General features: G+C 48.3%; 45 protein-coding genes (2 of these 45 only partly in view). 37 read left to right on the plus strand and 8 right to left on the minus strand.

The annotated features are described in order from the left end of the window. Positions 1–144, plus strand: the 3' portion of a protein-coding gene (locus MKX64_RS12330; protein WP_095267121.1) for a S41 family peptidase. It extends 1,341 nt beyond the left edge of the window; the window shows 144 of its 1,485 coding nt (coding positions 1,342–1,485); its start codon lies off the left edge, out of view; it ends in the stop codon at positions 142–144. 122 nt (positions 145–266) lie between these two features. Next, the gene (locus tag MKX64_RS12335) at positions 267–1,598 is read left to right on the plus strand and encodes a PDZ domain-containing protein (protein ID WP_341036299.1); all 1,332 of its coding nucleotides are present in this window, start codon (positions 267–269) and stop codon (positions 1,596–1,598) included. An 86-nt stretch (positions 1,599–1,684) separates the two neighbouring features. Here the strand turns inward: MKX64_RS12335 and MKX64_RS12340 are convergent, their stop codons facing one another. Continuing rightward, positions 1,685–2,338, minus strand: a complete 654-nt coding sequence (locus MKX64_RS12340; protein WP_341035975.1) for a response regulator transcription factor — start codon at positions 2,336–2,338, stop codon at positions 1,685–1,687. Positions 2,339–2,365: 27 nt separating this feature from the next. Further along, positions 2,366–3,526 (minus strand): sensor histidine kinase, encoded by a 1,161-nt coding sequence (locus MKX64_RS12345; protein ID WP_341035976.1) that lies wholly within the window; start codon positions 3,524–3,526, stop codon positions 2,366–2,368. Between the two features lie 172 nt (positions 3,527–3,698). Here MKX64_RS12345 and MKX64_RS12350 point away from each other — a divergent pair, with 172 nt between their 5' ends. The 3 genes from MKX64_RS12350 to MKX64_RS12360 are packed head-to-tail and all read left to right on the plus strand — an operon-like array spanning position 3,699 to position 7,006. Continuing rightward, positions 3,699–4,637 (plus strand): ABC transporter ATP-binding protein, encoded by a 939-nt coding sequence (locus tag MKX64_RS12350; protein ID WP_095267003.1) that lies wholly within the window; start codon positions 3,699–3,701, stop codon positions 4,635–4,637. 40 nt (positions 4,638–4,677) lie between these two features. Next, a complete protein-coding gene (locus MKX64_RS12355) occupies positions 4,678–5,853 on the plus strand; it encodes an ABC transporter permease (protein ID WP_341035978.1) in 1,176 nt (391 codons plus the stop codon). Beyond that, the gene (locus tag MKX64_RS12360; RefSeq protein WP_341035979.1) at positions 5,846–7,006 is read left to right on the plus strand and encodes an ABC transporter permease; all 1,161 of its coding nucleotides are present in this window, start codon (positions 5,846–5,848) and stop codon (positions 7,004–7,006) included. Before MKX64_RS12355 ends, MKX64_RS12360 begins: the two co-directional genes overlap by 8 nt. A gap of 121 nt (positions 7,007–7,127) precedes the next feature. Here the strand turns inward: MKX64_RS12360 and MKX64_RS12365 are convergent, their stop codons facing one another. Then, positions 7,128–7,925 (minus strand): flagellar motor protein MotB, encoded by a 798-nt coding sequence (locus tag MKX64_RS12365; RefSeq protein WP_341035981.1) that lies wholly within the window; start codon positions 7,923–7,925, stop codon positions 7,128–7,130. Further along, on the minus strand, positions 7,909–8,703 hold the full coding sequence (locus tag MKX64_RS12370; RefSeq protein ID WP_095266995.1) for a flagellar motor protein: 795 nt from the start codon (positions 8,701–8,703) through the stop codon (positions 7,909–7,911). Before MKX64_RS12370 ends, MKX64_RS12365 begins: the two co-directional genes overlap by 17 nt. Positions 8,704–8,917: 214 nt before the next feature. On the opposite strand from MKX64_RS12370, the gene uvrB reads away from it, so the two are divergent. The 7 genes from uvrB (at position 8,918) to MKX64_RS12405 (ending at position 22,082) form a co-directional block, all read left to right on the plus strand. After that, complete coding sequence (uvrB, locus tag MKX64_RS12375; protein ID WP_095266993.1) at positions 8,918–10,909, plus strand: excinuclease ABC subunit UvrB; 1,992 nt, start codon at positions 8,918–8,920, stop codon at positions 10,907–10,909. Positions 10,910–11,117: 208 nt separating this feature from the next. Then, on the plus strand, positions 11,118–13,985 hold the full coding sequence (uvrA, locus tag MKX64_RS12380) for an excinuclease ABC subunit UvrA (protein ID WP_095266991.1): 2,868 nt from the start codon (positions 11,118–11,120) through the stop codon (positions 13,983–13,985). Between the two features lie 192 nt (positions 13,986–14,177). Next, on the plus strand, positions 14,178–14,384 hold the full coding sequence (locus MKX64_RS12385; RefSeq protein ID WP_095266989.1) for a hypothetical protein: 207 nt from the start codon (positions 14,178–14,180) through the stop codon (positions 14,382–14,384). Positions 14,385–15,164: 780 nt separating this feature from the next. Beyond that, entirely contained in the window at positions 15,165–16,067 is a 903-nt protein-coding gene (locus MKX64_RS12390) for a transposase (protein WP_095266988.1), read from the plus strand. 704 nt (positions 16,068–16,771) lie between these two features. Next, positions 16,772–17,917: a S1C family serine protease gene (locus MKX64_RS12395; RefSeq protein ID WP_341035985.1), complete on the plus strand. Its 1,146-nt coding sequence runs from the start codon at positions 16,772–16,774 to the stop codon at positions 17,915–17,917. After that, positions 17,917–19,932 carry a copper amine oxidase N-terminal domain-containing protein gene (locus MKX64_RS12400; RefSeq protein ID WP_341035986.1) on the plus strand — a complete coding sequence of 672 codons (2,016 nt, stop codon included), beginning with the start codon at positions 17,917–17,919 and terminating at the stop codon, positions 19,930–19,932. Before MKX64_RS12395 ends, MKX64_RS12400 begins: the two co-directional genes overlap by 1 nt. 197 nt (positions 19,933–20,129) lie before the next feature. Continuing rightward, positions 20,130–22,082 (plus strand): translation factor GTPase family protein, encoded by a 1,953-nt coding sequence (locus tag MKX64_RS12405; RefSeq protein ID WP_341035988.1) that lies wholly within the window; start codon positions 20,130–20,132, stop codon positions 22,080–22,082. A 28-nt stretch (positions 22,083–22,110) separates the two neighbouring features. On the opposite strand, the gene MKX64_RS12410 is transcribed toward MKX64_RS12405, so the two are convergent. Further along, positions 22,111–23,322, minus strand: a complete 1,212-nt coding sequence (locus tag MKX64_RS12410) for an MFS transporter (RefSeq protein WP_341035990.1) — start codon at positions 23,320–23,322, stop codon at positions 22,111–22,113. A 419-nt stretch (positions 23,323–23,741) separates the two neighbouring features. Between MKX64_RS12410 and MKX64_RS12415 the strand changes: the two genes are divergently transcribed. From MKX64_RS12415 to galU, 3 genes are all read left to right on the plus strand, one after another. Next, complete coding sequence (locus MKX64_RS12415; RefSeq protein ID WP_155619170.1) at positions 23,742–24,848, plus strand: DNA alkylation repair protein; 1,107 nt, start codon at positions 23,742–23,744, stop codon at positions 24,846–24,848. 151 nt (positions 24,849–24,999) lie between these two features. Continuing rightward, positions 25,000–27,513 carry a U32 family peptidase gene (locus tag MKX64_RS12420; RefSeq protein WP_341035991.1) on the plus strand — a complete coding sequence of 838 codons (2,514 nt, stop codon included), beginning with the start codon at positions 25,000–25,002 and terminating at the stop codon, positions 27,511–27,513. A 298-nt stretch (positions 27,514–27,811) separates the two neighbouring features. After that, entirely contained in the window at positions 27,812–28,684 is an 873-nt protein-coding gene (gene galU, locus MKX64_RS12425) for a UTP--glucose-1-phosphate uridylyltransferase GalU (RefSeq protein WP_095398415.1), read from the plus strand. Positions 28,685–28,834: 150 nt separating this feature from the next. Here galU and MKX64_RS12430 read toward each other — a convergent pair whose 3' ends face one another. Continuing rightward, the gene (locus tag MKX64_RS12430; protein WP_341035993.1) at positions 28,835–29,311 is read right to left on the minus strand and encodes an acyltransferase family protein; all 477 of its coding nucleotides are present in this window, start codon (positions 29,309–29,311) and stop codon (positions 28,835–28,837) included. Between the two features lie 314 nt (positions 29,312–29,625). After that, on the minus strand, positions 29,626–32,088 hold the full coding sequence (locus tag MKX64_RS12435) for an O-antigen ligase family protein (RefSeq protein WP_341035994.1): 2,463 nt from the start codon (positions 32,086–32,088) through the stop codon (positions 29,626–29,628). Between the two features lie 96 nt (positions 32,089–32,184). Between MKX64_RS12435 and MKX64_RS12440 the strand changes: the two genes are divergently transcribed. The 18 genes from MKX64_RS12440 to pcrA all read left to right on the plus strand — a co-directional run bounded on the left by MKX64_RS12440 (position 32,185) and on the right by pcrA (position 52,579). Then, positions 32,185–32,970: an ABC transporter permease gene (locus MKX64_RS12440; RefSeq protein WP_341035996.1), complete on the plus strand. Its 786-nt coding sequence runs from the start codon at positions 32,185–32,187 to the stop codon at positions 32,968–32,970. Further along, positions 32,960–34,183: an ABC transporter ATP-binding protein gene (locus tag MKX64_RS12445; protein ID WP_341035998.1), complete on the plus strand. Its 1,224-nt coding sequence runs from the start codon at positions 32,960–32,962 to the stop codon at positions 34,181–34,183. The genes MKX64_RS12440 and MKX64_RS12445 overlap by 11 nt, the downstream gene beginning before the upstream one ends. Beyond that, complete coding sequence (locus MKX64_RS12450; protein WP_341035999.1) at positions 34,167–35,654, plus strand: class I SAM-dependent methyltransferase; 1,488 nt, start codon at positions 34,167–34,169, stop codon at positions 35,652–35,654. Before MKX64_RS12445 ends, MKX64_RS12450 begins: the two co-directional genes overlap by 17 nt. Before the next feature lie 6 nt (positions 35,655–35,660). After that, positions 35,661–37,988, plus strand: a complete 2,328-nt coding sequence (locus MKX64_RS12455) for a glycosyltransferase (protein ID WP_341036000.1) — start codon at positions 35,661–35,663, stop codon at positions 37,986–37,988. Positions 37,989–38,012: 24 nt separating this feature from the next. Beyond that, on the plus strand, positions 38,013–39,164 hold the full coding sequence (locus tag MKX64_RS12460; RefSeq protein WP_341036001.1) for an acyltransferase family protein: 1,152 nt from the start codon (positions 38,013–38,015) through the stop codon (positions 39,162–39,164). A 505-nt stretch (positions 39,165–39,669) separates the two neighbouring features. Beyond that, positions 39,670–41,055: a hypothetical protein gene (locus MKX64_RS12465; RefSeq protein ID WP_341036003.1), complete on the plus strand. Its 1,386-nt coding sequence runs from the start codon at positions 39,670–39,672 to the stop codon at positions 41,053–41,055. Further along, positions 41,024–41,737 (plus strand): glycosyltransferase family 2 protein, encoded by a 714-nt coding sequence (locus MKX64_RS12470; RefSeq protein WP_341036004.1) that lies wholly within the window; start codon positions 41,024–41,026, stop codon positions 41,735–41,737. The genes MKX64_RS12465 and MKX64_RS12470 overlap by 32 nt, the downstream gene beginning before the upstream one ends. A gap of 8 nt (positions 41,738–41,745) precedes the next feature. Continuing rightward, complete coding sequence (locus MKX64_RS24300; RefSeq protein WP_445670820.1) at positions 41,746–42,114, plus strand: DUF2304 domain-containing protein; 369 nt, start codon at positions 41,746–41,748, stop codon at positions 42,112–42,114. Beyond that, positions 42,095–42,514 (plus strand): GtrA family protein, encoded by a 420-nt coding sequence (locus tag MKX64_RS24305; protein WP_445670821.1) that lies wholly within the window; start codon positions 42,095–42,097, stop codon positions 42,512–42,514. Before MKX64_RS24300 ends, MKX64_RS24305 begins: the two co-directional genes overlap by 20 nt. Then, on the plus strand, positions 42,511–43,254 hold the full coding sequence (locus MKX64_RS12475; RefSeq protein WP_341036005.1) for a sugar phosphate nucleotidyltransferase: 744 nt from the start codon (positions 42,511–42,513) through the stop codon (positions 43,252–43,254). Before MKX64_RS24305 ends, MKX64_RS12475 begins: the two co-directional genes overlap by 4 nt. Positions 43,255–43,272: 18 nt before the next feature. Beyond that, positions 43,273–43,821, plus strand: a complete 549-nt coding sequence (gene rfbC, locus MKX64_RS12480) for a dTDP-4-dehydrorhamnose 3,5-epimerase (RefSeq protein WP_341036007.1) — start codon at positions 43,273–43,275, stop codon at positions 43,819–43,821. 15 nt (positions 43,822–43,836) lie between these two features. Continuing rightward, complete coding sequence (gene rfbB / locus MKX64_RS12485) at positions 43,837–44,859, plus strand: dTDP-glucose 4,6-dehydratase (RefSeq protein WP_341036008.1); 1,023 nt, start codon at positions 43,837–43,839, stop codon at positions 44,857–44,859. After that, positions 44,856–45,737, plus strand: a complete 882-nt coding sequence (gene rfbD, locus MKX64_RS12490) for a dTDP-4-dehydrorhamnose reductase (protein WP_341036010.1) — start codon at positions 44,856–44,858, stop codon at positions 45,735–45,737. The genes rfbB and rfbD overlap by 4 nt, the downstream gene beginning before the upstream one ends. A 62-nt stretch (positions 45,738–45,799) precedes the next feature. Further along, positions 45,800–46,723 carry a glycosyltransferase family 2 protein gene (locus MKX64_RS12495; RefSeq protein ID WP_341036011.1) on the plus strand — a complete coding sequence of 308 codons (924 nt, stop codon included), beginning with the start codon at positions 45,800–45,802 and terminating at the stop codon, positions 46,721–46,723. A gap of 114 nt (positions 46,724–46,837) precedes the next feature. Continuing rightward, entirely contained in the window at positions 46,838–47,752 is a 915-nt protein-coding gene (locus MKX64_RS12500; RefSeq protein WP_341036013.1) for a glycosyltransferase family 2 protein, read from the plus strand. After that, a complete protein-coding gene (locus MKX64_RS12505) occupies positions 47,749–49,149 on the plus strand; it encodes an undecaprenyl-phosphate glucose phosphotransferase (RefSeq protein WP_341036015.1) in 1,401 nt (466 codons plus the stop codon). Before MKX64_RS12500 ends, MKX64_RS12505 begins: the two co-directional genes overlap by 4 nt. Before the next feature lie 339 nt (positions 49,150–49,488). Continuing rightward, positions 49,489–50,178 (plus strand): heptaprenylglyceryl phosphate synthase, encoded by a 690-nt coding sequence (locus tag MKX64_RS12510; protein WP_341036017.1) that lies wholly within the window; start codon positions 49,489–49,491, stop codon positions 50,176–50,178. Between the two features lie 52 nt (positions 50,179–50,230). Beyond that, positions 50,231–52,579: a DNA helicase PcrA gene (gene pcrA / locus MKX64_RS12515; protein ID WP_341036018.1), complete on the plus strand. Its 2,349-nt coding sequence runs from the start codon at positions 50,231–50,233 to the stop codon at positions 52,577–52,579. A gap of 349 nt (positions 52,580–52,928) precedes the next feature. Here the strand turns inward: pcrA and MKX64_RS12520 are convergent, their stop codons facing one another. Continuing rightward, positions 52,929–53,921, minus strand: a complete 993-nt coding sequence (locus MKX64_RS12520; RefSeq protein ID WP_095267877.1) for a LacI family DNA-binding transcriptional regulator — start codon at positions 53,919–53,921, stop codon at positions 52,929–52,931. A gap of 250 nt (positions 53,922–54,171) precedes the next feature. Here MKX64_RS12520 and MKX64_RS12525 point away from each other — a divergent pair, with 250 nt between their 5' ends. The 4 genes from MKX64_RS12525 to MKX64_RS12540 all read left to right on the plus strand — a co-directional run. Beyond that, on the plus strand, positions 54,172–55,491 hold the full coding sequence (locus tag MKX64_RS12525) for an ABC transporter substrate-binding protein (RefSeq protein ID WP_341036020.1): 1,320 nt from the start codon (positions 54,172–54,174) through the stop codon (positions 55,489–55,491). Between the two features lie 83 nt (positions 55,492–55,574). After that, positions 55,575–56,456 (plus strand): carbohydrate ABC transporter permease, encoded by an 882-nt coding sequence (locus MKX64_RS12530; protein WP_095267878.1) that lies wholly within the window; start codon positions 55,575–55,577, stop codon positions 56,454–56,456. Next, positions 56,453–57,280 carry a carbohydrate ABC transporter permease gene (locus tag MKX64_RS12535; RefSeq protein ID WP_445670822.1) on the plus strand — a complete coding sequence of 276 codons (828 nt, stop codon included), beginning with the start codon at positions 56,453–56,455 and terminating at the stop codon, positions 57,278–57,280. Before MKX64_RS12530 ends, MKX64_RS12535 begins: the two co-directional genes overlap by 4 nt. Next, a protein-coding gene (locus MKX64_RS12540) for a glycoside hydrolase family 32 protein (RefSeq protein ID WP_341036022.1) crosses the window boundary here: on the plus strand, positions 57,280–57,671 show its 5' portion. The gene runs 1,108 nt beyond the window's last position; the window shows 392 of its 1,500 coding nt (coding positions 1–392); the start codon lies at positions 57,280–57,282; its stop codon lies off the right edge, out of view. Before MKX64_RS12535 ends, MKX64_RS12540 begins: the two co-directional genes overlap by 1 nt.

A 57,671-nucleotide genomic window follows, 5' to 3' on the forward strand; every position in this document is an offset into this window, starting at 1 on the left:
GACGGGGTCATCAACAGTGCAACAGCGGAAGCGCTGGAAACTGTGCTGATCGAGAAAATCCGCGATCCGAAAGAGGATAATCAATTGAATCGCGGGATTGCCGAGATCAGGAAGGAGATCGCGGCCAAGGCGTCGAAACATTAAGAAGGCTAGCACTTAGCCTTCTTTTTTTCTTGCCGGAATATCCGAGGCGAGGGCGGGATATTCGCGGACATGGTATGTATAGCTTGCTTGTTCAGACATTGGGAAAGGAGCGTGGCATGCTGTTGGAAACGGCAATACAATTGTTGTGGCTTTGGACGGATGCAGGGTTGCAGCTGCTGACGCAGCCCTTTTATTATATCTCCATCTTGTTTGTCATGATGTTCTACCGAAGGCAGGTGCTGCTGGAGCGGAAGCTGTTCCATGTGCGGCTCCATGCATGGGGCCGGCAAACCTGGCGAACGGTGCTTGGCGGCTTGGCCGCTGGCCTGGCCGTATCCATCGTGGTTGCCTTCCTGGGCGTGTCGCTGAGTCTGGAAGCGATTCTGTGCATCTGGATAACTGCACTCATTCTGATGTTGTTTCGCATACGTTTTCTTTGTTTTGCGTACGCGATCGGCTTGCTGGGGCTGATCCAGGGGGCACTAAGTCTATTCCCCAGCTGGCAGCCTCAGCCGTTATGGCTTGAAGCGGCCGTCTCGGCCATTCGCGGGCTGGACATTCCGTCGCTGCTGGCCTTGTCGGCGGTGCTGCATTTTGCCGAAGCGATGCTGATCATGATCCAGGGGGCGGGCTTTGCAACGCCGCTGTTTCTTGAAGGTAAGCGTGGAAAGCTGGTTGGCGGCTATCATATGCAGAGCTTCTGGCCGCTGCCGCTATTCCTGCTTGTCCCTGCTGCGGAGGGAGGCGGCATGCTGCCGTGGACGCCGTTCTTTGGCGGGGATGCATGGAGCGGGGGCTTTACGATGCTGGCGCTTCCGGCCATGATCGGCTTCGGCGAAATGACACAGAGCATGCTGCCGAAGGAGAAAGCGAGAGTGACCTCCCGGCGCATGGTCGTCTATGCGGCGATCGTGCTCATTTTAAGCCTGCTGGCCGAGTGGTGGTCCCCGGTCATGTTCGTGGCTGCGCTGGCGGCCCTGGTGCTGCATGAGGGCCTTACGTGGCACAGCCGGTATGAGGAACAGCAGCGCAGCCCGGTCTTCGTGCATCCGGCTCAAGGGCTGCGTATATTGGCTGTGTTGCCGAACAGTCCGGCAAGCGAGCTTGGACTGCTGGCGGGAGAGACGATTCTGAAGGTGAACGGGACGCTGGTGCACAGCAAGGAGCAGCTGCATGCCGCGCTCCGCCAGAACCCGGCATTCTGCAAGCTGGAGGTACAGAACCATGAAGGCGAGAGCAAATTTGTGCAGCGGGCCATTTATGCCGGCGAGCACCATCAGCTCGGGGCGATTGTAGCGCCAGATCCGAATGACGGGATCGCAGTGCAGCTGAAGCCGATCAGTCTGGTGGCGCTGATAGCCAACAAGCTTCATGTTGGCGGCAGGCAGGGCGCGAGTTCCCGCAAACGGAAAGGGAAGATCCACAGCGAAGCGGACAAATCGATAGATCTGTAAATTTGATCGTTACCGGATAATGAATAAGCCTGCATTCTCTCTTGAACGCTTGAAGAGAGAATGCAGGCTTATTTTGCGTGCATTGGTCAGGACGTGCCGACCTGTTTTAAATAAAATATGGCGATCTGGGTTCGGTCCCGCAGCTGCAGCTTGCTCAAGATGTCGGTGACATAGTTTTTGACAGTCCCTTCACTCAAGAACAGCCGCTCCGCAATTTCTTTGTTGGATAGCCCGTCCGCGATGAGGGAAGCGATGTTTCGTTCTGCGGGTGTGAGTCCATAGCGTTCGAGCACCGAAGGGGCTGTCTGCACTCGATCAGCCGGACGAAGCATGCCTGTCAGCTTGCGTGCGATATCCGGATGAATCAGCATATTGCCATCATGCACGGTTTTGATCCCCTGGATGATCCGGTCAGGCGGAATGTTCTTCAGCAAATAGCCGCTGGCTCCGTTCTGCAGCGCCTGGACGATATAATCATCATCATCGAAGGTGGTCAGCATCAGCACCCGACTATCGGGGTATTTCGTCCGGATTAAACGCGTTCCCTCCACGCCGTCACAGATCGGCATCCGGATGTCCATCAGGATTACATCAGCGGCCACTCCGCTGTCCAGCAATGCGACCGCCTCTTCTCCATGACCGGCCACAGCCGTTACCTCAATGTCCGAATCCATGCCGATTAATAGTTTCAGGCTTTCCCGAATGAACGGATCATCGTCTACGATAAGAACGGAAATCAAGCACCGTCACGCCCTTTCTATATCGATTTACACCATATCGGTTGTGCGATAGACAGGAAGCTGAGTAATGACCGTGAAAACCGGGGTGCGGCGAATCTCAAGCAGGCCTCCGATCAGCTCGGTCCGCTCCCTCATGCCCCGAATGCCCATCCCTTGCTCCATCGGGCTTGACGAACTAGCCGCGTGGTCGCCAGTTTCACCATTGTTGGAAACTTCCATTCGCACATGCTCTTCGCCATAATGGATTACAATGTTCACCTGACTGGCGCCTCCATGACGAATCGCATTGGTGATCGCTTCCTTGGCGTTTCTGTACAGCACAACATGCTGGCTGGGGTATAGCGGGTAAGGCAGTCCTTGAAGCCGCAGATTCGTATCTATCCCGGTCTCCTTCTCCGTCTCCTCAAGCAGCCGGTCCAAAGCGTAATCGTCGGACAGGCTGCGCCGCGGGTTCACCCGTTTCACGGCAGCGCGCATTTCCTCTATGCTCTGGCTGAGCTGATCCCGAATCTGATGCAGCATTTCCATCCCTTTGGCCGGATCGCCCGGCGTGACTTGAATGGCGGCTTCGGTCATCATTTTAACGCGGATCAGCCGGTGGCCGATATCATCATGAAGCTGGCGGGAAATACGGGTTCGCTCAGCGGTCTGGGCGGCGCTTTCCACCTGATGGGCGAAATGAAGGAGGCGCTTGCCCGCTTCATCCTGCCGATAGTGATCCTGCTTCAGCTCATCATAGAGTCGGAGCGTATGCTCCTGCTTGCGCATCCCTTCCAGAATCAGGCTTACAGAGACGAGAACAAGCACTAATAAGAAGTTGGCGCTTGTCTTAATGAGCGGCTCCGAGTCCATCAGCGCATGGTTGATCAGCACCAGATGAAGTGCTGCCAGACTCCAGCCATATGTGCGCGTGAATAACGGAAGATAAGCGCACAGGCTGGATACGGACAAGAAGGCCATCATAAAGCCATAGTTGCGGCACAGCCACCAGGACAATCCGATTTCCAGCAATAGTGCCGCTTTCAGACTGGCCTCTCCGGGCAAATAGCGGCTGAGCACGGCTATGGCAAGAAACAACAGAACATAGACCATATACTCGCCGTAATGCTCAAGCGGATTCAGATAGATGGCGGCGATCGCCGGCAGCAGAATCATCCCGTAACGGAGGATAGAGAGCGACTGAGACATATGCAACCCGCCTTTTTGTTCTTTAGCTTGTTGTCTTTACTATAACATAAGGGGGGATCCCCAGAGGGGGTGACTTTGGTCACCAATGAAGGTGACCTTATCTACCTTTATCCTGACGAGGTCTGGGGTACAATCGAGATATCAGAGACAGGAAGAATGGAGTGGGATAACGATGGCACCCTTTCTTGAAATGAAGGATGTTGTGAAACGATATGGCGGCAAGCTGTCCGTGGACCATTTGAATCTCAGAGTGGATCAAGGTGAAATCCTGGGGCTGCTCGGGCCGAACGGGGCCGGCAAGAGCACATCGATCAACATGATCTGCGGTCTGCTGGACATGGATCAGGGAAGCATCCATGTGGACGGTATCTCCGTGAAGGAGCGTCCGCTGGAAGTGAAGAAGAGGATCGGGCTGGTTCCCCAGGATTTGGCCCTGTATGAGGATATGACGGCACAGGATAATGTCGCTTTTTTTGCCAAGCTTTACGGGCTTCGCGGGGCGCTGCTGAAGGAGCGGGTAGCGGAAGCGCTGGCTTTTGTCGGTCTTCAGGATCGCGCGAAGGAGCGGCCGTCTACCTTTTCCGGCGGGATGAAAAGAAGGCTCAATATCGCCTGCTCGATCACGCATCATCCGAAGCTGATCATTATGGATGAGCCAACCGTCGGCATCGATCCGCAATCGCGCAATCATATTTTGGATTCCGTCAAGAAGCTGAATGAGATGGGGTCCACCGTCATCTATACGAGCCATTACATGGAAGAGGTATCGGCGATCTGCGATCGGGTAGCCATTATGGATCAGGGGCATGTGATTGCCTTCGGAACGCTGGCAGAGCTGAAGGAGCGCGTGAGCCATGAGGAGAAAATCATCATGACGATGGAGGGCATTACGCCTGCGCTGATTCATGAGCTGTCGGAGCATAACCGGGTCATTCGCGTCATCCAGAGCGAGCAGCAGGTCGAGGTATATCTTCCGTCCGCCCAGCAGGAACTGCAGGATATTTTGTATATATGCGGCAAGCATCAAGCCGTCCTCCAGACGCTACAGTGCGAAGAGGCTGGACTGGAAACGTTGTTCCTCAGTCTGACGGGACGAACACTTCGAGACTGATGGCCGCGCTGAAAAGGGAATGGAGAAGGGAGAGCCTGACATGAAAATCGCAGCGATCGCCTGGTTTGAACTGAGAAGAATGGCGACAAGCCGGTCTGTTTTGATGAATCAATTTTTGCTGCCGCTCCTTTTAATTTTTATATTAGGAAATGCGTTGTCCGGTTTTTTTGGCGGCGGGCAGGAGTATGTGCAGCAGATGGTCCGGGTTGGAATAATAGCTGAGGGTCCGGGCCGGGAGGTGCCGGCAAGCCTGCAATCCGTGATCGACTCGCCGGAAGTGGAGAAGCTGCTTGTTCCGACCTATATGATGGACCGGGAAACCGCTGAGAAGCAGCTGCGGAGCGGAGATCTGGATTATGCCGTTATCATTCCGCAGGATTGGGAGCAGCGGATCAGCAGCGGGGAGGAGACAAGGCTGGAGCTTCTGCCGGGCAAGGACCGGGAGCTCAATTTGATTGCCGACACGGTGTTCAAAAGTTATACAGCGGAGCTCAACCACCGCATGGCAGATGCGGCCATCCTGGGGATGGACAGCATGTTAGCGTGGTTGGCAGCGGGCGGAGAAACGGCACCAGGCCCCTTCGTGGAGGTTGGACAAATGAGCGAGCAGGGGGCGACTTACTCGGCTGCCCAGTATTATTCGGTGTCTATGCTGGTCATGTTCCTGTTATACTCCGGCTTGATGGCCAGTGTCAGCCTGTTTGAAGAGAAGGACAGCCGGACGCTGTACCGTCTCCAAAGCGCCCCGGTGCCCGGCAGCAGCATATTTATCGGGAAACTGACTGGCGCTAGCCTGATTGCAGTCATACAGGCGGTGGTCATCGTGCTTGGCTCCATGTGGCTGTTTGGGGTGGAATGGGGCGACAGACCGTTGTTCCTCGTTCTCGTCTGTATGCTGGTTACCCTGGGATCGATGGCTCTGGCGGTCGTGGTCACATTGTTCTCAAGGACAGCTGCCGGAGCGCGGGGCGTGATGCAGACGGTCATCATTGCGATGACGTTTGTCAGCGGGGGATTTACCCCGATTGCGGCCGAGTGGGTGCAGCAGATCAACACCGTCACCGTGAATTTCTGGGCGATGCAGAGCTTGCTCCGGATCATGCTGCACAGCAGCGGCTCCGAGATTCTATTCAGCATGGGCATGCTTGCTGCTGTCTGCATCGGATTAACCGCGGTTGCCTGGATAACGTATCGGAAGGTGGGGTATCATGCATAGCTTAACGATAGCCTGGAATATGGTCAGACGTACGCTGGGCCGTAAAAAAGGCTGGGTTGTATATTTGGTCATGCCCTGTATCGTAGTCGCGCTTGCCGTACTGCTGTTGGGTCAAACGAAGGCGGTCGGCATTGTCGTCTCTTATGTGAACGATGATGAGGGCCCAGCCGGACAGTATGTGATTCGGGAGCTTGCCAGGCATGATCAATACGTGCTGAAAGAGGCTGCATCTGAAGCTGAACTACGGGACGGCTTACTCCATAATACAAGCACTGTCGGGATCCGGATTCCTTCCGGGCTTAGCCAAGGGCTGATCGAAGGGGAGGTTCCAGGCGTGAAGCTGTATGAACTGACCGCCTCCGAAGGGGCAGCCTCGGTACGGCTGACGGTCGAATCGGCCATTAAGCGTCTTCATGGCACCGGTTCGATCATTCGGACAGCAGGGGAGGAAGCCGGCGGCATGCAGATGCTGGAGCAGGTGCTGGGGCAGGTGGAGCGGTATACCATCGATACGGCAACCACGGATCTCCATCTATATTCGCGGCCAGGTCTGGCCAATGTCACAGGCTTCACGTTGATGTTCATGATGGGACTTATCTCCAGTGCCGTCACCTTAATCGTTGATGACCGCAGGCAGCGGACGATGTCGCGTATTTATACAGCGCCGGTGCGGGCGTACGAGATTGCGCTCGGCAACTTCCTCGGCAGCCTCGTGGTCGGATCGCTGCAAGTCATGGTTGTGCTGCTGCTGAGCAGAACAGTGCTGAGGTATGATTACGGCATTCCGTTTGGGCTTCATTTTCTGATCCTGACCGCCTTTATGATGGTGTCGCTGGGCCTGGCAACCACGATTGCAGGGATGATCCGCAACGATAAAAATACCGCAGTCATCAATTCCCTGATCATAACTCCAACCAGCATGTTGGGGGGATGCTTCTGGCCGATCTCCATCATGCCGGATTTCATGCAGAAAATCGCCAATTTCATCCCGCAGAAATGGGCAATCGAAGCGGTGGAGATCGGGGCGACTGGCGGCTCGCTGGCCGATATCGGCCTGCCCTTGGCGGTGCTTGGGCTGATGGCTGTCATTTTGCTGGCGGTCGGATCAGCGGTGCTGCGTCCAAGTGAGGTCGGCACCGGCGGCCGGGCTTAACGGCTGGCTTGAGTGGCTTGTCAGTGCCCCAAGGACCCAATCGAAAAAAAAGAGCGCCAGGTGGACAGATACGGCAATCTGTCTTCCTGGCGCTTTCGGCTTGAATGTAGCGGTTGCTTGCCTATTGCTGCAGCTGTCTGAGCACGGTGATTTCAACGCGCCGATTCTTTCTCCGGCCATCATCAGTAGCGTTGTCAGCCGCGGGCCGCGTATCGGCATAGCCTGCATACTGGAAGCCTGCAGGGTCCAGCCCGCTCTCGTCAATGAAGAAACGAAGCACCGACATCGCTCGCGCACCGGATAGCTCCCAGTTATCCTTGTAGCTCGACCAGCGGCTGAGCGGCACATTGTCGGTATGCCCTTCGATGCTGATCGCTGCATCCAGGCCCTGAAACAGGCTTGCGAGCTTGGTCAGGACCGGCGCCGCTCCGGGCTTGAGCTCGGCGTGACCGGTGTCAAACAGGAAGCGATCGCTTAATGTGATGGCGATGCCGCGAGGCTCGTCCGCAATAAAGATGTCTTCCTCCAGCTGATGCTCCTTGACGTATTGTTCGATCACGGCCATGAAGTCGGACAATGCCTTTTCCTGATCGCGGAAGGCCAGCTCGCGCTCCGTCATGGCTTCGGCGGGCGCTTCCGGTTCGGCTTGAGGAGCATCGGGATTTTTATGCTTCTCGGTATCAGCTTTGCCCGTGATGCCCGAGCCTATCTCCAGAATGCTGTCCCCGCTCTGGAAGGTGGCCTGCAGCGACTGTGTGACAAGCTGATATTTGTCAGAATCGAGCTGGCTCATCGCATACATGACTACAAAAAAGATCAGCAGCAGCGTGATCAAATCCGCATAGGTAATGAGCCAGCGGTCGCGTCCGCCTTCACCTTCCTTCCTCAGAGGCCGCCGTCGTCTATTCGGCTGTCTCATGCGAAATCCCCCTTGAATGTGAAGACACAGCAGCGTCCTTATTCGTGAAGGCTGCGAGCTTTTTGCGGACGATCAGCGGGTGCTCCCCGTTCTGTATGGCGAGAATTCCTTCGAGCGCCAGCTCCATCCGCTGAATTTCTTCCTCGCCGCGTGCTTTAATTTTGGACGCAATGGGCAAAAAGATAATATTGGCACTGGCAACCCCGTACAAAGTCGCGGTAAATGCAACGGCAATCGAGGGACCAAGACCGGTTGGGTCCTGGAGGCTGCCAAGGACGTGGATAAGCCCCATCACCGTCCCGATGATGCCCATCGTTGGCGCATAGCCCCCTGCCGATTCGAATATTTTGGCATAGCCTTCATGCTTTTGCTCGGCTGCATGGATCTCCAGCTCCATGATTTGGCGTGCCATTTCGGGATCTGTGCCGTCGATAACCATTTGGATGCCTTCCTGGAGAAATGGGTCCTCGTCATCGGCTGCACGCTGTTCAAGCGCGAGCAGCCCGTCCCGGCGGGCAATGACAGACATGCTGACAATCGCTTCGATCAGATCCTCCGAGGAGCGTCCGCCTCGTCCGAAGGCCAGCTTCAGGGCGGTTGGAATCGTGCGTAGACGGGAGGACGGGAAGCTGATGACAACCGCAGCCAGCGTCCCTCCAAAAACGATGAGCGCAGCCGTTCCCTGCAGCAGTCCGCCGATATGTCCGCCTTCCCATAAAAATCCTCCGATCAGCGCGGCTAAACCGGCAAGCAGGCCAATGATGATTGTAATGTCCATTCGCTGTCTCATCTCCTTTTGTAATATGAACCATTAAATTAAAACTTCATTAAAGTGTTTGCAACCAAAAATCGTTAGCGGTATAATGGGACGGGAACAGATATTCTTATTTACTGGACCATAGGCGATCTATTTCCCGGTAGTTATTTCATCGGGAAATTTCGATATATCTTTTAGACTTACTTAATTTTAGACGATGAGGGTGATAGGGACAATGAGCGATATTGTTGTCAGTACCAAATCCTTTGAAATCGTGTCGGAGTTCCAGCCCCAAGGGGATCAGCCGGCTGCGATTGACGCATTGGTCGAAGGGCTGCGCCAAGGGAAAAAGCATCAGACGCTGCTGGGAGCAACAGGGACGGGGAAGACGTTTACGATCGCGCAAACCATTGCCAAGGTGAATCGCCCCACGCTTGTGATTGCGCATAACAAGACGCTGGCTGCACAGCTGGCCAGCGAGTTCAAGGAGTTCTTCCCCAACAATTCAGTGGACTATTTCGTGAGCTACTATGATTACTATCAGCCGGAGGCGTATATTCCTTCTTCGGATACGTATATCGAGAAGGACTCCAGCATTAACGAGGAGATCGATAAGCTGCGCCACTCGGCGACCAGCTCTTTGTTTGAGCGCCGGGACGTTATCATTGTGGCGAGCGTATCGTGCATATACGGCTTGGGATCCCCGCGGGAATACGGCGAGCTGCTGCTGTCGCTGCGGGTAGGGATGGAGAAGCCTCGAAACCAGATTTTGTCACGGCTTGTGGATATCCAGTATCAGCGGAACGACATTAATTTTGTCCGCGGCACGTTCCGGGTACGGGGAGACGTTGTTGAGATTTTCCCGGCCTCCCACGGCGAGCATGCGATTCGGGTGGAGCTGTTCGGCGATGAGATCGAACGCATTACCGAGATCGATGTGCTGACGGGCGAACTGATTGGCGAGCGGGAGCATGTCGCCATCTTCCCGGCCTCTCACTTTGTTACGCGAGAGGAGACGATGCGTGCTGCGCTCGTCAATATTGAACGTGAGCTGGAGGAGCGCCTGGAAGAGCTGCGCTCCCAAGGCAAGCTGCTCGAGGCCCAGCGTCTGGAGCAGCGGACACGCTATGACATCGAAATGATGAAAGAGGTCGGTTTCTGCTCCGGTATCGAGAACTATTCAGGGCCGCTCACCTTCCGGGAAAGCGGAGCCACCCCGTATACGCTGCTGGACTATTTCCCTGACGACATGCTGATCGTGGTCGACGAATCCCATGTGACGCTGCCGCAAATCCGGGCGATGTACAACGGGGACCGGGCGAGAAAGACGGTGCTGGTGGAGCACGGATTCCGTCTGCCGTCAGCGCTCGACAACCGTCCGCTCAAGTTTGAGGAGTTCGAGGAGAAGGTAAGGCAGATTATCTACGTATCGGCAACGCCGGGGCCTTACGAGCTTGAGCACTGCGATACGATGGTAGAGCAGATCATTCGTCCGACCGGTTTGCTTGATCCGATTATTGATGTGCGTCCGACCGAGGGCCAGATCGATGATCTGATCGGTGAGATCCATGACCGCATCGATCGCGATGAGCGGGTGCTGGTCACCACGTTGACGAAGAAGATGGCTGAGGACCTGACCGATTATTTGAAGGAAGTCGGCATCAAGGTCCGGTATATGCACTCTGACATCAAGACACTGGAGCGGATGCAGATTCTACGGGATCTCCGGCTTGGCACATTCCATGTCCTGGTCGGCATTAACCTGCTGCGGGAAGGGCTTGACCTGCCGGAGGTATCGCTGGTGGCGATTCTGGATGCCGACAAGGAAGGCTTCCTGCGTTCGGAACGATCGCTCATCCAGACGATCGGCCGGGCTGCCCGGAACTCCGAGGGCAAGGTGATCATGTACGGTGACACGATCACCGAATCGATGGATCGGGCAATCAAGGAGACCGAACGCCGCCGCAGCATCCAGATGGCGTACAATGAGAAGCACGGCATCACGCCGCAGACGATCCGCAAGAAGATTCGCGACGTGATCGAGGCCACGAAGGTGGCCGAGAGCAGCGCCGACTACTTGACGGACGCCGCAGGCAAGATGTCCAAGAAGGAGCGCAAGAACCTGATTCATCGCCTGGAGGCGGAGATGAAGGAAGCGGCGAAGAACCTCCAGTTCGAGCGGGCCGCCGAGCTGCGCGATGCGCTGCTTGAGCTGCAGGCGGAATAGTCTGTCGATAGGGAGTCTGCGGAGAGGGAAGGGCATTCGCGACCAAGCGAGGGCCTCCTGAACTCCTGAAGCAAGCAGCACAATCGGGGAAACCAGTGATACAACGTCATAGGACGTTTATGTATAGATAGATACTATTTTGATACAAACGGTGCTTGATGCGGGATTTATTTATTCGTGGTTAAGCCGCCATAGGAGATGATATCATTTGGCAAGTGAAAAGATTGTGATCAAAGGCGCCCGCGCCCATAATTTGAAAAACATTGATGTCACCATTCCCCGCGACAAGTTCGTAGTTCTGACGGGACTCAGCGGATCAGGCAAGTCGTCTCTCGCTTTTGATACGATCTATGCCGAAGGACAGCGCCGGTATGTAGAATCGTTGTCTGCCTATGCGCGTCAATTTCTGGGGCAGATGGAGAAGCCGGACGTCGATTCAATCGAGGGCTTGTCTCCGGCGATATCCATTGACCAGAAGACGACCAGCCGCAACCCGCGTTCAACGGTCGGCACGGTGACGGAGATCTATGACTATTTGCGCCTGTTGTTTGCCCGCATCGGTCATCCGCACTGTCCGGAGCATGGGGTTGAGATTACCTCCCAGACCGTTGAGCAAATGGTAGACCGGATTATGCAGTACCCGGAGAAAACCAGGCTGCAGATTTTGGCGCCGCTTGTGTCCGGCCGCAAAGGGGAGCATAAAAACTTGTTCGCCGATATTGCGAAACAAGGATTTGTCCGGGTACGGGTCGACGGCGAGCTTCGCGACCTGTCCGAGTCCATTGAACTGGAGAAGAACAAAAAGCATACGATTGAGGTTGTTGTTGACCGGATCGTGGTGAAGGAGGATATCGAAGCACGGTTGGCCGACTCTATTGAGACGGCGCTGAATTTATCCGGCGGACAGCTTCTCGTTGATATTATCGGTCAGGAGGAGCTGCGCTTCAGCTCGAACTTTGCCTGCCCGATCTGCGGGTTCAGCATGGAAGAGTTGACACCGCGCATGTTCTCCTTCAACACGCCGTTTGGCGCTTGTCCGGATTGTGACGGACTCGGGGTGGAGATGATCATCGATCCCGAGCTGCTGGTTCCGGATCCGAGCAAGAGTGTGGAGCAAGGAGCTTTCCAGGCTTGGAGCGGAGGCACCTCTAACTATTACCCGCAGTTTTTGAGATCAGTATGCGAGCACTACGATATTCCCCAAGATGTGCCGGTCAGCAGCCTGAGTGAGGATCAGATGAACAAGCTTCTGTACGGAACAGGCGGCGAGAAGGTACATTTCCGATATGAGAACGATTTTGGCCAGCGGAAGGAAGCGTATGTGCCGTTTGAAGGAATTATTCCGAATCTTGAGCGGCGCTATAGGGAGACGAACTCGGAAGGCATCCGGGAGTTCATTGAAGGCTTCATGAGCAGCAAGCCGTGTGACACTTGCAAAGGGCACCGTCTTAGAAAGGAAAGTCTTGCGGTCACGGTCAACGACCGGAACATGGCGTATGTGACCAACCTGTCGGTTGGCGAGTCGCTTCACTTCTTCGAGGGTCTGGAGCTGAGCGAGAAAGAGCAGCAGATTGCGAATCTGATTCTGAAGGAAATCCGCAGCCGGCTCGGCTTCCTTGTGAATGTCGGCCTCGATTATTTGACGCTCAGCCGTTCGGCAGGCACGCTGTCCGGCGGTGAGGCACAGCGGATACGCCTGGCTACGCAGATCGGCTCAAGCCTCATGGGCGTCTTGTATATTTTGGACGAGCCGAGCATCGGCCTGCACCAGCGGGATAATGATCGTTTGATCTCGACGCTGGAGCATATGCGCAATATCGGCAATACGCTGATCGTGGTCGAGCATGATGAGGATACGATGATGGCAGCGGATTACATTATCGATATCGGACCTGGAGCAGGGATACACGGCGGTCAGGTCATCGCACAGGGAACGCCGCAGGAGATCATGCAGGATCCGAATTCCTTAACCGGCCAATATTTGAGCGGGCGCAAGTTCATTCCGGTGAACACCGACCGGCGCAAGCCGGACGGGCGCTGGCTGGAAGTGCGCGGAGCCAAGGAGAACAACCTGAAGAACATCAATGTGAAAATTCCGATTGGCGTATTCACCGCAGTGACTGGCGTATCCGGCTCAGGCAAATCGACGCTTGTTAACGAAATTGTATATAAGACGTTGGCGCGGGATCTGAACAGGGCGAAGGTTCGTCCGGGTAAATACCGGGAGATGAAGGGCCTTGAGCATATCGAGAAGGTTATAGATATTGACCAGTCCCCGATTGGAAGAACACCGCGTTCGAATCCGGCCACGTATACCGGTGTGTTTGACGATATTCGGGACATCTTCTCCCAAACGAATGAAGCGAAGATCCGCGGCTACAAGAAAGGCCGCTTCAGCTTCAACGTGAAGGGTGGACGCTGTGAGGCGTGCCGTGGAGATGGCATTATCAAGATTGAAATGCACTTCCTGCCGGACATCTATGTGCCTTGCGAGGTGTGCAAGGGCAAACGGTATAACCGCGAGACGCTGGAAGTTAAGTACAAGGGCAAAAATATTTCTGATGTGCTGGACATGACGGTGGAGGACGCGGTGGAGTTCTTCCAGAACATCCCGAAAATTCACCGGAAGATCCAGACACTGATGGATGTCGGATTAGGCTATATCAAGCTTGGGCAGCCTGCTACGACGTTGTCAGGAGGCGAAGCCCAGCGGGTCAAGCTGGCGTCCGAGCTGTACCGGCGCAGCACCGGCAAAACGATGTATATCCTCGATGAACCGACAACAGGGCTTCATGTGGACGATATTGACCGATTGCTTGTCGTTCTGCACCGCCTGGTGGATTCCGGTGAATCGGTGCTTGTCATCGAACATAACCTAGATGTAATCAAGACCGCTGATTATATAATCGACCTTGGTCCCGAAGGAGGAAGCGGCGGCGGTACGATCATCGCAACCGGCACGCCGGAAGAGATCGTGAAGGTGGAGGAGTCTTACACCGGCAAATATCTGAAGCCGATTCTCGAACGAGACACGAAGCGGACGAAGGAGCTTCACAAGCTGGAGGCGGCTCGCTGATATTCAGATTCAGCGGGCCTTGAGCCTTCCTTACGTATCCCCCCCTCTCCGGGGTGTGCTATGACGTAACGCACGTTGGAGCGAGTTTTTTTTGAATTTTTTGGAGTAAGGGCTTGCATCCGGACGGGCGCACGGATAACATAGAAGGAGATATGCTAAAATGCTCGAGAAACCCACGAGGAGGTACGTTTCATGTTCCTTGCAGCAGTATCGGATGCCAACGCGACGTTCAAAACATTCGATATTTTCATGATCCTGTTTACGATTCTGATCTTTATCGGCGTGGTGCGCCTGTTGACGGCTCGCCAGAAAAATAAATTCGCAATCGCTTTCGGACTTGTCAGTCTGGCTGTGTTCCTGTATTCGGACTATGCCATGATTACCGGCTGGTTCAAATAGTCAGCTTTATCGCGAATCGAAAAGACAGCTTCATTACAGCTACATACAAATGAGACGTCTGGTCCACATGGGTGGAATGAAGGCGTCTTTTTTGTTTGCAACGAGTCGTAATGTCGCGTCCAACAACGATGGATCTCATCGATAAACCGTTTTCTTGATGATGCCCTAGCATAGCTGTTGCCTAAATCTGTTACCTAGAGGGGCCCCAGGCTGCTATTCTTGTGCGCGTGTCGCCAGGTTACGATCCTTGTGCCGGTGTCTCTAGGTTGCGACCCTTGTACGGCTGTCTTTAGGTGCTATCCTTGTGCTGCGTTCCCTATGCTGCTACTCCTGTGCGGTCTGCCCCTGGGTTGCTATTTAATGCGATTGCTCCTGGAATGTTATCCTTGTGCCGCTGCTTTTGCATGATTATCCCTTTTGTTCAGGGGGAGGATGAAGATGGATGTCTGCGGGCGAGGGCGAGGGGGCCAGACAGGTGAATGGACAGATGAATAAACAGATGAATAAACAGATGAATGAACAGATTGAATGAACAGATGAATGAACGAGGAAAGAGACAAGGAATAGAAAAGGAAATAGAAAAGGCAATGGATCGAAAATTAGCCTTCGCAACGCTTGACGATTCAATCGAAGAAGAGGAGAAATCATGAGTTGATAAAAGAAATTAAGGAAAAAGATAGGAATTAAACGAGGATTTTAGTTGAAACAGATAACATTAGTCTGGTATAATAAGGATATAAAAGAACGTATGTTCGATCCTATTGTTCGAGGTGAATAATTATGGAGGTTCATGGGCTAACAGATCTTCAACCATTCCATCGTCGTTTTCAGAACGAGCAGGCCTGTTTGGAGGCCGTGATCGCGATGAAGTGGCCAAACGGCTTCGTTTGCCCGCGCTGTGAACACACCGGGTGCAGCCGTCTGAACTCCCGACGTGTTCCCTTGTTCGAATGCGGACGGTGCAAGCATCAGACATCGGCTTTGGTGGGCACGATTTTTGAAGGAACTCGTTTGCCTCTGCTCAAGTGGTTTATGGCTCTGGACTTGTTCCTGCTCCCGGATGGCATCTCGGCGTTGCGTCTTAGTCAAGCGATCGAAGTCACCTACAAGACCGCTTGGTTAGTGCTGCACAAAATTCGTCATGCTGTCGGCGAATTCGATGCGCGGGAGCTGCTCTACGGCGAGGTGAAGGTGAACAGCGATCAGTATGGCTGCAATCCCTCCCGATTTGAAGTTGTGCATCCGCATGCCTCTGTGGTTGTCGCTGGTTGTACGGTCGATGAGTTAGGTGAACCTCAGCAGGTCAAGCTTGAACTCGTCCCACAGAAGAGAGGAAGCGATAAAAGGGCAGCTCGTCGCGAACTAACTGCATTTATCGATGAGCACGTGGATCGCCTTTTATCCGAGGTACAGCTGTTCTCCCAAGCTTTTCGACTATATACACCGCTGCGGAACATAGTAAGAGAGGCTTGGAAGTTGCTGAAGAGTACATATGGCCCGTTAGGACAGAAGCATCTGCAGGCGTATCTGAACGAGTACACAGGACGCCGCTGGCTCCGCATGTCTGAAACGGAGGAATCGATGGGGCAGAAGTTGCTGCAGATGTGCATGGCGATCCCCGGGATTTCCTACCGCCAGCTGATCACTCGCCAACCGAAACAGTCCCTTGCTGCGGTTGCTTGAAAGAGAGGGGTGAACAGTTGGGGGTGTGGGTGAGAGGAGCTGGTGAGACAGATCGATTTGAGTTGCGAGCTCGCGTGAACAAGTACTGATGAGATGGTATTGCTTCGCTGAAGGCGACAAGGAGTCAAGCATAGTATAATCCGCTTTTTCATTTGGTCCGTGCGCTTATCCTGTAGCCTCATTCCAAAGTTACATTCCAAAACTAAATTCCAAAACTAAATTCCAAAACTACAATCTAATTTACATCCCAAATACATCCCAAATACATCCCAAAACTATATTCTTAGTCTACATTTCGAATCTACATTCTCAGGAGTGCTACTAAGCTGTCCTTCACAAGCTATTCTTCTATGCTATTCTTCTATGTTGTTCATCTAAAATGTACTTTCTAGCTTATCTATCAAGCTAATCTGTAAAGTTATTCTTTTAGGTTATTTTTTAAAATTATTCTTTTAAGTTATCCTTCTAACCTCTAAGCTGTTCCTTAAAGCTTCCTCCTAAGCTACCTATTCTAGAGACCGACAATTCCCAGTCTTTTTAATCATTTCTATGCTGCCTGATTAAAAGGGATAACGATGCAAGGGATCCGGGACAGACTATACTTTACACGTGCTGGATAATAGAATGGAGGAATATGGAAAACTATGCTACATTAATAAGGAGAACGTTTGGTAGGGAAAACGGGAGAGGGACAGGGTGAATCCATGAACAAAAACTTAGTCAGAAAGTCCACGCTGCTGCTCGGTGCAGCTCTGGTGCTCGGTAGCGCTGCCGATTGGGGAATTGGCAAAGTCGAAGCGACAGCGGCAGTTCCAGGATCAGTTTCAGGATCAATTCCAGTGACCGCCTCAGCGGCAGTGTCGGTGGCAGCAGCAGGGTCAGTTTCAGGTGTGAAGAGTACATATGAGGATCAAGTACCGAGGATCATTCAGAATGCATCTCCCTCGGTAGTCGGCATTATCGGAAAAACTGCGCAAGGAGTTTCGTACCAGGAGGATCGCTATAATCTGGCACATGGCACAGGCGTCATCTGGACAGCGGACGGATGGATCGTCACGAATGCACATGTGGTGGATGGATTAACCGAGCTTACTGTGGTCACATCGGACGGGAAGTCTTACCGGGTCCGTGAGGTTTATAGCGATGCCAAGAGCGACATTGCTCTGATTAAAATTAATGCAAAGGCTTTGAAGCCAGCTAAATTCGCCAAGACTGCCCAGACTTCTCAAGTAGGGGAGCGGGTGGTGGCCATTGGAACGCCGATTTCCTTCTCACTCCGTAACTCTGCAACCGTTGGGGTTGTAAGCGGATTGAACCGGAGTGTAGACGGCTCCTATCGTCTGATCCAGACGGATACGGCGATCAACCCTGGCAATAGCGGGGGGCCGCTGGTGAATATGAAAGGAGAAGTCATCGGGATTAACTCGATGAAATTTGCGGCCATCGGGGTCGAAAATATGGGCTTCTCGATTCCTGTGGAAACGGTACGTTATGTTGCCGAATATTTGCTCGAATACGGCGAAGTGCCAAGACCAACGCTTGGTCTGGAGCTGGAGGAGAGCTGGTCGGCGATCGTTGGCCTGCCAAGCGATGATCCGTTGATGGTTACGCAGGTCTTAAGTGATGCCGCATGGAAAGCCGGAATTCGAGAGGGGGATGTGCTGTATGCCATTGATGGCAAGCGCGTCTACTCGGTTGTGGATATCAATGAAATTTTAAAGTCTTTTTTGCCGGGACAGAAGATTAACCTGCTTATGCAGAGTGATGGAGACATCGTGAATCGCCGGCTGACTTTGGGCTGGGACGCCTATGACGGAATCCTTGCCGATGAAGAGGAGGCCGACCAATAATGTTGATGTGGGAGAGAGAGAATAGCCATCGGCGGCAGTGGATGAAAAAGGCAGGGGTGGCATTGCTGGCGCTGTGCCTGATGACACCGTTGATGATGACAGCGGCTTGGGGAGACAGTGTAACTGATGAGCAATATGAACAGCAGGAGCAGACGAAGCAGGAGCAGACGAAGCAGGAGCAGACGAAGCAGGAGCAGCAAACGAAGCGGGAACAGCGGTTGTTGGCCATCCAGACAGGCAGCTCCAAAGCGACGGTGAATGGTGAGAGCCTTGGGATTGCTAAGCCAGTGATACATCAAGGCGCTGTGATGGTGCCGCTCGGTGTGTTCAAGCAGGCTTTCGGCAGTGAGATTCGGCTGGAAGGAAACAATCGGATTCGGATACTGCAAGGGCCGCACAATATTGTGCTGGTCATGGACAGCAAGACGGCCTGGATTGACGGACAGAAAGTTGAACTTCCCGTTGCTCCAACCATGATTTCCGATACGCTGATGGTGCCTCTGCGTCAAGTGGCCTCGGGAATGGGAGCGAAATTAAGCGCCAGCGGTTCCGGCGCCTATACGGTTAGCCTCAATGTGGTGGTTAAAGAACAACCGGATCCATCCGGCATGGAAGGCCCGGGTTCATCGCGCATAGGGAACAGTTATTATACTTGGAGCATCAATTATCCATCCTGGATGATGATCATTCAGGGGGCTTCAGACGAAAGCGCGTCCTATTTTACAGATCCGACGGGACGCTATTATTTGGAGCTCCATGCCCTTGATCAGACAGTGCCTTTAAACGTTGAGGATCTGCTGGAGATAGTCATTAGCGATGTGAAGGAATCGAGGGAAACGATTCTGCACCGGGAGGCCGTCTCCAGTGCATCTGTGGCGTATGCCAGAGCCGTCACCAGGGATATGGACGGATTGCTGTGGGAGACTCGGGCATATTACGCGAATGATCGGGTGTACATGCTCTATTTTTCCGATGCGAATGCAGAGCACTACACTGACATGAACAGCCATGCTGCTTTTCTGAACTCCTTCAGGCCTTCCTTTCCGGCAGTGGATCCTCATGTGAAGGATTTGTCCTCGGTTGTGGACGGGCTTATGGATGTAGGCAATGATGAGTATGGTGTCTACCTGAGTGTGCCGGCTGATTGGAACATGAACGATGAGGAAATGATGTATTTCAAACAGAAGGAAGGAATACTGGCCGTCACCGTTACCTCTGTTCCGAAGGGGGCGAGATCCGGTATAACTTCATGGGTCGATGAGATCAAGAAATGGTATGCGGAGTCGTTTGTAGAGGATGCTTACAAAATGACCGGGCAATCGCCAATCGAAATTTCAGGCGTGGAAGGCCAGCTCCTGGAACTGCAATATAACTCAGGCAACGGCTGGATTTACACATATCAAATCCTGATTGAACACAACGGTTATCGGTATCATATTGAATATGCCTATCCGGAGCGGATAGAAGATGGTGCTGGGTTGTGGGAGAAGATGCTGGATTCCATCGACATCGATTATGACCGGGTACCGGATCAGTTCGGGGATCTCGGAGAAGACAATACGCTTGTCGACAAAACAAAAATGAGTACGAAAAGCTCATCTGCATACCGTTATCATATAGATATTCCATTGTACTGGACGCCGATCAGTGACCGGTTTGAGCAATCGGATATTCAATATTCCTTCATGGGAGGAAACTTTGAAATTATGGCGCGGTGGAATAGTCCGGCCGACCGGATCATCCAAGAGATGAAGCGTTATTACACCGAAGCTAACGCGTCTAACAGCAAGCTCAAGCTGCTGAGTGTGGAGAATATCACTTTTGCTGGTGCATCAGCGGTATCCTTTACGACACATCAGGAGAAGGATGGGGTCGGATTCACGACGCGCGAGATCGTATTCGAGAACAACGGCATCACGTATATGATTGTTGCGGAGCTGAACGATGCGAATGCAACCAAGGAGCAGACCGATGTGATCGAGCGGACGTTAGCGTCGTTTGGATTGACGAAGTAAATGGGTGTAGTAAGTCGTTGTGGCTTTCGAAGTATCAGGATGTCATGTTTGTATATCCGCATATGATTGTGAATAAAGCTGTTGGCAGCTGCTTATGGTCCACGAAATCGTGTGCCATGGGCGGCTGTTTTTGTTGTAGGGGATACGCGTCCGCCTATGCTACAATAAACTCCAGTAGATGGATAACGGGGGAGCTTATGAATAAGACGATAGGCATGTTCGCCCATGTGGATGCGGGCAAAACAACACTGGCTGAACAGCTGTTATATATGACCGGCACAATTGCTCAGCCTGGGCGGGTGGATCATCAGAGTGCCTTTATGGACAATCATGGGATCGAGAAAGAGCGAGGCATTACCGTGTTTGCGGACCAGGCGGTGATGACGTATAACGGCAGCACCTATTATTTAATGGATACGCCGGGTCACGTCGATTTTTCACCCGAAATGGAGCGGGTGATCCAGGTGATGGATGCCGCTGTTGTCGTGATTAGTGCAGTGGAGGGTGTTGAGGGACATACGGGAACGGTGTGGCAGCTGCTTCGAAGATATGGTATCCCTGTGTTCGTATTTATTAATAAAGTTGATCGGGTCGGTGCCGACGTTCGACGGGTGCTTGAAGAGATTCGAAGAGAGCTGTCGGCAGACGCTTGTCTGATAGAAGAAGGGGATGATTTCACTTCGGGGGTGCTTCGTCCAGCGTTAATCGAGGCCATTGCCGAGAGGGATGAAACCCTGTTGGACTTTTATATGGAGCAGGGCTATGAGGCCGAAACCTGGACAGAGGCGATGCGGACGCTGGTCCGCGAAGGCCGGATCTACCCTTGCTTTAGCGGCTCGGCACTGCAAAATATCGGGGTGTCCCATTTTATGAAGCAGCTGGACGTGCTAACGGAGACGAACTACCGCAGTGAAGGGGAGTTTGCCGCCAGGGTATATAAGATCCGTCATGATGCAGGCACAAGGCTTACGTACATGAAGGCGGTCAGCGGTTCGCTGCAGATTCGGGATGAGCTGCAGTATCATACCGGTTCAGAGGTGGTGACTGAGAAAGTGACCGGTATCCGATGGGTCAACGGCAGCCGCTTGTCGAGCGTGGACAAGGTTAAGGCGGGTGAACTGTTTGCAGTCACCGGAATTACGGCTGCGGGCGCAGGTGATGGTGTCGGGGCGCTGTCCGGCAAAACCGTGTACGAGCTGGTACCGGCCTTGAAGAGTAAGGTGGAGTTTGACAGCGATATTCATCCCAAGGATATGCTTCGCTGCTTCCGGCTGCTGGATGCAGAAGACCCTTCACTATCTGTGCAATGGGAAGAGCAGGTGCAGGAGATTCATATTCATGTGATGGGTGTCATTCAGCTGGAGGTGCTTCAGCGAATTGTGCTGGAGAGGTTCGGATATCAGGTTGCATTTGGTCCGCCGGAGATTTTGTACACGGAGACAATAGCGGAGGAAACGGTCGGATGCGGGCATTTTGAGCCGCTGAAGCATTATGCCGAGGTGCATCTGAAGCTGGAGCCCGGGCCAAGAGGCAGCGGCATCGTGTTCCGTAATGCGTGCCATCCGGACGTGCTGCCGGTCAATTATCAGCATCTGGTAGAGCAGCATATCGGGGAGCGGGATCATCGTGGCCTGTTGACCGGATCGCCATTGACGGATATCCAGGTCACATTGCTGAAAGGTCGTGCTCACAACAAGCATACCCATGGCGGAGATTTCCGGGAGGCTACGTATCGTGCGCTGCGGCAAGGGCTTGAGAAAACGAACAATATTCTGCTGGAGCCTTATTATCAGTTTAAAATCAAAGTGGATACCGCGTTTGTCGGGAGATTAATGTCGGATCTGACGCGGGCCAAAGCCAGCTTTGAGCCGCCGCAGACGCTTGGAGATCAGGTGGTGGTTATCGGATCTGCGCCAGTCGCGACCATGATGAATTACAGTGTGGAGCTAGCGGCCTTCACGCACGGGAAAGGCATGATCTCCCTTCAGTTTGGCGGATATGATCGCTGCCATAATGAAGAGGAGGTCATTGCCCGAAAGGGATACAACAAGGATGCTGATCCGGAGTACAGCTCCTCGTCGATCTTTTGTGCGAAAGGCCACGGCTATAGTGTACCGTGGGATGAAGCGGATGCGCATATGCATATCTGAAGCATGGAAATGCCGATAAAGCTGGAGCTTATCCTGCTGCCGACCTTCCTGAGTTCTCGGCATGCGTGTCAGTGCCACGCAGTGACCAATAGGTGAGGCCCGTGGTGATCAGCATGAGGATACCGGTTATCAGAAATACGGAGTGAATATTCAGGAATCCACTGATCGCACCGCCTGCGAGCGGGCCTGCCATGCCGCCGATCTGTGTGGCGGTCTGGTTCAGACTGAATGCCCGGCCGCGGAAATCGCTCGGGGTATGCCGAACAACCAATCCGTTCAGTGCAGGGAATACCGCACAGAAGAAGATGCCATAAACGAAGCGAATGGCCGAGAACGCCCAAATATTGCTGAATAGCATCTGTGCCAGGGAGCCAATGCCGCCGGCGAGCAGGCCGATCAGAAGCACCCGATGAAATCCGATTTTGTCGGCAAGCTTGCCCCAGCGTGCGGCAAACAGAATGCTGGCGATCCCGACGATGGAGAAAACAAAGCCGGCGATCATTGAGGTATGCTTGCTGGATCCGCTGATATCGGCGACATACAGAGGCAGGACCGGCTCGATGGTCATGACGGAAAACTGGGTCAGCAGGGTCAGCATCAGCACGAGCATCAAGGTTTTGTTATGCCCGGCTATACGGAACGTGTTGATGACGGATACCCTTTCCTTGCTCGGGACAAACTTCTCTTCCTTCACCCATAATATGACCAGCACGGTTGCAATGAAGCACAGGCCGCCAGCGAGCCCGAAAGCCATCCGGTTACTGAACAGGGAAGCGAGCGTGCCTCCGATCAGCGGCCCAAGAATGCTGCCCGTTGCAGTTGCGGTGGACATCATGGACAAGGCATACCCGACCTTGTGCTCGGGAGTGTTCGTCCCGACAATGGCGATGGCGCCAGGAATGAAGCCGGAGAGCAGACCTTGCAGCAGCCGCAGCACGAGCACCTGATACTCGTTCGTCACAAATGCCATAAGCACATAGATGACAAACAATACGAGCCCCGCGCGGATGATCATCGGCTTGCGTCCGTATTTGTCACCGACGGCTCCCCAGAACGGCGAGGACAGTGCCCCGGCAAAAAAAGCGGCGCTAAACAGCAAGCCGGACCACATTTCGGTATTCTTGGTCACCCCAAGCTCAATGAGAAAGAGCGGGAGAAAGGGGATGACCATCGAGAAGCTTGACGCTACGATAAAGGAGCCAAACCAGAGGACCCACAGATTTTTCTTCCAACTTTCCATAATTTCTTCATCTCCTGATGTTTATGCTGATATCGCTCCGGCCCCCTTTACATTGCAAAGTTATATGATGAAAAATAACAACCCTAGCGGAATTCCACCTATTTATTACCCTGATTCCATAGGAGCATGCCATGCGGAATAGCATTTATACCTTTGAATCGCAAACAGTACGGCATATATAAGGTGAAATTTAATACAATGAATGCTTCACGTGCTTAAAGACGAGATTTTATAATTTCAGAATGGAATGAGTAACATGTGCGTTTCTTAAGTAAACGCTGTACAAAAGCAAACACCTCTCCAATTTGGTAAACTGAAAGCAGCGAAAGCTGCCGTTTCCAAAATGAAAGGCGTAAGTTCATGGTACACCACATTTCATGTTCTGGGAAGGCATGGGAAAGAAGTTAGGAGCGTTGAAGATGAGAGAGACGTTAAAAGGGTTGTATTCGTCGGCTTTGCTGAGCGATGTGGCAGAACAATTGAAGCAGGCTTACCCGGCCTTTGATTCGAATCAATTTATGCAGTTAATCCAGGACGAGGCCTGGGAGCAGGAGGAGTTCAAGCAGCGAATCAGGCATATTGCGCAGGCCCTGACGGACACGCTACCTTCTGCTTACCGAGAGGCGCTGGACATATTGAAGCAGGTGGCCCCTCATTTTCGCGGGGTGGAATATTTGTTTTTCGCGGATTATGTGGAACTGAACGGACTTGAGGACTTTGAAGCCTCGATGCAGGCACTTGAGGTGTTCACGGTCTATTGTACGGCGGAATTTGCGGTGCGGCCGTTTATTATGCGGGATCAAGAGCGGATGCTCATACAGATGAAGGCGTGGGCGCTGTCGGACAATGAGCATTTGCGCAGGCTGGCCAGTGAAGGCAGCAGGCCGCGGCTTCCCTGGGCGCCTCAGCTGCCTGCTTTGATAGCGGATCCGAAGCCGGTGCTGCCGATTCTGGCACAGTTAAAGGAGGACCCGTCCCTTTATGTGAGAAAAAGTGTGGCCAACCACCTGAACGATATTTCCAAGGATCATCCGGAACTCGTGCTGGATATTGCGGCAGAGTGGTACGGCCATCATCCGTTAACGGACTGGATCGTGCGGCATGCGCTGCGGACATTGCTTCGGCGCGGGGATGTGCGGGCGCTGTCTATCTTTGGCTATGAGGAGCTGGACGAGCTCCCGGGGCTGGAGATTACCGATCTTCGGCTGAAGCGGACCGTTATTGCCGTGGGGGAGGAGCTGGAGTTTTCATTTCGCGTTGTGAATGAGACCGGGGAGCCGCGCCAGCTTCGGATTGACTATGAGATCGATTATATGAAGCAAAGCGGCAAGCATGCGCCCAAGCGCTACAAATGCTCGGATAAAGTGTATGAGGCGGGAAGCTGGGCGGTGGAGAAGAGGCAGTCTTTCAAAATCATCTCCACGCGCCGTTTTTATGCAGGGGCGCATCGGCTTCATATTGTCGTGAATGGCAAACGATTGGCTTCGGCTGATTTTGTGCTGGAGGGTGCGGAATCTATAAAATAATTGGGAATGGAAAAGTCCCCGCAGACAGCTGACGTCAGGCAGCAGTTCTGGTACACTAGATAAGTTGAAAAGACGTTTATAGAATAGGAATTGTTACAAGACTAGATAGAAACTAGAGTGTACCGGTGATGTTACCGGCGGGAGGATATAGATGGATACAAAAGCGTTACGAAGAGAAGATGTGGAGCTGCTGGCGCCAGCGGGCGATTGGGACTGCATGCGCGCGGCGGTGGCCAATGGTGCGGATGCGATCTTTTTCGGTGTGGAGAAGTTTAATGCACGTGCGCGGGCGAACAATTTCCGGATGGACGAGCTGCCGGAGATTATGGCTTTCCTGCACAGCTACGGGGTGAAGGGCTTCCTGACCTTCAATATCCTCGTATTCGAAAATGAGTTGATAGAGGCCAAAGAGCTGATCGATGCCTGTGTTGATGCAGGCGTGGACGCCGTGATCGTGCAGGATCTCGGCCTGGTGAAGCTGATCCGCGAAATTTCGCCGGATTTTCCGATTCACGGTTCTACCCAGATGACGATCACTTCCCCGGAGGCGGTGGAGTTTACGAAGCCGTTCAACATGGAGCGGGTGGTGCTGGGTCGCGAGAACAATCTGAAGCAGATTCAGAAGATCGGGGAGCAGGCCAAGCTGCCGATGGAGGTATTCGTCCATGGTGCGCTGTGCGTCTCTTATTCGGGCCAGTGTCTGACCTCGGAGATGTGGGGCGGCCGCTCCGCAAATCGCGGAGAATGCGCGCAGGCTTGCCGTCTGCCGTATGACCTGATTGTGGACGGCGAGCCGAAGCCGATGGGCGATGTCGCTTATCTGCTCTCGCCGAAGGACCTGGCGGCCATTGACCTGATGCCAGAGCTAATCGAAGCGGGTGTGACCTCTTTCAAGATCGAAGGGCGTCTGAAAAGCCCTGAGTACGTAGCGAACGTTGTGAGCAAATACCGGAAGGCGATTGACCGGTATTTTGACGGGGAGGATGCAAGACCGAGCAAGGAGGAAGTGCGCGAGCTGCAGCAGAGCTTCTCGCGCGGCTTTACACACGGGTTCCTGGAAGGGACCAACAACAAGCAGCTGGTTGAAGGGACGTTCCCGAAGAGCCGCGGCGTGTATCTGGGCCGGGTGGAGCAGATCCTGCGCGATGGCGTTGTATGCCGCCTGGAAGCGCCGCTGAAGCGTGGTGACGGGATTGTGTTCGACGCAGGAGACCCGACGAAGCAGGAAGAGGGCGGACGGGTCTATGACGTGCGCCGCAAGGGTGTGAAGATCGAGGGCGAGGCCCAGGAGGGCTGGATCATCGATATCGTCCCTGGCCGCAGCGACGTCGATCTGCGCAAGGTGCATGTAGGCGACCGGATCTGGAAGACCAGTGATCCGGCGCTCGACAAGCGTCTGCGTCAAACCTTCGAGACCGACAAGCCGTACCGGGTGTTCCCGGTACATGTGCGGGTCAGCGGCCGCCCAGGGCAGCCGCTGTCGACGTGGTGGACCGATGTGCAGAAGGGCACGACGGTCCAGGTGGATTCGGAGCTGGAACTGGACATCGCCCAGAAGCGGCCGCTGAACCAGGAGCTCCTGGAGGAGCAGCTTGGCCGCCTGGGCGGAACGGTGTTCCAGCTGGAGCAGCTTGACGTCGAGCTGTATGGCGACGTCATTGTGCCGATTCGCGAGCTGAACAGCATCCGCCGCCGTGCGGTGGAGCTGCTCGCTGGCGAGCGGCCGAAGCCGCCCGTGTATGTGAAACGGGTGGTGGAGGTGTACGGCGATGCGGCTGTGCCGGCATCGCCGGTGGCGCGCGGTGAGGCGAAGCTGACCGCGCTGTGCCGCAGCCTGCCGCAGGTGCAGGCTGCGCTCGAAGCCGGCGTGGAGATGATATACGCCGACTTCGAGTTTATCAAGCAGTTCCCGGCAGCGGTGGAAGCCGTGCGTGCAGCCGGCAAGCAGATTGCGCTGGCGACGCCGCGCATCCATATGCCGGGCGAGAACGGCTACCACAACAACATCCTGCGCCTCCAGCCGGATGCCGTGCTGGTGCGCAACACCGGTGCGCTGTATTATTACCTGCGCCACCGGATGGAGAACCCGGGGGCTGCGAATCCCCGGCTGATCGGCGACTTCTCCCTGAACATTGCCAACCACAAAGCGGTTGACCTGTTCACCGAAGTCGGCTGCGACATCGTCACGCCTTCGTATGATCTGAACATCCAACAGATGGTGGATCTTCTGTGCAAGGCGGACACGGCTAAGCTGGAGATTGTTATCCACCAGCATCTGCCGATGTTCCATACCGAGCACTGCGTGTACTGCACCTTCTTAAGTGAAGGTACGGATTACACGAACTGCGGCCGTCCGTGCGAGGAGCATCGCGCTTCCCTCCAGGACCGCATCGGCATGTCCCATCCGGTCCGCGTGGACGAGGGCTGCCGCAACACGGTATACAACGCGATCGAGCAGTCCGGTGCCGAGTATTTGGCCAACTTCATGGAGCTGGGCGTGTCCCGCTACCGTGTAGAGTTCCTGGAAGAGACGCCGGAGAAGGTTCACGAGGTGATTGACCTCTACAACCGTGCCCTGCGCGGGGAAATCAGCGGCACCCAGGTATGGAAGAAGCTGAAGGCCACGAACCAGCTTGGCGTAACGCGCGGTCAGCTGGTGAAGTAACGCGCTGGTTGATCGCGGGGCCTGCCCCTGCGATCAACACGAGTGGGTTTGTCCGCGAGCAGACTTGTGGTCTGGCGGTAGATGATAGGGATATAAGAGGAAAGCAGAGGCAAGGCAGACCTGGCGCATAGCTGGTGTGCCTTGCCTTTTTTATATGGGAGGGACTGGGTTGCGGCTGTTGAAGGGCTGCTGTTTATTTGCTAATTTTCATGATTTTATGACAAACACGGCCTATTTTCGATATAATGGCACTAATCTTGTTTATTACTATGTTTGGTGTTGAAAAGGAGAAGCTTTCATGAAAATACGCAAGGCCATTATTCCAGCAGCAGGACTAGGAACACGGTTTCTGCCTGCAACCAAAGCGATGCCCAAGGAAATGCTACCCATTGTGGATAAGCCGACGATTCAGTATATTATTGAAGAAGCCGTAGCTTCTGGTATTGAGGATATTATCATTGTCACGGGAAAGGGAAAAAGAGCGATTGAGGATCACTTCGACTCCTCGTTTGAGCTGGAGCATAACTTGGCGGAAAAGGGAAAATGGGGGCTGCTTGAGGAGGTGCGGAAACCTTCGGAGATGGCCGACATTCACTATATCCGTCAGAAAGAGCCGAAGGGTCTTGGTCATGCGATCTGGTGTGCCCGTAAGTTTATTGGCGACGAGCCGTTTGCGGTTCTGCTGGGCGACGATATCGTCGAATCGGAGACGCCATGCCTGAAGCAGATGATGGATGTATATGACAAGTATCAAGCTGCAATTGTAGGCGTGCAGCCTGTAGCTAAGGATCAGGTGGACAGGTATGGAATCGTCGATGGAAGAGAAATTGCAGAGCGAATATACGAAACTTCCAGGCTTGTAGAAAAACCATCTCGTGAGGAAGCACCTTCGAATCTGGCTATTATGGGGCGATATATTTTGCCATCTATGGTCTTTAATATACTGGAAGCTCAACAACCCGGGAAAAACGGAGAAATTCAACTGACAGATGCACTATCTGAACTATCACGCAACAGTGCAATCCTCGCGTATCAATTTGAAGGGATTCGCCATGATGTTGGTGAAAAGCTTGGATTTATCGAAACGAGTATACACTACGCTTTGCAGCATGAGGATTTACGCGAAGATTTAATTACATATTTAAAAACTACCTTGTCAAAATTAAATTAATAAGGTTCATCGCTAACTCTGTTTTCTGTTTGTTGAGAAGATGAGGTTTAGAGAGCGAAATTAAAGAAAGAGGAGCTAAAACTCCTCTTTTTTTTGAACTTCCTTTGCCTTGCGCCGAATCCTTTTCTTGAATAAAATTGGACATTGGGCTCAACGATCCAGCCGAAGCTGCGTCTGACCCACACGGAGGAAAGCATGCAAGTGACAGCTATGCCCACCACGACTAACATAACTCTGCCAAAGGCAGAATCGAAGGGCTCCAGCCAGCCATAATGCAGCATGCCCTTCACCAGGAAGCCATGCAGCAAAAATACATACATCGTATGCTCTCCCAGATGGGTAAAGGGAAGCTTCGAACCCGGAATGATGGTGAGCACAGCCAGCCCCATGACAATGGTAAATCGATACCAGATTAACGTAATACTTCGGATAGCGAATGCTCTTGGAGAAGTAACCGGCAGCAAAAATAAACAGTGGCATATGAAAAGAGTAAATAAATTGATAGACCGCTTGGGTGGTTCGTTCGCCGTTAAAGGGCTCCATAAAATGCCCGACAACGACCAGCAGGATCAGTATGAATTTAAGGTTATCGAAATAGACGTCTCTCTCTTGAAGTCTTTCTTGCATAGGTGACGCTCCTTTGGTTGCCTACCACAGATGTTATGTATAAGGATAAAAGACTTATAGGCGAAGCAGCTATGGTGAATTCAGGAAGAAGGCTTTGAGTGTGGGGAGGGCCAGGGTCGCTTCAATGAGTGCGGGGCGGGGCTCTACATTACGGGTGTGAACTTTACAAAGTCCATTTTTGCTCAATAAAAAAGGATATAAGTCATTAACCAATGAACAGGGTGATATAACATGGATTGTCCGTGTATCTGCATAAAATAACAAAACGGGAATGCTCATCAGGACAATCGCCCTGACAAGCACTCCCGTATTCATTAGAATTGAAGTTCTGCTAGCTGTTTAACACTTTGCTCGGCATTTGGATCAACCTGGAGCAGGCGCTCCATGAGTGCCTCATCGTCAGTGCCAAGCTTTTGCAATGAAGCGAGGTACCAGCGAGCAATTTCCTGCGGGATCGTCTGTGATAAGTCCTCCTGGATTCCCAGCTTGAGGGCATCCGCAGCCTCCTGCGGCTGATTCATCATATAATACATTTTACCTGCGTTTAAGATCATATCAGGTGTGTTTTCGAATCGACGGCCTTGAAGCTGACCTTCAGGCAATGTTTCCAGGTAACGAATACCGGCTTGAACCTCGGCGAATGCATCGGTAGCCTGTTTGAAATACTGGTCTTTCGTTGCAATGTCCCCAGTGCCCAAGGCTTTGCTTCCCAGATCATATCCTTGATGGATGATTTTCTCGTACCATTCGATATCCCACTTGAACTTATACGCGTTGTTAATGAGTACCTCGTAAGCCAGTTCCGGCTGCTGTTTCAGTTCATACCCTTCAATCAGACGTAAAAGCATGAATTTATTGTAGGGCTCGTCTTCTAGCGCACGATTCAGAAGGTCAACGGCCAGATTGTAGAAGCCCTCCTCTTGCGTCTGTCGATACCCCGTATAATACAGCGAGCTTAGCAGAAGAACCGAATCCGGATGGCTGGAGCGAATGCTCAGATCTTTGTCCAGCGGAGCTTTGATCTCCTCAAACGACGAATTACTTGTCTGAGCTAAACGGCGTGCATCCATAGCGGCATCTGCTGCTTGTACGTAGCGGATGGACGTGATCAGAACAATGATCGCACCGATGCCGACAACTGCGCTAAATGCGCCTCTAGCGGCTGATTCAGGTAACGTCCATTTCTTCACCGGTCTGCTGTCCATGGCTGCAGCCATACCAGCGAGCCCCAGGAAGACAAGGATCCCCATAAATACGTAACTCAGGTTAAAGTCCAGAATACTATGCAGCAAAATCGACAAGACGATAATCAGATACAGAAAATGACTGTTCTTTCCGTCAGTATCCTTCTGTACGTATCCACGAATGTATTTATAGAAAATAAAAATGATAAACGCCATAAATACCAGGAAGCCCAGGACACCAACCTCGATCAAGTATTGCAGGAAGAAGTTATGGGCCTGACGGCTTGTATACGGGTTGTTCTGATACTGCTCGTACAGTGAGGCCCAGGCTCCCCCGCCGGCTCCAATAATCGGATAATCGGCTAGCACCTTCATGGCATCCTTGTAAAATGTGAAACGTTCCAGCACACTGTGCTGATTGAAATTGATGTTCTCAAGTCGAACGCTAATATTCTGAGGCAGAATGTTCTTCAGACTCGTCCCGATAAATAGGAAGATCAGTACTCCGCCAATGACAACAGAGCCAATCGGCAACCACAGACTCGCGCCTTTCTTCTCTGACCAGGTGCTTAATACCGATTCCAGCTTTGGAGCGACGAAGCGCTGGATGACCCAACCTAGCAATCCCATGATGATCGAGGCACCGATCAGGATTCCCCAGCCTTTCAGTGCTCCGCTGCCGCTGAAGGTTTCATTAAGCTGCAACCCAAGGTCCGTAACGGATTTGGATATGAGCAGTGATATAACACCGGCCATTCCACAGTAAAGTATCCATAATAGCTGCTGTGCTGGTTTCAAGAACAGGAGCAGGAGTACAAATACGACCGGCAGCATCACGAGCCCACCCCGTGATAGGGTCAGGAGAAGCGATACGATGATCGGAACAAGCATGAAGCTGTGAAAAGCCTGGCTGTACCATTTGCGAGATGTCGTAACGAAAAAAACGGCTGCAAACAGGAAGGCCATCAGAAAGGCAGCATACGTGTTAGCGTATTGGAATACGGAGGTCAGGCGCAGACCGTTAGAGTCTGTCATGACCGCATGGGTATAAATGCCGTTTAATACCGTGTTAGAGAACCATTTGGCAATTGCACCTGCGCTTTCTCCCTGGCCGAACCAGTGGAGCAGACCAAATCCGACAATCAGATAGGCAATAGCCATGATAGCTCCTTGGATCATCCGGTTCCCAAGCGCGTCCCGAAGAACATACAATCCAATAATGAATATGATCGCATAAATACAATTAATGATGACCATGTTAGCGGCTTGGGTCTGTGAAGCAGCGCTAATCATCGAAATTATGTAAGTTAACGGCAATAGCAGTACACCTACCGCAAGCCAGTCTCTCTGTTCCGTTAGCTGGATCCTTTTATAGTACTGTGCAATCCAAAGGAAGAGTAACAAACATGATAATATCGCAGTCCAAAAAATAGGCTTCTCAAAATCTAGCTGAAATCCGTTAAACAAAGCCGTTTGGAAGGGAGTCCAGGCTAGAAATAGGATAATTCCTGTAATTAACATCCAAAACAACGTCGATCGGGATTGGGTATTCCTCGACGAAGAGGCAATTTTGCCGTATACTGGTTTCGACAACGTAATTAGCTCCTTTTCTTGTAGATACGACAATATTTTAGCATATAGATTTGGAAGGAGCTATATTGCATTATTTTGACTTGAAAGGAATGTTTAATGGCCGAGATGTTTAATAGTCGATATTTATTAAAGCAGTTAGTTAAACGGGATATATTATCACGTTATAAAGGCTCGATCTTAGGGCTCTTTTGGACATTTGTGGTACCAATTCTGATGTTAGTTGTGTATACATTTGTATTTAGTGTAGTTTTCGAAGCAAGGTGGAACGTTCAAGAGGATAATCATTTACAATTTGCTCTAATTATATTTAGTGGAATGACAATTTTTAATTTTTTTTCAGAAGCGATAAACAGATCACCAAGTTTAATTGTGAGCAACAGTAATTATGTAAAAAAAGTGATATTTCCGCTTCATTTATTACCAGTGTCTACAGTTTTATCAGCATTAGTGCATATGGTAATTAGTTTTGTAATCTTAATAGTAGGTGTCACAGTACTAGGAGATGGAGTGAAACTCACGATACTTTATGCTCCAATTGTTCTAATGCCGATCGTTTTATTCACATTAGGGTTAGCCTGGATTTTAGCTTCATTGGGTACATATATAAGGGACATAGGTTATATTGTTAATGTGTTGACCAGTGCATTAATGTTCCTTAGTCCAATCTTTTATCCAATTGATTCTGTGCCTGAAGAAATTAAATTTTTATACTATATAAATCCTGTAAGTTATACTGTTGAAGATATACGAAATATCGTAATTTGGGGATTATCACCAAACTTCCATTGGTTACTGATTGGAACTTTATCAGGTTTATTAATCTCTGTGGTTGGCTTCTATTGGTTTAAAAAAACAAGGAGTGGGTTTGCCGATGTGCTATGATAATGTTATTTCTTTGAGAAATATTTCTAAATTATATAAAATTTATGATAAGCCACAAGATAGACTTAAACAGATGTTATATCGGAATAAACGCTCATTTTTTAAAGAGTTCAAAGCGCTGAATAACATTACATTTGATATATCAAAAGGTAGTACGTTGGGGATAATAGGGAAAAACGGCTCTGGTAAAAGCACATTACTACAGATTATAGCAGGAACAGTGAAACCAACTCAGGGTGAATTGAATGTTAATGGAAGAATTGCTGCGTTACTAGAACTCGGTAGTGGTTTTAATCCTGAGTTTACTGGTAGAGAAAATGTCTTTTTGAATGGTAGCATTATGGGGCTAACCGAAGATGAAATTAAAAAGAGAATGCCCTTAATAGAGAAATTTGCAGAAATTGGTGCCTTTATTGATCAACCCGTAAAAACGTATTCATCGGGGATGTTCGTTAGATTAGCTTTTGCCTGTGCTGTGAATGTAGATCCAGATATTTTAATTGTTGATGAGGCACTTGCTGTAGGTGACATGCAATTTCAGTTGAAATGTATAGACAAAATGAAGGAGTTTAAAAAACAAGGGAAGACAATTGTTTTTGTTAGTCATGATACTTACTCAATTAAAAACTTTTGCGACGAAGTAATCTGGATGAAGGACGGCGAAATATTCAGACGTGGTAATGTGTTGGATGTTACCAATGAGTATGAAAATTTTATGAATAAAAAAGAAGATGAGATAGGAACCGAAAATAGTAAAGAAATGACCATAAACAGAGAAGTTCTTGAAATAAATTCAGTTGTTTTTAAAAACAATGAAGGCATAGCAAAGAAATCTTTCGAAATAAATGAAAATTTGCAGGTTGAAATCCAATACACTTTGAAAAAAGAGATTGATGGAATTGTAGGAGGAGTGGCTATAACAGACCAGCGTGATACTTATATCTGTGGTATAAACACAAAACTTGACAATTTTAATTTACCCAATTCTCCAGGGGAATATAAACTTGTATGTAACTATAATAGTATAAAATTGCTACCAGGTACTTATTATATAGATGTAGGTTTTTTTGAAAGTTCTGGTTTAGTTAGGCTTGATTATAGAGCGAAATTCGATTTTTTTAATATATATTCTATTGATTACTTGGCAGAAGGGATATACCTATTAGAGCACGATTGGAGTATGGGGGCTGAATCCGTTGAAATACAATCTTGAAGTGGATTTATCAATCAAATCATCACATTCGCTAATTCTAAGTAGGATCAAGCCAAGGTCTAAAGTTTTAGAATTCGGTCCAGCTACAGGTTATATGACGAGATATATCAAAGAGAAACTTCAATGCGAAATAGTGTGTGTTGAGATAGATACTGAAGCAGCAGCTAAAGCAGAAGTTTATGCAGACAAAATGATTGTCTCAGATATCAATGCATTGAGTTGGAAAGAGGATATTGATGGCCTCAAGTTCGACTATATTTTGTTTGCTGATGTGTTGGAGCACCTCTATAATCCGGGACTTGTATTGGCGACTGCTTCAGAATTTCTAGAGGAGGGAGGTTATGTAATGACCTCCATACCCAATATATCACACAATTCAATTATTTTGGAATTGATGGAGGGGAGATTTAATTATCAGCAAATTGGACTTCTGGATAATACCCATATACGCTTTTTCACTCGAGAAAGTGTGCTTAAACTCTTGAGCGATTGTGATTTGGAGCCTGTTGAATGGTTAACAACGATGAGAAGACCAAATAGTACAGAGTTTAACCAAGACTATAATAAACTACCTGTCCCGGTTCGGAACTTTTTGAAAACTAGAATTGATGGGGAAGTATATCAATTTGTAACTGTCTCACAAAAAAGTACTGAACCAGAAGCAAATATAACAAGATTTCAAGTTGAACAATATCAAAATTATCTAGACAAGGATTATTGTCAATTTTACTGGGCGAAAGACAAGAGATTTTCGGAGAACAACTCTCAGAACATTACAATTAGTGATAAATCCTTTTCGTTGTATAGATTTAAGATCCCTGAAGGGGCTTGGAACTCATTGAGATTTGACCCAGCAAATACAATAGTTCTCGGGGAAATTAAGAATATCAGATTAATCTGTTCAAATAGCATTGTTAAGGAAATATCGAATGAAGCAATAACTGAAAGTGTAAATACAGTGATTCTGGAAAATAACGCAGTGATCAGATTCGTATCACTTGGTGATGATCCTCAGCTTTTGTTTCAAGATCTAAGTCGCTATACTAAATCTGGTTGCGTTATTGAGTTTGAAATGAAGGTCGAAGATAACATAGCCACAATTATTGAAGAGTGCGTCAATTATATACATCATTACGTAGATTTATATAATACACAACAAGAACAGACTAACCAATATAGAGTCGAGTTGAAGGAACATAAAGCCAAGAATAACATGCAATTAAAATTATTAAACGAAGAGATTGAAAGACTAGGAGCGCAGAATGTTCAATTAGATAATGAATTAAAAAGTAAGATATATGATTTTGAAATGGAAATAGGGTTACTGAACAATCAATTAGAAGATATTTGTAAAAGAGAGGAAAAATTGAAAAAGGAGATAAATGCCATAACTTCCTCGCTATCATGGAAAATTACAGCACCTCTACGGAGATTATTCGATTATATAGGAAATAGAAAAACGAAGGAGTAATTTAAATTGAGTAATATAAGTTGTGACATTATCATACCTATTTATAATGCATTAGATGAACTTAAAGAATGTGTACAATCACTGGTTAAATATACAAACCTCCGTCATCATAGAATAATCCTAATTAATGATTGTAGTCCCGATGAAAATGTTGGAAAATACTTAAACAATTTAAATAACCAAAATATATTAGTGCTTCACAATGATAGTAATATAGGTTTCGTAGGAACTGTAAACAAGGGGATGTCCTATTCCGATAGAGATGTAATATTATTAAACAGCGACACAATCGTGACCGAAAATTGGTTGGACAAAATGGTAGAAGTCGCATACTCGAATTTTTCAATTGCCACAGTTACTCCCCTCACAAATAATGGGAGTATATGTTCGGTGCCTAACTTTTTGGAGGATAATACAATACCTGAAGGTTATACCATAGATTCTTTTGCTGCCTATATTGAAAAAATTTCGTTGAAGGAATACCCAGAAATCCCGACTGCAGTGGGCTTCTGCATGTTTATTAAAAGAACTGTCATAAATGAAATCGGTTTGTTTGATGACAAGACTTTTGGTAAAGGATATGCTGAAGAAAACGATTTTTGCTGTAGAGTAATAGAACATGGATATAAAAATGTTCTCGATGACCATACTTTTATCTATCATAAAGGTTCAATGTCCTTTAAGGGTGAGAAGCTCAACCTTCTGAAGAAAAACCTAGATATATTAAATCAGAGGTATCCTTATTATGAACAAAGTGTCCATGATTTTATTGTTAAAAACCCTTTAAAACCTATCCATGACAATATTTACTTGCGATTGGAATCTAGTAAATTTGCACATGAAGTTAAAGGAAATATACTTTTTGTTCTTCATAACTTTTTCGATGAGCCCTATAATCACCCTATTGGGGGAACTGAATATCATGTAAAGGACATTGTCTTAAGTTTAGAAAATTATAATTCGTATGTCATTGTTACTAATGGAAATGAAGTTGTCATGAAACAATACAGGGATGGGCGGTTTATTGCAAAATATAATTTCCCTTTCTCGGATCCTCTTACTTTAAAGCATTTTCATCATAAAGAATACAGTGAGATAATACAGAAAATCATAGGTTCTTTCGATATTTCATTAGTGCATATACATCATTTAATAAAGCACTCATTTGACATTCCTTATATAGCCAAAAAATATAATATTAAGGTTTTGTTCACTCTTCATGATTATTATCTGTTTTGTCCAAAAGTGAATTTACTCGACGAAAATAATAACTATTGTATTGATATGAGATCTGAGGAAAAATGCTCTAGTTGTTTACGAGCTTCTTACGGCTTCCATACGACCTTCATTAATAAATGGAGAGAAGAAGTCAAGAAAATGCTACCTCTTATAGATAAATTTATTACACCTTCGGAGTTCACTAAACAACTATTCCAATCGGAGTATCCAATTATTTCCGACCGTATAGATGCAATTCCTCATGGTGTTATAGGACTAAATAATTCTGAGAAAAATGCCTCTTTTAGTAATAAGAAAGTTTGGAATATTGGCTTTTTAGGTGGATTATCTCCCAACAAAGGTAGCGATTTGATTTATCGGCTAATAACAAAATACTCCAATAAAAATCTGAATTGGCACCTTATTGGTGGACTCGGAGATCAGAGACTTAATTTAATCAATAAGGAAAATGTAATCAAGCACGGTGAATACAAAAGAGAGGAACTAAGCGATATCCTCGAAGAAATAGATCTGGATCTTATTTGTTTGCTGTCACCTTGGCCAGAGACTTTCTCATATACTTTGTCAGAGGCTTGGCTGCATAATATTCCGGTATTAGTGACTCCCATGGGGGCACTTAAAGAAAGAGTAGAAGAAGTAGGTGGTGGCTGGATATCAGATTCAATTGATTTAGACGATATAATCATTAAATTAAACCAGATTCTGGACATGAAAGAAGATGAAGTATTAACAGTTAAAAGAAAGATTGCTAGCTACAAATTTGTTAATAAACATGAAATGGTTCAGAAATATAATGGTCTGTATGAATTATTTGATGCAAATGTACCAAGCATTAACTTAACTAGCTTCAGTAGTCAGGATATTGTAAGAGCTATAAAATACTATCTTCCAGAAGATTCATTAATTTCAGAAAATGAATATCATAATCAAGTGCAAAAGCTAGAGGAAGAATTGCAAAAAATGAGATCCACAATCGGTTGGAAAGTGCTCGCAAAGTTAAGAGCTAAAAATAGTTTGATTCTTAGATTAGGTAAGCGTGCAATTTATCTATTCTTAAAGATTCGAAAAACTTCTATGAGTAGGTCAAATTCCTAATCAGAACGGATAAAGGGGAGTATAATGCCAATAGATACAAATCTTACTACTATTAAGGAAGCATATAATCCAAAAGATAACTTGTTTGACTTATTGCGGTTTGTTTTTGCCGTCATGGTGATATATTCACATTCATTTGTTTTATTAAAAGGGCAAGGAGGTAGTGAAGATTTACTTGCTAAAATCACAAATAATCAAATATCTGCCGGTTCACTTGCCGTTAATTGTTTCTTTGTATTAAGTGGGTTTCTAATTATGCAGAGTTTGTCTTCTACTCCTTCAATTTCTCAGTATATTAAGAATAGATTTTTGAGGATATTCCCTGCGTTTTTTGTATCATTATTCTTAATTTCATTTATAATAGGCCCATTTTTAACGGTCCTTCCATCAAGTGAATATTTTAAGATGAATCAAGGGGGGCCTGTTGATTTTATTTTTAAAAATATTACGTTCAACATTTTCGGGTATTCTTGGACGGTTAGGGATTTGTTTCAGGAAAATCCGTATCCAGGATCGGCCAATGGTTCAATGTGGACACTCAAACATGAAGTTGCCATGTATATGTTTCTACCGTTGACAGCCTTTTTTTTATTAATAAAAATAAGAAGATTGTTCTTATTATTAACGGTAATATTGAGTTTTTTAAGTGTGTTTAATTTACTTTACAATTACAAACTGTTTAATTTAGTAGGCGATACTTTTTGGATATTAAGTTCAAATGAATATGATAATTTCATTAGATTAACACCATATTTTTTAATAGGTTCTTTATTATATTTATACAGAGACAGGGTAGTTCTACATTATCGTTTAGTAATTTTCTGTTTAATGTTATTATTGGTAGGGGTCAAAGTTGGATTGTTTAATATAGTATTAATTGTTGCTTTGCCCTATACCATAATAACGCTTGCTATTAAAATTAGATTCTCTGTTTTCAGAAAATATGGTGATTTTTCATATGGGATGTACATTTATGCATTTCCTATCCAGCAATTATTAGCATATAAGTGGGGAGAGAGTCTGACAGTATTTTCGTTTTTTCTTTTAAGTACCTTTGGAACCCTTATTGCTGCCATTCTATCTTGGCATATTATTGAGAAAAGAGCTTTGAAACTAAAAGATTTTAAGTTTAGGAGGGATCATAATAAAAAAAATGAGAAGATTCCAAGTTTATAGACATTTTCCTATTACTTTAATCTTACTGTTAGTTTTTTTATTTCAGGTGATACCATCGATAGATAGTGATTTGTCTCTGATCCGTGATAGGTATAATATTTTAGTTTCTACAGAAAAAAATGGCCAAGGCAGCATAATTAGAGACGATAATCATTTGGGAAGTATCATAAATAAAATGAAGAATATTAGTGGAGATTATACTTATATGTACTTAGACACATCGGATGAGAATGGGACAATGAATTACTATAGATTGAGATATGCTTTAGTTCCAGCTAAGAGTCTGAAGTATCAATATTATGGATACCAACCATTTGATGAAGAGTTATATACGAGATTAATTCAACAATTTGAAGTGGACTATCTTATTGTTCACAGAGATAACGGATTTCTTGAATATCTAGGAGAACCTTATAGAAACCAAGAGAATGCTGTGTTTAGAATAACAAATAAATCGACCGGTGAATTGCGATCACGAGTAGAACTAGTCAATTAAGGAGATAGAATGATAAATTTATTTTTATATGTTCTAGTTATATCATTTATTGGTTTGCCTTTAGTGGTCTTATTATTCAATAAGAAAAATTATGTTTCACTTATCTCTCTATCGTTTCCAATTGGGTCAGTTATAATTACTCTCTATTGTTGGTTCCTATCAGTATTAAAAATAGAGTATAGCTTCAACAGAATATTTATTCCTTTAATAATCATTAGTTCTTTTTTAACAATTTACTTAATTATAAACAAGCTAATACGAAAATCATCAGAGCCAATAGGTCATAAAATCGAAGATCCAAAGAATTGGAAGTATTGGTGTGCGGTTATCGGTGTGTGTGGAGTCGTACTAGTAAAATATTTGACAATATTATTACATAGTATTTCTACAAAAGTATATCAACCAGATGAATATTCACAATGGGCTTTTCAAGCAAAGTTAATCTTTTTAGGGAATGGATTGGAGAGTTTTTACGGAGGGCAAGGTTTTGAAACGGGATTCGAAACATATCCTAGTTTCATCCCGCTACTTGCTGCGAGTTTTTACTCATTTTGTGGTGAAATACTTGATTCGTTCGTAAGGGTAATAGGGCCAGTGTTTTTGTTCTGTTTAGTAGTTTTTATTTATTCGGAGATGAAACAATATCTTAAAAATATCATAATTAACTGGGTAGTAATTGGGATATTTTTAACCTCGGGATTTGTTGTTTTTGAGATGTCGAGTGGTTTATATGCAGATATAGAGTATACGTTTTTCTATACTGTATCGGCTGTCTTTTTAATTAAGTACCTTATGAATAATGATAAAAAAAAGGAAATGATGTTATCCGCATTATTCATAACACTTGCAGCATGGGTGAAAGTTGATGGTCAATACTTAGCGTTGATTCACATAGGTATCATTTGCAGTAGCTTTCTCTATAATGGAGTATTATTAAAAAGATTAAAAGAATTGATGTTTTTTTCAATTATTTCACTTACGATACCATTTTTGTGGGGGTTATATACAGCCGTTCGTGATTTTCCCGATTCAAGATGGTCCATTAATCCCGTAATAGAGTATAGTTTTCCTATGCTTTCAGCGTCTATCCAGCAGATTATGAATACAACAAATTGGGGGCTTTTTTGGATAGTAGTTTTTTCAATGATAATTTTGAATTTATATATAGGAATTAATAAGCAGCAATTTTATTTACTAGCATTAATGATAGCAAATGTATTATTTTTATATTTCTCTTATATAGTAATGTTTGGAGAAGAAGCTAAAACTGCTGCTTCATTTGCTAGGTACATCTTAAGAATAGCTCCGATATCTATGTTATATGTGTCTACTATAATAAATACTGCCACAAAGGAGATATCCAATGAAAATATTGGTGGTAATTCCTGCGTTTAACGAAGAGAAGAATTTAGTTGATCTTATCAATAGAATTGGTTTTCTAAATGAATGCCAAGTTAACGTAATTGTAATTAATGATAAATCAACAGATAATACTATAAGTTTATTAAACAATATGAAGGTTGAGTATATTGACTTACCTTGCAATTTAGGTATTGGAGGAGCTGTTCAGACAGGTTATAAATATGCTGAATTACATGATTTTGATATTGCAATTCAGGTTGATGGTGACGGCCAACATGATCCACACTTTATAAAAGATTTAATAGATCCCCTGATAGAAGGGCGAGCCGATATGGTAATAGGCTCCAGGTATATAAAAAAAGAGGGGTTTCAATCAAGTATAATGCGGAGAGTTGGAATTCGTTACTTTAGCCTGGTAATAAATTTATTAACAGGTGTAGTTGTAACAGATCCGACATCTGGTTTTAGGGCATGCAATTCAAAAGTTATAAGACAATTTGTGAGGTATTATCCTGTTGATTACCCTGAACCCGAATCAATTGTTTCTTTATTGAGAAACGGGTTTAAAATTGAGGAAATTCCTGTAGTTATGGCGAAACGCCAAAATGGCAAGTCTTCAATTAACAAATTCAAGTCCATTTATTATATGTTCAAGGTTTCCCTGGCTATATTTATTGATATGTTAAGGCAAAAACAAAAAAAATTACAGTCGTAGGTGAAAAATTGATACCATTTAAACTTCAACTATTTTTAGTAGCTATATCGGTTTTAATATTAGTGTTTTTTATAATAAAGATTAGGGCGTATAAGCTAGAATTAAAGTATACCGTCCTCTGGTTATTAATTATTTCGCTAAGTATTATTATGGCGATATTCCCAAATATATTATTGTTGATTTCAAGATTATTGAGTATAGAAATTCCTGTTAATGCACTTTTTCTTTTTGGCCTTGTAGCTTGCTTCTTTATACTCTACAGCTTGACTTCAACTATATCTGACTACTCAATGAAAATAAAAGAATTGTCACAGGAACTGGGTTTGTTGAAAAATGAAATAAGAAGGCTGAAGGATAGTGACAAAGATTTTGACTAATATATTAAACAACCAATTTGTTAAGTATGCGTTAGTTGGTGTAATTGGTACAATAATACATACATTAATATTGATAGTCCTTACAGAATTCTTTTTCTTAAAACCCATCTTGTCAACAAGTTTTGGATTTATAGCTTCTTTACTGTTATCCTATTATCTAAATTCAAAATGGACTTTTTCAAGTAATAAAATGACAACTGTTTCTTTTGTAAAGTACTTCACTGTTTCTCTATCAGGTTTATTTCTTAACATTGCTATACTATATATTTTTGTTGATTTATTTAATCTATGGTATATATGGGCTCAAGTGGTTATTGTGGTAATAGTACCAATATATAATTACTTATTGAATAAATTATGGTCTTTTAATAATTCTAGAGAGTATGGTGATATCAAATGAAAGGTATAATTTTAGCTGGTGGAACGGGGACGCGTCTGCACCCCTTAACTAAAGTTACCAATAAACATTTGCTTCCAGTAGGGAAATATCCCATGATTTTCCATTCCGTATGTAAACTAAAACAAGCGGATATCCAAGATATTCTCATTGTGACTGGTAAGGAACATATGGGAGACGTTGTGAATCTTCTTGGCAGCGGTAGGGAGATGGGCGTCACTTTTACATACAAGGTGCAAGATGAAGCAGGGGGGATTGCTCAAGCCCTTGATTTGGCAGAACATTTTGTAGGTGATGACCAGATGGTAGTAATTCTAGGAGATAACGTTTTCGAAGATGACATATCGCCATTTGTAAACAATTTTCGAAAACAGAATAATGGAGCGAAAATTCTGATTCAAAAGGTTCATGATCCTAAGCGTTTTGGTGTTCCTGAAATAGACGGACAGAAGATAGTTTCTATTGAAGAAAAACCAGCAGAGCCCAAAAGTAATTATGCTGTAACAGGGATTTATATGTTCGACCATAAAGTATTTGACATCATTAAAACGCTCAAACCATCTGCCCGCGGAGAACTTGAAATTACTGATGTGAATAACGCTTACATCTCAAGAGGTGAGCTAACCTTTGATATTCTTCAAGGCTGGTGGACTGATGCGGGTACACATGCTTCTCTCGCACGGGCTAATGAGTTGGCAAAAGATATTGTCTTTGGCGAAGAATTCGGAAAATTCAAACTTTAGAAGAAGGGTGGTATAGTTGTGAAAGTAACTTCTCTAAAATTAAACGGTGCCTCCTTTCTTGAACCAAAAGTCCACGGCGATCACCGGGGTTTTTTCATGGAAAGCTATAATGAGTCGGTGCTTGCAGACCACGGGATCACGTACAATTTCGTTCAAGACAATCAATCCTTGTCTGCAGAACCTGGGGTACTCCGCGGGCTTCACTACCAGCTTAACCCTAAGGCCCAGACGAAGCTTATTCGAGTACTGTCGGGAGCAATTTACGATGTAATCGTAGACATTCGCAAAGGCTCCCCTACTTTCGGCCAATGGGTAGGTGTTATTCTAAGTGAATACAACAAACGCCAGCTGCTTGTTCCAAAGGGATTTGCTCACGGCTTTTGCACACTCGTGCCGAATACCCAAGTCCTGTACAAGGTGGACGAATACTATTCCCCTGAACATGACCGCGGCATATTATGGAATGATCCGGCCATTGGCATTGATTGGCCGGTATCTAATCCTGTACTGTCGGATAAAGATCAGCAGCATCCATTACTTCAGGATGCTGAGATGAATTTTGAGTAGGGGAGTACGGAGACCATGAAACTTCTAGTTACCGGCGGCGCCGGATTTATAGGCAGTAATTTCATTTTATATATGATGCAGCAGCATCCAGAGTATACAATCGTGAATCTGGATGCTCTTACCTATGCAGGGAATTTGGAAAACCTTAAGTCTGTGGAGCAGGAAGCCAACTATTCCTTTGTCCAGGCGGATATTGCGGATAAAAACGCAGTAGATCAGATCTTCCAGGAAGGCGTTGACGTCGTAGTTAACTTTGCTGCTGAGTCCCATGTCGATCGCAGTATTCTAGAATCTGAAGTTTTTGTAAATACGAATGTTCTAGGTACACAGGTTCTGCTGGATGCCGCTAAGAAGTATGGTGTGACCAAATTCGTTCAAGTATCTACTGACGAGGTATACGGATCGCTGGGTGAGACGGGACTATTCACCGAGACGACACCACTTGCACCGAACAGTCCATATTCGGCCAGCAAGGCTGGTGGAGACCTTCTTGTCAGAGCCTATCACGAGACTTTTGGGCTGCCTGTCAATATTACTCGGTGTTCTAACAACTATGGACCTTATCAGTTTCCTGAGAAGCTGATTCCGCTCATGATCTCCCGGGCTTTGAACGACGAGTCTCTTCCAATATATGGGGACGGGTTGAATATCCGGGACTGGCTATACGTAGAAGATCATTGCAGCGCGATTGATCTTGTCATTCATAAGGGACGCCTCGGTGAGGTTTACAACATCGGCGGCAATAACGAGCGCACCAACATTCATATCGTCCAAACGATTCTCAAGGAGCTCGGGAAGCCGGAATCGTTAATTACCTATGTTGAAGACCGTCCTGGTCACGATCGTCGTTATGGCATCGATCCGACGAAGATTACGGAGGAACTGGGCTGGAAGCCGAAGTATAACTTTGAGACTGGGATTAAGGAAACGATTCAATGGTACTTGGATAATCAGGACTGGTGGACCCGAATTCAGTCGGGTGAATACCGGCAATATCTAACGAAGCAATACGGCACTCGTCTGGGTGACAAGCAATGAAGGTATTGATCACCGGAGCGCAAGGACAGCTTGGGCAGGATGTGGTGGCGATCTGCAGTCAAGCTGGGTTTGAGGTGGTTGGTTGTTCCCGGGCTGATCTGGATATTACGGACGAGGCTCAGTGCCTACAGGTTGTTACTGGGCACCGCCCAGATTGCATTATCCATTGCGCCGCTTATACGGCTGTGGATGCCGCGGAAAGCGACATAGACGGAGCCTTTCTGGTTAACGCTATAGGCACTCGAAATGTGGCGATGGCGGCCGAGCAGGTGGGTGCTAAACTCGTATATATCAGTACGGATTATGTGTTTAACGGGGAGAGCGGTAAGCCGTACCTGGAGTATGATCTTGTGGATCCTCAAACGGTATATGGAAAATCCAAGTATGCCGGAGAGCAGATGACTCGGGATTTTTGCACCCGCTGGTTTATTGTGCGGACCTCATGGGTGTTCGGGCTTCATGGAGACAATTTTGTGAAGACGATGCTGCGTCTGGGGCAGGATAAACCGCTTCTCCAGGTGGTGAATGACCAGAAGGGATCTCCCACCTATACCGTTGATTTGGCTCGTTTTCTAGTTGACCTGATCACAACGGAGAAATACGGTATTTACCATGCCTCGAACAGTGGCTCCTGCACATGGTATGAGTTTACGGAAATGATTTTTGCCGAAGCGAAAAAGGAACTAGGTTTATCCATAGCTGCTACACTTCAGCCGTGTTCAACCGAACAGTTCCCGCGCCCTGCCAAACGTCCTTCGAATTCCGTAATGGAGCATCTTGCGATTCGCGTTAACGGTTTGGAAGAGCTGCCTCATTGGAAGGACGGATTAAGGCGGTTTATGCTGGAAATGAAACAGCAACCTGATCTATACTTGTAGTAAATCCTAAAGACCTGATATGGATGCAGGTCTTTTTTGTTATCCCGGAGGTTTTAGTTGAGATGAAGAAGGTTCAGGTGTTGCTGTCCGCCTACAATGGGGAGCATTATATAGCAGAGCAAATCAACAGTATTATTCACCAAAGCTATCCCCATATCTCGATTCTGATTCGGGATGACGGGTCCTCTGATCGGACAATGGAAGTGATTCAGGCATTGGTTAAGACCTATCCGGAGCGAATCGCAGTGATCCAAGGGAGGAACGTTGGCGTTGTAGCCAGCTTTTTAGAACTGATGCAGGATTCTGATCCTCATGCAGATTATTACTGCTTCTGCGATCAGGATGATGTATGGCTGGAGCACAAGGTGCAGTCGGCACTCGAATGCTTGAAACCTCACGACGAGGAAGCGGCGATGGTGTTTACCGCAACGCGGTTAGCGGATCGTGCACTACAAGCTCAAGGCATTTGGCCGAAGCCTCCGAAAAGGCAACCTTCATTTTATAATGCATTGGTTCAAAATATTGCTGTCGGGGCTACCATTACGGTTAATAAATCAGCAAGAGATCTTTTTGTTAACTATCCAGGAGTAGAGCACAACCGAATCATTATGCATGACTGGTGGTTTTACCTAATCGTATCGGCCATGGGCCATGTAATATATGACAGTAATCCTTCCATGCTCTATCGTCAACATGGAAACAATGTTATTGGAGGCAGTAACTCTGTAATCAGCAAGATCAGACAAAAATTCCGCAGCTTTATAAGACATAGAGGCAAGTACATGCTGCGTCGTCAAGCTGAGGAATTCCATAGAGTATATGGTCATCTGCTGAATAAGGAGAAGAAGTCTCAGCTCGAAATGTTTATAGCTCCTAGAAAGAATGTGTTTCAGAGAGTGAAATATGTGAGGAGAAGCCAACTTTATCGACAGTCATTGCTAGAGCAGTGTTTATTTAAGTTTTTAATTATATCAGGGTACATTTAAAAATAGGTATTGACCAACTAGATTTTAGTAATTTAAGTTCTATATTCCTGCCCTTACTGCGTCTTTATGCTATAATGTCGATAGATTACTATATTTGTCAGGAGACATTAGCGTATGGATTTAAGCATCTTAATCGTGAACTATAACACCTGTCAGCTGACGGTGGACTGTTTGCGATCGGTATTCGCATCGGAGACCGGATATACATATGAAGTCATCGTGATCGACAACAATTCGAAAGATGCGTCCGTACAGACCCTTCGCGAGCAGTTCCCGCAAGTGAAGCTGATCGAGAATACGGAGAACACCGGATTTGCCAAGGCGAACAACCAGGGGATGGCGGTGTCGCAGGGGCGGTATGTGCTGCTGCTAAATTCCGACACGGTCATTCAGACGGATACGATTCAGACGATGGTCGCTTTTATGGATGATCATCCATCGGTGGGGGCTTCGGGCTGTAAAATCATTCTCCCGGACGGTTCCCTCGACAAGGCCTGCAAAAGAGGCTTTCCTACGCCTTCCGCCTCCTTCTATTATGCATTCGGTCTGAGCAAGCTCTTTCCGAACAATCCGCGGTTCAACCAGTACCAGCTCGGTTATCTGGATCCGGATCAGGAGTATCCGGTGGACTGCCTGGTCGGTGCGTTCATGCTGGTGCGCAAGGAGACGCTGGAGCAGGTTGGCGGGCTGGATGAGACCTTTTTCATGTATGGAGAGGATATCGACTGGTGTTACCGGATTAAAGAGGCCGGCTGGGGCATTCACTATGTTCCCCGCACCACGATTGTTCATTATAAAGGCGGGAGCGCGCGGCGACGCCCGTTCAAGATTATATACGAGTTCCATCGGGCGATGATTTTGTTTCATCGCAAGCATTACCGAAAGAAATACAACATATGGGTTAACGGGGCCGTTTATGCCGGAGTAGGGGTGAAGCTGGTGCTCTCCCTGCTGACGAATCGGCTGAAGCCGATTCGGCCGGCGACGATGTCCCAGACATCCTCTGGCGGAGTGGAGGTGAAATCATGATCCGTAAAAATCAAGGCTTTCTAACGAAGCTGTATATGCTGTCTGACTTTGCGCTGGTGCAGCTTTCTTTCCTGCTGGCCTGGTGGCTCAAATTCGAAAGCGGCTGGTTCCCGTACGAAAAGCCGCTGCCTGTCGGCACATATGGGATGTGGAGTCTGATCTATGGCGTCATTGCGGTGATGGTGGGGATCATGGTGTCCCTGTACTCGCCGAAGCGCAAGAAACGTTTTGCCGATGAATTCATGAAGATTTTCCAGGCGCACTTTATCGGCCTGTTCATTTTGCTTAGCGTGATGTTTTTCGTGAAGGAGATTAACATCTCCCGGATGTATTTGGGGATCTACATGATCCTGAACGTTGTGCTGATCATTCTGTATCGTTACTTCCTGAAGAAGGCGCTGCGCCATTTCCGGGAAAAGGGCTACAACCGCCAGTTTGTGCTCATCGTGGGTGCGGGCTCCCTGGGCAAAAGGTTCTTCCGGAACCTGCGCCAATACCCGGAGCTTGGGTACGAGGTCATTGGCTTCCTGGATGATTATCAGCAGTGGGGAGAGGCCGAATCCAAACGATTCAAGCCAATTTTGGGCAAGGTCAGCGATCTTGCGCATGTATTGGACAACAAGTTAGTGGACGAGGTTGTACTTGCCCTGCCGCTTGATGCTCATCATAAGTACCCGGAGATTATCGAGACCTGTGAAAAAGCGGGCGTGCGCACGCTCATTATTCCGGATTTCTTCGACTATCTGCCTGCCCGGCCGACGTTTGACAACTTTGCCGGCATGCCGATGATCAATGTGCGGGATATTCCGCTCGACTTGACTGCGAACCGGCTGTTCAAGCGGGCGTTTGATATTGCTTTCTCGCTGATTGCCATCATACTTACACTGCCGGTGATGATATTCATATACATCGGAATCAAGCTGACCTCGCCTGGGCCGGCGATCTTCAAGCAGGAGCGGGTCGGGCTGAACCGGCGCACATTCTATATGTATAAGTTCCGCTCGATGAAGCCGCTGCCGCCGGGTGTGGCTGATACGGGCTGGACGGTGGAGAATGATCCGCGCCGCACCCAATTCGGCTCCTTCCTGCGCAAGACGAGTTTGGATGAGCTGCCGCAGTTTTTCAACGTGCTGCTGGGTCATATGAGTGTGGTCGGGCCGCGGCCGGAGCGTCCTTACTTTGTTGAGCAGTTCAAGGAGGAAATTCCGAAGTACATGGTGAAGCACCATGTACGCCCGGGCATCACCGGCTGGGCACAGAGCAACGGCCTTCGCGGGGATACGTCGATTGAAGAGCGAATCAAACACGATATTTTCTACATCGAGAACTGGTCGATCCTGTTTGATATCAAAATCATTCTGCGCACGATCCGCAACGGCTTCAAGAATGCGTACTAGTCTTCCAGGCTTTGTGAATGCTGAGAGGCCGTCAGCCTCGGTTGCTGGCATCGTTGCGGCATCTGAAATGACGAATATGAAAGATCCAATTTATGGGTTCGATGAGCCTGTCTCTCTCGATTAGAGAGTGGCGGGCTTTTTGAATTGAGGGTGTACTAATTCAGGTCGAATCTCCTAAACTGAGGGATAACATGTGTTCGCATGAAATACGAACATTGACTTGCTATGCCCTGCTGGCATAGACTTGATGAAGAGACAATACAGGGTAGGCTGGATATATCATTTCATCATTCAACTTATCCCCATCACCAGCTACTGAAGAACGTGGAGGTATGACGCTTGAAAGACTTGATACAATCCTGGAGGCATGTGTTTAAGCTGGATCCCGACAAGGAGATCGGAGATGACACGCTTGAAGCGGTATGCATGTCAGGCACGGATGCGATTATGGTAGGCGGCTCCACCGGAGTCACCTATGAAAATACCGTGGATCTCCTGTCCCGAATTCGCCGCTATGAGCTGCCATGCGTGCAGGAGGTATCCGATCTGGAAGCGGTTGTGCCAGGCTTTGATCTATATATGGTTCCGATGATTCTGAACACCGGGGATACCACCTGGATCATGGGGCGGCACCGGGAAGGCATTGAGCGCTACGGATACATGATACCATGGGAGCTGATTGTAACCGAAGGATACATCGTCCTGAACGGCGAGGCTGCGGTCGCCAAGCTGACCGGCGCCGATGTGTCTCTGGAGGCTGGCGCTGTCAGCGCCTATGCCCAGATTGCGGACAAGCTGATGCGGCTGCCGGTCCTCTATCTGGAGTACAGCGGCACTTTTGGCGATATGGACATCGTGCGGACCGTTGGCAGGACCTTGGAGCAGGCTCGCCTGTTCTATGGCGGGGGAATTACGAACGCGGAACAGGCTGCGGAAGCAGCTGCCGCTGCGGATACCATCGTCGTTGGCAATATCGTGTACGACAATCTGGAGCAGGCGCTCGATACCGTCAAAGCGGTGAAAGGCTGAACCAGACCTGTTTTTATTTTCTATTCTATACCTATGCTAGGAGGCAAGCTCTATGTTTTCCATTGACATACATGAGGCGATCAAGCGTCTCAATCCCCAGCAGCGCCAAGCCGTGGAGGCTACGGACGGACCGCTGCTCATCATGGCCGGAGCCGGTTCAGGCAAGACGCGGGTGCTGACACACCGGATCGCTTACCTGATTGCTACGCGCAAGGCTGCGCCGTGGAGCATACTGGCCATCACCTTTACGAACAAAGCCGCGCGCGAGATGCAGGAGCGGGTATCCAAGCTTGTCGGCAGGGAAGGCCAGGATATTTGGGTATCGACCTTCCACTCGATGTGTGTTCGTATTTTGCGGAGAGATATTGAACGGATTGGATTCACCTCCAATTTCAGCATTTTGGATTCCACCGATCAGCTGTCGGTCATCCGCAATGTGATGAAGAACCTGAACATTGATCCGAAGAAATTTGAGCCCAAGGCTGTTCAGGCGGCGATGAGCGCCGCGAAGAACGAGTTGGTTACCCCGCAGCAGTATGAGCAGAAGGTTGGGGACTATTTTGAGAGCATTGTGGCCCAGGTGTACACCGAATACCAGAAGCGCCTCAAGAGCAACAACTCGCTCGATTTCGATGATCTGATCATGGCCACGATCCAGCTGTTTAAGGAAGTGCCTGAGGTGCTGGATTTCTATCAGCGCAAGTTCCAGTACATCCATGTGGATGAGTACCAGGATACGAACCGGGCCCAATATATGCTCTGCCGGATGCTGGCGGACAGCCATCACCGGATCTGCGTCGTGGGGGACAGTGACCAGTCGATTTACCGCTGGCGGGGTGCGGATATTACCAATATCCTCAATTTCGAAGAGGACTATCCCGAAGCGAAGACGATTATGCTTGAGCAGAACTATCGTTCGACCTCGAACATTCTGGATGCAGCTAACGCGGTCATCAACCTGAATACGGGCCGTAAGCCGAAGAAGCTGTGGACCGAGCAGGGCGAAGGCGAGAAGATCAAAGTGTTCCGCGGCGATACGGAGCATGATGAAGGGTATTTTGTCACCTCGGAGATCAGCAAGAACGTCAACGCAGGCAAAAGCTATCAGGATCACGCCATCTTGTACCGCACCAATGCGCAGTCTCGGGTCATCGAGGAAATTCTGATCAAGTCGGACATTCCGTATCAGATTGTCGGCGGCATCAAGTTCTATGATCGCAAAGAGATTAAGGATATTTTGGCTTATTTGCGCCTCCTCTCAAACCCGGATGATGATATCAGCTTGACCCGGATTATTAATGTGCCGAAACGAAGCATCGGGGACACGACCGTAGCCAAGCTGGCGACGGCGGCGGCCGAGCGGGGGATGTCCATCTACCGCGTGCTGGAAATCGTCGATGATCTTGGTTTTGCAGGCCGTACACGCAATGCGCTGGTCAACTTCTATGATATGATCTCCGCGCTGAATCGCATGGTGGAGTTCCTGTCCGTTACCGAGCTTACGGAAAAAATGCTGGAAATGTCGGAATACCGGCTGGAGCTGCAGAACGAGAATACGATTGAATCCCGGTCACGCCTTGAGAACATTGACGAGTTCCTGTCGGTCACGCAGGAGTTTGAGAAGAATAACGAAGACAAGTCGCTGGTCTCCTTCCTGACCGATCTTGCGCTCATCGCGGATATCGATACGATGAATGATGATGAAGAGGATCGCAGCGATGCGGTTGTGCTGATGACGATGCACAGCGCGAAGGGGCTGGAGTTCCCGTATGTGTTCATTATTGGCATGGAGGAAGGGGTATTCCCGCACAGCCGGGCCTTTATGGATCTTGAGGAATTGGAAGAGGAGCGCCGCCTGGCTTATGTCGGCATTACCCGTGCGGAGAAGCAGCTGTTCCTGTCCTGTGCCCGCATGCGGACGCTGTTCGGCCGCACGACGGCCAACCCGCCTTCACGCTTCCTGGATGAAATCCCGGATGAGCTGAAGGAGGACACGCAGGTGGCGCATGACCGCTATCGTCGCGGTGGCGGCAGCAATCTTGGCGGCTCATACGCCGGCCGTGGGTTTAACAGCGGCGGTGGCAGCAACTTTGGCGGAGGGAATCGAGCACGTGATCTTTCGCTTGGCGGCAGTACAGCCTCTGCCCCAGCTCGCTCAGCGGCTCCGAACAGCCGTGTAACGGTCACGACCGGCGGGGCGGCCCACCAGAAAGCCGGGGAAAGCTCGGGAGCCGGGGAATTCAAGGCTGGCGATAAAGTGGCCCATGGCAAATGGGGAACAGGTACGATCGTATCGGTGAAGGGCTCCGGCAATGATATGGAGCTGCAGATTGCCTTCCCGGCACCGGTCGGTGTGAAGCGGCTATTAGCCGGATTTGCTCCGATTACGAAGGTGGAGTAGTAACACGTAGATGAACGGACACTAGACGCTATTATATAGGGAATGTTAAACAGGGAAGTGCGCGACGATGCGGCACTTCCCTGTTTATATTTGCATCCATACCTGGTATGACGCATGACAGGATGTGACTGTCATCCCATAGCATATCGCTCAACACGATGAGCACGCATGTAATCGGCCCAATCCAATCTGTCCCACCGTATTACTGTAGCTCGGAACAAGCCAGGTCTCCCCCTAGATTTCGGCTCACCATGGCATAGGCCTACATAGCCGCATATGGTCGACCGACCGCATCATGCAGCGAAACTCCGCACCCTGGGAGCTGCGCGTGGTGCGAACTCGCCCTCAGTTAAGTCGTCTCCCCGACAACCAGTTCCACATCCAAAATCGTGGTGTTATTAATGTCCCCGGGCTCTTTCTCGATCATTTGGATCAGCGTATTAAGCAGCAGCCGTCCGATACGGTCGATCGGTTGTTTGATCGTGGTTAATTTCGGATTTTGCAGCATGCGGGTGAAGGTGTGATGGTCATAACCGACAATCTTTAGCTGCTCAGGGACTTTTATTCCTTGCTGTTGGGCATAGATATACAGTGCGTAGGCCACGATATCATTACTGCAGAATACCCCGTCATATCCGGTCAGCTCAACCGACGACAGCTCATGGGTGATGAAATCCCAGAAATAGTCGAAGGTCAGCTTATTGCGGGCTCCCTGAATGAAATCGTATTCGACGCCATGTTTCATGCAGGTGAGAATAAAGGCGTCTCCCCGCCGGTTAGATAGCATGTCGAGATCCAGCGGCCCCGAGATATGCAGTATTTTCTTGCAGCCCTGCTTGATCAAGTGTTCGGTTGCTAACTCGCCCCCGCGATAATTGTCTGAACCGATGCACGGAATGTTGGGAGAGATCATTCGGTCAAATGATACTATAGGCAGCGCAACCTTCTTATACTGTTCGATATCCAGCGTGTGGCTGCACATAATAATTCCGTCCACCTGGTTTTGCCGGAGCATGTTGATATAATTCGCTTCCTTTTCGGGATCGTCGAGCGAATTGCATACGAGCACTTTGTAATTTCGTTCATTAGCCAGAATCTCAATATATTTAATCAATTCGGAGAAAAACGGATGATTGGAATCCGGAACAATGACCCCGATGAAAAAGGTCTGGCTTCTTTGCAGGGCCCTGGCAATTTGATTGGGATGATAATCAACCTCTTGCATAGCCCACTCGACTTTTTTGCGGGTATCCTTGCTGATATAGCCTCGGTTGTTGATGACCCGCGATACAGTGGTGACGGAAACCCCGGCCTTTTTGGCCACATCTTTAATGCTTGTCATATGATCATCCTTTTTTAGTTTATAGCCTATTTTTTAATTCTAGAGTGATGGTGTATTTCCTTTTTCAACTATAGCATGATTGTGTTAACGTTACCACATAATTATGGCATATACGCCACAAGGACACAATCAAACACCTAAAACAAAGAAGTTTTTTATGTGAAAACGTTTGACATAAAATATAAAAGTAATATAATAGGCATGAGCTCACATCAATCTAACTTAAAAATGCCAGATTGGGGGAAGACACATGAAAATGAGGAAATGGGCGTCTTTATCGCTTGCCACGATCATGCTTACAGCAGTTTTGTCGGCTTGCGGGGGAGGCGGAAAGGCGAATGAAGAGGGTCAGACAGGAGATTCATCATCCAACAAGCCGGTAGATATCACGGTGTTGGTCGGCAAGGAAGAAATTGCTAAGCCGTTCGAAGAGATGGTCCGGGAATACAACGAGCTGCAGGATCAGGCCAAGGTAACGATTATTCCGTTAGCCGGGGCGAATGGATATGAGAGAATGTCAACGCTGTATGCATCCAACAATGCTCCGACTGTGATCAGTATCGGCCAGGAATTGCCGCTGATGCAGGACAAGCTGCTCGATTTGTCGGATCAGGAGTGGGTACAGCATGCGTCAGCAGGCACACTGGACTATGCCACCTTTGACGACAAGGTACTAGGAATGCCGATGGCTGTTGAAGCATTTGGCTTTATTTATAACAAGGCTGTGCTGGATGAAGTGAGCGGCGGCAGCTTTGATCCAGACAGCGTAAGAACTGTCGATGACTTGAAAGCGCTTTTCGAGAAAATTGAAGCAAGCGGAATGGCTCCGATAACGGTCAGCCCGTTGGATTGGTCGCTTGGTGCCCATTTTGCCAACATTATGTTCACGAATCAGTCTGCTGACCGCGATGAGCGCCATCAGTTTCTTGAGGAGATCAAGAATGGTGCTGTTGACCTCGAGAACAACGCGGTGTTTAACGGATGGATGGATACGTTCGATCTGATGAAAGCGTACAACTCGGCGAAGAACGCGCCGCTCGCGGCTCAATATGACGAAGCGCCGCTGTATCTGGCCGATGGTCAAGCTGCCATGTGGTTTATGGGCAACTGGGCTTATCCGCAAATCAAGGAAGCTGATCCGGACGGAGACTATGGCTTCTTGCCGGTGCCGATCAGCAATAACCCTGATGATTATGGCAACAGCCAGATCTCCGCAAGTGTTTCCTTGTACTGGGCGATTGACAAAGAACAGTCCACACCTGAACAACAAGCTGCAGCTAAGGACTTCCTGAACTGGATGATCAGCAGTGAGAAAGGTCAGGATTATTACGTTAACCAATTCAGTGCCATCCCGGCATTCACGAATTTCCAGATCCAGCCGGAAGACAGTCTGTCTCAATCCGTGTTGTATTACATGGATAACGAACGGACGCTGGAGTGGATGAACCTGTACTTCCCGCCAGACGGCTTCCCAACGATGGGAGCGTCGTTGCAGAAGTATTTGACCGACAACTTGGATCGGGCTGGCGTTGCGAAGGAATTTGAAGATTATTGGAAGACGAAGGAATAAAACTGCATGATTCGGAGGGGTAAGCCACTTGGCTTATCCCCTGCTGTATATTGAGAACCCTTCTTGAAGGAGCGTCCACAAACATGTATAACGAGAAAACTTGGTTAGGGAAGTTGAAGGTGTTCGGGCTGTTTGCGGCTGTGCCGCTGTTTGTGTTTTTTACAGTTGTCATTCTGCCCTTTTTGGCAGGTTTATTCATGACACTGACAAACTGGACCGGGACCGGCAGTTATGAATTTACGGGTCTAAGCAATTATGTCGTGGCATTGCGGGATTCCGTATTCTGGGATTCGATGTGGCTGACGCTGAAATACGTACTCTTTACGTTGCTGTTGACCAATGTGCTTGGCTTTGGCCTTGCTCTGCTCGTCACCAGCGGGCTGCGCAGCCAGAACTTTTTCCGGGCCGGATTTTTCACGCCGAACTTGATCGGCGGAATTATTCTTGGCTTTGTCTGGCAGTTTATTTTCACCCGGGTCCTTGTATACTTGGGGACCGAATTTAACCTTGGCATATTCTCATCATCCTGGCTTGCCGATCCCGGCACGGCATTCTGGTCACTCGTCGTGGTTGGTGTATGGCAGAATGCGGGCTACATGATGCTGATTTATATCGCTGGTCTTACGGGAATCTCTGCTTCGCTGACCGAAGCGGCTAACCTGGACGGTGCCAGCTACTGGAAGCAGCTGACGCGGATTCGCATTCCACTGATGGTGCCTGCCTTTACAATCAGCCTCTTCCTGACATTGCAGCGCAGTTTCATGGTTTATGATACGAACCTGTCTCTGACCCGGGGCGGACCATACCGTTCAACAGAGATGATTGCCATGCACGTCTATAACGAGGCATTTGTTTATCAAAATTATGGACCGGGCCAGGCGAAGGCGTTTGTGCTGTTCTTGATTGTCGCCTTAATTGCCATCCTTCAGGTTAGAGCGATGAAAAAGGTGGAGGTGGAAGCATGATGAGCGGCAAAACGGGAAAAAGAATTCTCTTGTTTATTGTGAGTTTGCTGTTTCTGGCCGTGTTTATTTTTCCGCTGCTTATGATTTTTCTGAATTCCATGAAATCACGTCTGGATATTGTGCGAGATCCGCTGGGCCTGCCCACGGAACTGAGCTTTGTGAATTACAAAGAGGCCTATATGACGATGAATTTCTCGCATGCGCTGATGAATTCCGTGATCGTTACGGTGCTCTCAGTCGCTCTGATTATCGTATTATCGGCGATGCTGGCTTATTTTCTAGTCCGCTGGAATTGGAAAATCAATAATTACATTCTGATGATTCTGGTATCGTCGATGATCATTCCGTTCCAGGCGGTCATGATTCCGTTTGTGTCGATTTTTGGCGACTTGAACATGCTGAACAGCAAATGGTGGCTGGCTTATTTTTATCTCGGCTTTGGCCTTTCACTGGCTACATTTATGTACCATGGCTTCGTTAAAGGGGTTCCGAAGGAGTTGGAGGAGGCCGCATTGATCGATGGCGCGGGGAAATTCCGGGTATTCGGCCAGGTGGTATTCCCGATCCTGAAGCCGATCTCGACGACGCTGGCGATACTGGACGTACTGTGGATTTGGAACGACTTCCTTCTGCCGTCACTCGTGCTGATCTCGGAAGAGGATCGAACCTTGCCGCTGTCCACGTTCTATTTCTTCGGGAAATATACATCGGATTATGGCGTGGCCATGGCAGCCCTTGTATTGTCCATCATTCCGGTCATCATATTTTATCTCTTTATGCAAAAACAAATTATTCAAGGTGTCGTTGAAGGAGCAGTTAAATAATGTCATATAAACCAATGGATTTTTCGAAGGATTCCATCGCCAGGGCTGAAGCGTATCTGGAGCAGGTGAGACCCGCGGCTGAAGCGAGCCGCTGGAAACCGAAGTATCATGTGTCTGCCCCGGCCAACTGGCTGAGCGACCCCAACGGTTTTTGCCGGTTCAAAGGCGAATACCACTTGTTCTATCAGCACCATCCATACGCTCCCAAGTGGGGGAACATGTACTGGGGGCATATGAAAAGCCGGGATCTGGTTCGCTGGGAGCATATGCCAACCGCTTTGGCGCCGGATCAAGACTATGACAAGGACGGTTGTTTTTCCGGGAGTGCGATGGAGAAGGACGGGAAGCTGTATTTGCTGTATACGGGGAACGTTTGGACCGGATCGGACTG

The organism is Paenibacillus sp. FSL M8-0334 (assembly GCF_038000405.1).
GTDB classification, from domain to species: Bacteria; Bacillota; Bacilli; order Paenibacillales; family Paenibacillaceae; genus Paenibacillus_AQ; species Paenibacillus_AQ campinasensis.

Bases quoted from the DNA above. Each gene is read 5' to 3' on its own strand.
- MKX64_RS12345 (WP_341035976.1), bottom strand. From the start codon at position 3,526: ATGTCTCAGTCGCTCTCTATCCTCCGTTACGGGATGATTCTGCTGCCG.
- MKX64_RS12350 (WP_095267003.1), top strand. From the start codon at position 3,699: ATGGCACCCTTTCTTGAAATGAAGGATGTTGTGAAACGATATGGCGGC.
- MKX64_RS12355 (WP_341035978.1), top strand. From the start codon at position 4,678: ATGAAAATCGCAGCGATCGCCTGGTTTGAACTGAGAAGAATGGCGACA.
- MKX64_RS12360 (WP_341035979.1), top strand. From the start codon at position 5,846: ATGCATAGCTTAACGATAGCCTGGAATATGGTCAGACGTACGCTGGGC.
- MKX64_RS12365 (WP_341035981.1), bottom strand. From the start codon at position 7,925: ATGAGACAGCCGAATAGACGACGGCGGCCTCTGAGGAAGGAAGGTGAA.
- MKX64_RS12370 (WP_095266995.1), bottom strand. From the start codon at position 8,703: ATGGACATTACAATCATCATTGGCCTGCTTGCCGGTTTAGCCGCGCTG.
- uvrB (WP_095266993.1), top strand. From the start codon at position 8,918: ATGAGCGATATTGTTGTCAGTACCAAATCCTTTGAAATCGTGTCGGAG.
- MKX64_RS12385 (WP_095266989.1), top strand. From the start codon at position 14,178: ATGTTCCTTGCAGCAGTATCGGATGCCAACGCGACGTTCAAAACATTC.
- MKX64_RS12390 (WP_095266988.1), top strand. From the start codon at position 15,165: ATGGAGGTTCATGGGCTAACAGATCTTCAACCATTCCATCGTCGTTTT.
- MKX64_RS12395 (WP_341035985.1), top strand. From the start codon at position 16,772: ATGAACAAAAACTTAGTCAGAAAGTCCACGCTGCTGCTCGGTGCAGCT.
- MKX64_RS12400 (WP_341035986.1), top strand. From the start codon at position 17,917: ATGTTGATGTGGGAGAGAGAGAATAGCCATCGGCGGCAGTGGATGAAA.
- MKX64_RS12405 (WP_341035988.1), top strand. From the start codon at position 20,130: ATGAATAAGACGATAGGCATGTTCGCCCATGTGGATGCGGGCAAAACA.
- MKX64_RS12410 (WP_341035990.1), bottom strand. From the start codon at position 23,322: ATGGAAAGTTGGAAGAAAAATCTGTGGGTCCTCTGGTTTGGCTCCTTT.
- MKX64_RS12415 (WP_155619170.1), top strand. From the start codon at position 23,742: ATGAGAGAGACGTTAAAAGGGTTGTATTCGTCGGCTTTGCTGAGCGAT.
- MKX64_RS12420 (WP_341035991.1), top strand. From the start codon at position 25,000: ATGGATACAAAAGCGTTACGAAGAGAAGATGTGGAGCTGCTGGCGCCA.
- galU (WP_095398415.1), top strand. From the start codon at position 27,812: ATGAAAATACGCAAGGCCATTATTCCAGCAGCAGGACTAGGAACACGG.
- MKX64_RS12430 (WP_341035993.1), bottom strand. From the start codon at position 29,311: ATGCAAGAAAGACTTCAAGAGAGAGACGTCTATTTCGATAACCTTAAA.
- MKX64_RS12440 (WP_341035996.1), top strand. From the start codon at position 32,185: ATGGCCGAGATGTTTAATAGTCGATATTTATTAAAGCAGTTAGTTAAA.
- MKX64_RS12445 (WP_341035998.1), top strand. From the start codon at position 32,960: ATGTGCTATGATAATGTTATTTCTTTGAGAAATATTTCTAAATTATAT.
- MKX64_RS12460 (WP_341036001.1), top strand. From the start codon at position 38,013: ATGCCAATAGATACAAATCTTACTACTATTAAGGAAGCATATAATCCA.
- MKX64_RS12465 (WP_341036003.1), top strand. From the start codon at position 39,670: ATGATAAATTTATTTTTATATGTTCTAGTTATATCATTTATTGGTTTG.
- MKX64_RS12470 (WP_341036004.1), top strand. From the start codon at position 41,024: ATGAAAATATTGGTGGTAATTCCTGCGTTTAACGAAGAGAAGAATTTA.
- MKX64_RS12475 (WP_341036005.1), top strand. From the start codon at position 42,511: ATGAAAGGTATAATTTTAGCTGGTGGAACGGGGACGCGTCTGCACCCC.
- rfbB (WP_341036008.1), top strand. From the start codon at position 43,837: ATGAAACTTCTAGTTACCGGCGGCGCCGGATTTATAGGCAGTAATTTC.
- rfbD (WP_341036010.1), top strand. From the start codon at position 44,856: ATGAAGGTATTGATCACCGGAGCGCAAGGACAGCTTGGGCAGGATGTG.
- MKX64_RS12495 (WP_341036011.1), top strand. From the start codon at position 45,800: ATGAAGAAGGTTCAGGTGTTGCTGTCCGCCTACAATGGGGAGCATTAT.
- MKX64_RS12500 (WP_341036013.1), top strand. From the start codon at position 46,838: ATGGATTTAAGCATCTTAATCGTGAACTATAACACCTGTCAGCTGACG.
- MKX64_RS12505 (WP_341036015.1), top strand. From the start codon at position 47,749: ATGATCCGTAAAAATCAAGGCTTTCTAACGAAGCTGTATATGCTGTCT.
- pcrA (WP_341036018.1), top strand. From the start codon at position 50,231: ATGTTTTCCATTGACATACATGAGGCGATCAAGCGTCTCAATCCCCAG.
- MKX64_RS12520 (WP_095267877.1), bottom strand. From the start codon at position 53,921: ATGACAAGCATTAAAGATGTGGCCAAAAAGGCCGGGGTTTCCGTCACC.
- MKX64_RS12525 (WP_341036020.1), top strand. From the start codon at position 54,172: ATGAAAATGAGGAAATGGGCGTCTTTATCGCTTGCCACGATCATGCTT.
- MKX64_RS12530 (WP_095267878.1), top strand. From the start codon at position 55,575: ATGTATAACGAGAAAACTTGGTTAGGGAAGTTGAAGGTGTTCGGGCTG.
- MKX64_RS12535 (WP_445670822.1), top strand. From the start codon at position 56,453: ATGATGAGCGGCAAAACGGGAAAAAGAATTCTCTTGTTTATTGTGAGT.